The sequence below is a fragment of the Pedobacter gandavensis genome, from assembly GCF_032678745.1.
Taxonomy (GTDB): Bacteria; Bacteroidota; Bacteroidia; order Sphingobacteriales; family Sphingobacteriaceae; genus Pedobacter; species Pedobacter gandavensis_C.
This window is the reverse complement of sequence record NZ_JAVTST010000003.1, coordinates 576,713-634,383: the sequence shown is the minus strand read 5'-3', so window position 1 is coordinate 634,383 and position 57,671 is coordinate 576,713. Positions and strand designations below refer to the sequence as shown.

Annotated in this window: 31 protein-coding genes (2 of these 31 running past the window's edge); 14 read left to right on the top strand and 17 right to left on the bottom strand. The window is 42.0% G+C overall.

The window, feature by feature from the left end; genetic code table 11:
- The 6 genes from R2S10_RS14075 to R2S10_RS14050 all read right to left on the bottom strand — a co-directional run.
- Window positions 1-1,829: the 5' portion of a TonB-dependent receptor gene (locus R2S10_RS14075; protein ID WP_316841057.1), read on the bottom strand. The gene continues 1,354 nt to the left of window position 1, outside the view; 1,829 of the gene's 3,183 nt are visible here — the first part of the coding sequence; the start codon lies at window positions 1,827-1,829; its stop codon lies beyond the left edge, outside the window.
- 272 nt (window positions 1,830-2,101) lie between these two features.
- Window positions 2,102-2,617: a lipid-binding protein gene (locus R2S10_RS14070; protein ID WP_316841056.1), complete on the bottom strand. Its 516-nt coding sequence runs from the start codon at window positions 2,615-2,617 to the stop codon at window positions 2,102-2,104.
- 11 nt (window positions 2,618-2,628) lie between these two features.
- Complete coding sequence (locus R2S10_RS14065) at window positions 2,629-3,285, bottom strand: DUF5011 domain-containing protein (protein ID WP_316841055.1); 657 nt, start codon at window positions 3,283-3,285, stop codon at window positions 2,629-2,631.
- Between the two features lie 29 nt (window positions 3,286-3,314).
- Window positions 3,315-4,799, bottom strand: coding sequence for a SusD/RagB family nutrient-binding outer membrane lipoprotein (locus tag R2S10_RS14060; RefSeq protein WP_316841054.1), 1,485 nt, complete (start codon window positions 4,797-4,799; stop codon window positions 3,315-3,317).
- An 11-nt stretch (window positions 4,800-4,810) separates the two neighbouring features.
- The gene (locus R2S10_RS14055) at window positions 4,811-7,993 is read right to left on the bottom strand and encodes a SusC/RagA family TonB-linked outer membrane protein (RefSeq protein WP_316841053.1); all 3,183 of its coding nucleotides are present in this window, start codon (window positions 7,991-7,993) and stop codon (window positions 4,811-4,813) included.
- 673 nt (window positions 7,994-8,666) lie between these two features.
- A complete protein-coding gene (locus R2S10_RS14050; RefSeq protein ID WP_316841052.1) occupies window positions 8,667-11,189 on the bottom strand; it encodes a M14 family metallopeptidase in 2,523 nt (840 codons plus the stop codon).
- An 89-nt stretch (window positions 11,190-11,278) separates the two neighbouring features.
- Between R2S10_RS14050 and R2S10_RS14045 the strand changes: the two genes are divergently transcribed.
- Window positions 11,279-12,580 carry a UDP-N-acetylmuramoyl-tripeptide--D-alanyl-D-alanine ligase gene (locus tag R2S10_RS14045; RefSeq protein WP_316841051.1) on the top strand — a complete coding sequence of 434 codons (1,302 nt, stop codon included), beginning with the start codon at window positions 11,279-11,281 and terminating at the stop codon, window positions 12,578-12,580.
- 263 nt (window positions 12,581-12,843) lie between these two features.
- Window positions 12,844-13,731: a DUF6266 family protein gene (locus R2S10_RS14040; protein WP_316841050.1), complete on the top strand. Its 888-nt coding sequence runs from the start codon at window positions 12,844-12,846 to the stop codon at window positions 13,729-13,731.
- Window positions 13,732-13,745: 14 nt separating this feature from the next.
- On the opposite strand, the gene R2S10_RS14035 is transcribed toward R2S10_RS14040, so the two are convergent.
- Genes R2S10_RS14035 through R2S10_RS14025 form a run of 3 tightly spaced genes read right to left on the bottom strand, consistent with a single transcriptional unit; the run spans window position 13,746 to window position 17,006 of the window.
- On the bottom strand, window positions 13,746-14,225 hold the full coding sequence (locus R2S10_RS14035; protein WP_316841049.1) for a gliding motility lipoprotein GldH: 480 nt from the start codon (window positions 14,223-14,225) through the stop codon (window positions 13,746-13,748).
- Complete coding sequence (gene ricT / locus R2S10_RS14030; protein ID WP_316841048.1) at window positions 14,218-15,855, bottom strand: regulatory iron-sulfur-containing complex subunit RicT; 1,638 nt, start codon at window positions 15,853-15,855, stop codon at window positions 14,218-14,220. The genes R2S10_RS14035 and ricT overlap by 8 nt, the downstream gene beginning before the upstream one ends.
- 2 nt (window positions 15,856-15,857) lie before the next feature.
- The gene (locus tag R2S10_RS14025; protein WP_316841047.1) at window positions 15,858-17,006 is read right to left on the bottom strand and encodes a hypothetical protein; all 1,149 of its coding nucleotides are present in this window, start codon (window positions 17,004-17,006) and stop codon (window positions 15,858-15,860) included.
- Window positions 17,007-17,056: 50 nt separating this feature from the next.
- Between R2S10_RS14025 and ruvX the strand changes: the two genes are divergently transcribed.
- The 11 genes from ruvX to R2S10_RS13970 all read left to right on the top strand — a co-directional run bounded on the left by ruvX (window position 17,057) and on the right by R2S10_RS13970 (window position 25,851).
- On the top strand, window positions 17,057-17,473 hold the full coding sequence (gene ruvX / locus R2S10_RS14020) for a Holliday junction resolvase RuvX (RefSeq protein WP_316841046.1): 417 nt from the start codon (window positions 17,057-17,059) through the stop codon (window positions 17,471-17,473).
- 60 nt (window positions 17,474-17,533) lie between these two features.
- Window positions 17,534-18,169, top strand: coding sequence for an O-methyltransferase (locus tag R2S10_RS14015; protein ID WP_316841045.1), 636 nt, complete (start codon window positions 17,534-17,536; stop codon window positions 18,167-18,169).
- 3 nt (window positions 18,170-18,172) lie between these two features.
- Window positions 18,173-18,856, top strand: a complete 684-nt coding sequence (locus R2S10_RS14010) for a glucosaminidase domain-containing protein (RefSeq protein WP_316841044.1) — start codon at window positions 18,173-18,175, stop codon at window positions 18,854-18,856.
- 17 nt (window positions 18,857-18,873) lie between these two features.
- Window positions 18,874-19,767, top strand: coding sequence for a glucosaminidase domain-containing protein (locus tag R2S10_RS14005; RefSeq protein ID WP_316841043.1), 894 nt, complete (start codon window positions 18,874-18,876; stop codon window positions 19,765-19,767).
- A 48-nt stretch (window positions 19,768-19,815) separates the two neighbouring features.
- Window positions 19,816-20,568, top strand: coding sequence for a hypothetical protein (locus R2S10_RS14000; protein ID WP_316841042.1), 753 nt, complete (start codon window positions 19,816-19,818; stop codon window positions 20,566-20,568).
- A 26-nt stretch (window positions 20,569-20,594) separates the two neighbouring features.
- Complete coding sequence (locus tag R2S10_RS13995) at window positions 20,595-20,900, top strand: hypothetical protein (RefSeq protein WP_316841041.1); 306 nt, start codon at window positions 20,595-20,597, stop codon at window positions 20,898-20,900.
- Between the two features lie 71 nt (window positions 20,901-20,971).
- Window positions 20,972-21,991, top strand: coding sequence for a DUF3078 domain-containing protein (locus tag R2S10_RS13990; RefSeq protein ID WP_316841040.1), 1,020 nt, complete (start codon window positions 20,972-20,974; stop codon window positions 21,989-21,991).
- Window positions 21,992-22,075: 84 nt separating this feature from the next.
- Window positions 22,076-23,416, top strand: a complete 1,341-nt coding sequence (gene ffh, locus R2S10_RS13985; protein ID WP_316841039.1) for a signal recognition particle protein — start codon at window positions 22,076-22,078, stop codon at window positions 23,414-23,416.
- 147 nt (window positions 23,417-23,563) lie between these two features.
- On the top strand, window positions 23,564-25,108 hold the full coding sequence (locus R2S10_RS13980; protein WP_316841038.1) for a YifB family Mg chelatase-like AAA ATPase: 1,545 nt from the start codon (window positions 23,564-23,566) through the stop codon (window positions 25,106-25,108).
- Between the two features lie 125 nt (window positions 25,109-25,233).
- Window positions 25,234-25,545 carry a type II toxin-antitoxin system RelE/ParE family toxin gene (locus R2S10_RS13975; protein ID WP_316841037.1) on the top strand — a complete coding sequence of 104 codons (312 nt, stop codon included), beginning with the start codon at window positions 25,234-25,236 and terminating at the stop codon, window positions 25,543-25,545.
- 12 nt (window positions 25,546-25,557) lie between these two features.
- On the top strand, window positions 25,558-25,851 hold the full coding sequence (locus tag R2S10_RS13970; RefSeq protein ID WP_316841036.1) for a HigA family addiction module antitoxin: 294 nt from the start codon (window positions 25,558-25,560) through the stop codon (window positions 25,849-25,851).
- A gap of 136 nt (window positions 25,852-25,987) precedes the next feature.
- Here the strand turns inward: R2S10_RS13970 and R2S10_RS13965 are convergent, their stop codons facing one another.
- From R2S10_RS13965 to R2S10_RS13945, 5 genes are all read right to left on the bottom strand, one after another.
- The gene (locus tag R2S10_RS13965) at window positions 25,988-26,266 is read right to left on the bottom strand and encodes a hypothetical protein (protein ID WP_316841035.1); all 279 of its coding nucleotides are present in this window, start codon (window positions 26,264-26,266) and stop codon (window positions 25,988-25,990) included.
- Between the two features lie 38 nt (window positions 26,267-26,304).
- The gene (locus R2S10_RS13960) at window positions 26,305-27,654 is read right to left on the bottom strand and encodes a hypothetical protein (protein ID WP_316841034.1); all 1,350 of its coding nucleotides are present in this window, start codon (window positions 27,652-27,654) and stop codon (window positions 26,305-26,307) included.
- Between the two features lie 112 nt (window positions 27,655-27,766).
- The gene (locus R2S10_RS13955) at window positions 27,767-28,360 is read right to left on the bottom strand and encodes a penicillin-binding protein activator LpoB (protein WP_316841033.1); all 594 of its coding nucleotides are present in this window, start codon (window positions 28,358-28,360) and stop codon (window positions 27,767-27,769) included.
- Window positions 28,361-28,393: 33 nt separating this feature from the next.
- Window positions 28,394-28,801, bottom strand: a complete 408-nt coding sequence (locus R2S10_RS13950) for a hypothetical protein (RefSeq protein WP_316841032.1) — start codon at window positions 28,799-28,801, stop codon at window positions 28,394-28,396.
- A gap of 112 nt (window positions 28,802-28,913) precedes the next feature.
- Window positions 28,914-29,522, bottom strand: a complete 609-nt coding sequence (locus R2S10_RS13945) for a TlpA disulfide reductase family protein (protein ID WP_316841031.1) — start codon at window positions 29,520-29,522, stop codon at window positions 28,914-28,916.
- Window positions 29,523-29,678: 156 nt separating this feature from the next.
- Between R2S10_RS13945 and R2S10_RS13940 the strand changes: the two genes are divergently transcribed.
- A complete protein-coding gene (locus R2S10_RS13940; RefSeq protein WP_316841030.1) occupies window positions 29,679-31,757 on the top strand; it encodes a S9 family peptidase in 2,079 nt (692 codons plus the stop codon).
- Window positions 31,758-31,844: 87 nt separating this feature from the next.
- Here R2S10_RS13940 and R2S10_RS13935 read toward each other — a convergent pair whose 3' ends face one another.
- The 3 genes in view from R2S10_RS13935 to R2S10_RS13925 are tightly spaced (at most 30 nt apart) and all read right to left on the bottom strand, a layout consistent with a single transcriptional unit that may run on beyond the window.
- The gene (locus R2S10_RS13935; protein WP_316841029.1) at window positions 31,845-32,792 is read right to left on the bottom strand and encodes a tail fiber domain-containing protein; all 948 of its coding nucleotides are present in this window, start codon (window positions 32,790-32,792) and stop codon (window positions 31,845-31,847) included.
- Between the two features lie 30 nt (window positions 32,793-32,822).
- Window positions 32,823-34,235 carry a hypothetical protein gene (locus R2S10_RS13930; RefSeq protein ID WP_316841028.1) on the bottom strand — a complete coding sequence of 471 codons (1,413 nt, stop codon included), beginning with the start codon at window positions 34,233-34,235 and terminating at the stop codon, window positions 32,823-32,825.
- Window positions 34,236-34,240: 5 nt separating this feature from the next.
- Window positions 34,241-57,671 carry the 3' portion of a choice-of-anchor Q domain-containing protein gene (locus R2S10_RS13925; RefSeq protein ID WP_316841027.1) on the bottom strand. It continues 1,901 nt past the right edge of the window, so the window shows 23,431 of its 25,332 coding nt (coding positions 1,902-25,332); the start codon falls outside the window, past its right edge; its stop codon occupies window positions 34,241-34,243.

The following is a 57,671-nucleotide window of genomic DNA, read 5'->3' as shown; positions in this document are numbered from 1 at the left end:
TATTTTCCATCATAATTGTAATTTAAACGCCCGAAATAGGAAAGCAAATAATTTTCACCTCTAGCCATACCTGAAGCATTGTTCAGCGTAAAACCTGCCTGAACATTATCATATCCAGGGTCTGTCAATCCCTGACGATCAATACCGTATCCACGAACAGTATTCCTTTGTTGCTCCTGACCTAATAACAGATTGAAGTTATGTTTGTCTATACTATGAACTGCCTGTGCAGTATTCGTCCAGGTCCAATTCTTCCTTTTTCTAAAAGTACCAATACCTTCCCCATTAGGACCCTGACCTGTCCCATGAATCGGATTGTAAAAAACATCATTATCACTACCAATATAATCGATGCCGTACACAGAACGTAGATTCAACCATTTTACCGGATTAACCTGTATGTAAATGTTTGACAGTACATGGTCTGTTTCATTATTTTCTCTGTTCTTGTCAAGGATCTGCACGAAATTATAAAACCCAACCTGGTTACTTGCCACCACATTGTTCATCGCACCAACAAAAGTCCCACCCAGATTGTAAGATCCATCATTATTATATGGAGAAACATTGGGCGCATTTACTATTGCAGTTCTTGCCACTCCAGCTGTGCCATAAGCTTCACCAAACAATGAACCACTGCTAATTGCAGCTAGATTCTGCTCATTGGAATAAGACAACTTACCACCAACAGATAAATAATCATTGATCTTACTGTCAATGTTAAACAAGGCATTCATTCTTTTGAAATCATTCTTTTCATAGATACCTTGTTGGTTCGTATATCCTGCACCGAGGTAATACTTGGTGCTTTCTGTTCCACCAGATACATTGACATTGTGGTTCTGAGAGAAGCCTGTACGATAAGCATAATCCAGCCAATTCGTATTAATAGGTGTCCCATCCGGTCCATTCGTTAATGCAAATTTTGGAAGAGTTGAAACACCTCCTACCAGAATATTCACACTCCCTGGTCTAATTGAATTTGCATTTGCAACCGCTTCATTTTTATAATCTGTATATTGAAAAGCATCCAATAATTCCGGAAGGCGATAAGGGCTCGACCAACCCACCCAAGCATCATAATTTATTCGTGGCACCCCTGTTTTTCCTTTTTTAGTAGTTACAAAAACTACCCCATTTGCTGCACGGCTACCATAAATAGCTGTTGAAGCTGCATCTTTCGCGATGTCAATACTTTCAATGTCATTGGGATTGATACTTGATAAAGGATTTGAGGCCGTAGCCGTTAAAGACTGATCTCCTGTAGTTGCTACAATTCCATCAATTACAAAAAGCGGTTGAGAACTCAACGACACTGAGTTTGTTCCCCGAATTCTAAATACTGGTGGTGCATTTAATACTCCCGTAGGGACCGTGATCTGAACACCAGAAGCTCTTCCGGCCAAACCAGCTTCAAAACTTTGAACCGGTTTCTCAGCAATAGCTGCCCCACTTACCGAAGCGGTGCTTCCTGTGATTTCGCCTCTTTTCTGGGTACCATAGCCAACTACAACCAACTCATTAAGGTCATTTGCATCGCTACCCATGCTCACATTGACAACATTACTACTGCCTATTGGTTTCGTAACACCTGTATATCCCAGGTAAGAGAACTCCAGGCTGGTTATTCCTGAGGGCACTTTAATGGAATAACGTCCATCTGCCGCCGACTGAGTGCCACCTTTAGCCCCTTTTAGTCGAATTGTTACTCCTGGTAGTGGCTTTCCGTCGCCATTATCCGTAACTGTTCCTGTAATTGTCCGCTCCTGTGCCATTGCAGATCCCGCAATAAACAACAGAATGAACAAACTCCGTAGAAGTTTCTTCATAAAAAATTAAAATTTAGGTTAGTTAATAGTTTCCTTAAGATATGTAAGATTTCTGATATAATTGAGTCATTTATCATATTTTTGTCTTTTTATTAAAAAAATGCAACAAAACACAATTACCTGAACTATTGCTACTTACAAAATACGCCTTGGCGGTGTAAAAAACCAAACATCAACATAAATAGCTCCTTTAAAATAAGTTATAAAAAAAAAGGTTGGCTCATCTTTAAAGACGAGCCAACCTTTTTCATTTGCTATTCCGCTAAGCAACCTTAATGGTCATCTTCCGGGAATTTAGTCCGGTGATAACCAGAAAGTTGGTAAATCGTTCCTGGATCATCAGAAAACTCAATTTCAAATGAAATCCCATCAGATACTGCTTTTGACGCTGGTCCTACATAGGTGTTTTTAGTCACCTTACCTTTAGTTACATTAAAGGTCATTGTTGGATCATAATAGGCTCCGGCATTCTTAGCTTTATCCGCAGAAAAGGAAAGATCCGGCACATTTACATTAACTTTTGCAAAAACCATTTCATTATTATTCGAATTTGCCCAGATGGAACTCACATCAAGCCACATTTGTGTGGCCGAATTATCCGAAGTATTATAGGTGATCACCTTGTAATAGTCCTCTCCATAACTGGCGGTAAATTGGCCACCTACCTTCAACTGGACCCACCATTCGCCGGAAACCTCCTGAACAGCAGTCCCTCCAACTTCCTCCTCCTTCTTACAGGCAGAAAGGCCAATAATAAATAGCGAGAGTATATATATGTATTTTTTCATGTTGCGCTGTTTTAAATTTGTTTAACAAAGACCCTTAATGCCGGGCCGTAACCTGCATTTACCACTACCCATGAATAAGTGTTTCCAGCGAGGTTATAGCTCTCATCTTTTGAGGCCCAGGCACCGGAATCCGTATTCTGCGGTGGAATAGAAATGACAGATCCGGTAGGATTTACGGCAACTACAATGATGCCATCAGCACCTGGTGCACCTCCTGGATTGGCTACCAGGTAAACTCCCGGACCAATTTTCTTCCAGTTAGAGGCTACGCTATTTGAAGCGCGCAGGTATTTACCTGAAAAATCTCTGGCAGCAGCATCAGGCTGAGTATCGTATACAATCACCTGTCTCGTTGCTGTAGCAGAAAAACCATCTGCATTCTCAGCTGAGTAAGTTACAGCATAGACGCCTGCCACCGAAGTGTTTACAGACCCAGATACCACTACGGGTGAATCATCGGTACCTACTTTTGCCGTTGCTCCGGGATCAGTAAAAGTTCCACCTTTTGCTACTATAAAGTACTTTTCCCCCTTCATTGTAATGATCGGGAAATAGGTGATCTTAGAAATCCCTACCGTCCCAGGAGGATAATTAAAGGATTCCTTCTTACACGACAAGAACGTCATGGCTAGAATCCCTATTACTATGATATTTAAATATTTTTTCATGACTCTGGTTTAAATTTAAAATCAAACACTTATTTACCCCACCACACTTTAACATAGATTGGAACTTCTGTAGGAACATTGATGTTTCTATCCCTTGAAGAAGCAGGCCAAACCAGTCGTTTAGGGAATCTACCACCACCGGTAACACCATTTTTTGCGTACACCCATTGTCCTGGAATATAACTATCTGCTGTTGAATATACTGGAGAAGTTACTGGATAGCCAGTTCGTTGTTGCTCAAAAAACGCTTCCAAAGCATGAGATCCTGGCAAAGAAGCCCATTTTTGCGTAATGATCGCCTCTAATTTTGTTTCAAAACTTCCGGCTGTTGGATAAGCGTATAGCTCCCCTGTACCTACGAAACCATCAGAAGACGAACCCGATGCAGTGAAAGATGCCTCAATACCTTGATTATATAGCGCTTCAGCACCTACACCCGCAAAATAACGCTCCAAAGCCTCTGCCTGCATAAAGAAAGACTCTGAATCAGAAATAAACCAAACTGGATCTGTTGCTTTTTGAGCAGCAACGCTTGCATTTGCATAAGTTGGTTGTTCTTGCTGTGTAGCGGCAAAATCACCTTGATTTTGTCCAATAGGACTTGCTGTACCAAAATATTTAGTGGCACGAGGATCCTCGTTCTCAATCAACCAACTGCTAAAAGTATAACTCGCTCTTAAATTTGTAGTCGTATTTAGGCGCCTCACATTAGACTCATACATTGGATTACTGTTATTCGGACTATCTTCAAATTTGGCGATACCTGCACCAACGGATAAGAAATTAGCACCATCCGTATACAGCGCCCTGATTCCGGCCTCTGCTTCTGCAGGCTTCGCATTTACCATTCGCAAATACATTTTCAATTTCAAAGTATTGGCAAACTGCACCCATCGAGCCATATCTCCAGCAAAAAGGAAATCCCCTTTTGCCTGGCTTCCTGTTAAAGGAATACTGGTAAAATCTTTCGTTAAGGCAGTATTAATCTCCGTCAGCAAGGACTGATAAATGAAATAGCCATCATCATATTTAGGCTGCAGATTTGCCGAACCCTGGAAAGCTTCAGTATAAGGGAGTTGATCATAAAGATCAACCAATACCTGATAGGTATAGGCCTTCATAACTGTCGCCATCAGGTTGTAACGCCAATCGCTGGCATCCTGTGCTTTTTTAATTGCCAACTGATAATCAGCAAGCGCCCCGGCAAAAAGCTGATCGGAACCTCCGTTAAAGTCAGTTCTGGTCAAGTTGTAAGTATCAATGGTTTTATATTGATTGGAGGCGAAAGATTGCGTCCAATATTGAGACCAAATTCCTCCCAAAATTGCCATATCGCCACCTACGCGACCTGCGGTAGACATGACAGCAGATGGAAACAATACTTCCGGGGAAGCCGCTTCAATAGCTGGGTTATTTGGATCAACATTGACATCCAGGGTCTTCTTACACCCAAAGGTCAGGAAGAATAAGCCGGATAGGATCAGTGGCCTTATATAGTTAGTTATATTTTTCATCGCTCAAATAATTAAAATGAAACTTTTAATGATGCCCCAAAGAATCTCACTGGTGGTGCTGTTCTAAACTCACCAAACTCACCTGCAAGATCATTTCCTTGATTGGAAACCTCAGGGTCGATGGTGCTGTTAGATTTAGGTAGCCAGGTAACCAGGTTTCTTCCAAATACGGAAACAGTTGCCCTTTTTGCAAGGATCTTAGCCGCAATAGCCTCAGGCAGACTATAGCTCAAAGTCACTTCTCTTAATTTAAGGAAGGTTTTATCCAGAATACGGTTGCTGTAAACTAAGGCTTTATTGGTAGTTGGATAATAATAATCATCGATTTTTCCTTCCAGGATAGGCGTTACGTTTTCTTCATATCTGATTAGATTTCCGTTTGCATCCGTCACCTTCTGTACCGAATTAGGCACAATAAAAGGTTTACGATCATTGTAGAGTGTCTTTTTATCCGCACCAACGAAGTTTAACAAATCTGCTGTTCCGGAATAGAATACGCCACCTTTTTGGTAATCAAACGTAAAACCAAGTCCAAAGCGTTTATAAGAAAGCATATTCGTTAAACCCATGGCAAAATCGCGTTGAATATTACCATATTTCTTATTCTCGGTAGCCACTACAGGAAAACCCGTAGCATCCACTACAATACGGCCATCTGGCGCATATTCTGGTCCCGGAGCTTCCAATACCCCTAGAGGCTGACCTTTTTCAGCAATTAAATTTGCTTCATAAGCACCATTAATAATCACTTTATCTAATCCCTCTGGTAATTCCAATACAGTATTACGCGCTCTTGAGAAAGTGTAAGTCATGTTCCAGTTGAAATCTTTACTCACTACTGGTTTCAGATTTAAAGCCATCTCAATACCGCGGATTCTTACTTTACCGAAGTTTAATATTTTAAACTGATAACCGGATGCCGGGTCAATTGGAACTGGAAGAATCTGGTCATTTCTATTTCTGTTGAAATAAGTAACATCTAAACCAATTCTTTCATTCAGGAACCTGATATCCATACCGAATTCGTACTCTTTTACTCTTTCAGGTTTCAGGTCTTTATTATTTAAAGTATTCGCGATGGTAAATCCTGCCACACCAAAAATTGGAAAACCGATGTTTCCAAATCCTAGAGGAACATTCGTAGGATTTAACACGTCATTAATACGGTAAGGTTGTGTATCACTACCTGTTTCACCATAACTGGCTCTTAATTTTAAGAAGCTAATTGGTGTTTTTTTCAGGTCAAAAGCATCAGATACCACATAAGCTAAACTCACTGCCGGGTAGAAATAACTATTATTTCCTGGTGCCAGCGTAGAAGTCCAGTCGTTCCTTCCGGTTACGGTCAGGAACAAATTGTTTTTGTATCCTAAAGTTGCAGTAGCATAGGCACCAAATAACCTGCGGTGGGATTCTACTTCCGCACTCGTTGGCTTATTGGCACTATTACTCAAATGGAAGAATCCTGGAATGGCCAGATCCTCCACAGAGGTGGTTAAAAATCTGGAACCTCTATCGTTATAATTCACCCCAACTAATCCATCTAACTCAAAATCCGAAAAAGTTTTCTTGAAGATGGCATTAAACTTGGAATCAAACTCGAAAGTTTTAATCGACTCTTCTATTACACGTCCTACATCGGGAGCCCTACTTTGTCCTTCCACATTTCCTCCTGCATTATAACTCCCAACAGAAGGTGCATTTTTATTGTGCCATTGTTTATCTCCTGCATTGTCCACATCCGCTCCCTGTTGGAATTGTAGTGACAACCAGTCGTTCACTTTATAGCCCATATTTACATTCCCATAGATACGGTCATTTTTATAACGGCTACCATTTTCATAGATAGAATAGTAAGGGTTTTCCGCGTATGGCGTGAAATAATTGTCTACGTTAAAGAACTTGTTCTTATAATCCTGCAAATCCCTGATTGGAATATCTCCTGGAATTTGTAGAATATCCTCATAAAAAGAAGAACCCACACCTGATATCCCTTGTCCCTGTGCCACAAACCTTTGTGTTTTAGTCACGTAGTTCATGCTCGCATCAATTGAAAAGGCACCAAGTTTAGTTGACCCTTTTAAGGTTATGTTATTCCTTTTATAAGAATCCGCATTGGTTGGCAAATAACCATCACTAAATACATTTCCATAAGAGAAGTAAAAAGTACTCAAGTCATTACCACCACTAATGGCGATATTACTGTTTAGCTCCAAACCATTGTCTAAAGCATCTCTTACGTTGTTCTTAATGTAGGAGAAAGGTTTTAACAGTTGAGAGTTATCTACGATTGCACCCCATGGACGGACGATGCCATCATATTTAGGACCCCAGTTACCATTTTCCGAAGGGATAAAAGTACCATCCCAACCTTGACCGAATACATCCTGTACCTTAAATACAGTAGCCACCTGAGTCAGTGTGCTGGCATGAGAGAACTCGATCACCGTTTTTCCTGCTGCCCCCTTTTTGGTGGTGATCAGGATTACACCATTCGACCCTCTTGAACCATACAACGCGGTTGCAGCTGATCCTTTCAGGATACTCATGCTTTCGATAGAGTTTGGATTAATGTCATTCGCATTGTTTCCAAAGTCATAATTACTGTCAGAACCAATACTTGAATTATCTAAGGGAACACCATCAATTACATACAAAGGCTGATTACTTCCACCGATAGAGGTGAAACCTCTCAGAATAACCTTCGTTGAACCACCTGGAGAACCAGAAGAGTTGGAAATTGTAACGCCGGCAACTTTACCTTGTAAACCACCAAGCATGCTCACTGGAGCAGCCTTATTGATTTCTTCGGATCTAACAGTTGTTTCGGCATAACCAATTGTCTTCTTTGCCTTGTTGATTCCCAGTGCGGTTACAACTACCTCATTCAAGGCTCTGGAATCAGAAGATAAGGTTACGTTTATTACATTTCCTGAAGAAATGGGTTTTACCTGAGTCAAATATCCCAGATAAGAGAATTCGAGTTCCGTTGCACTACTTGGTGCTTCTATAGCATACTTTCCGTCGCTATTACTTTGCGTACCAATTTTAGTGCCTTTCACTCTGACAGTTACTCCGGGAAGCGGCTTGCCGTCCTCCTTGTCCGTAACTACACCATTAATTGTTCGATTTTGAGCCATCGCAGTACCTGCGATAAAAATCAAAATGAGCAAACTTTGTACAAGTTTTTTCATAAGTCGATTAAAATTAGGTTGTTAAATCATTACTTAAATTTAAGTATTGTTAGGCCTAAGGAGTTCAAAGAAAATTGACGTAAAAGACAAATGACAATTCAATGACACTATTTTTTGAACTTAATTTTGGTATACATCAATAAAACCACATAAAATTTCTCAATACAACATAAAACTGATATTTGATTCGTTTGTCACGATAAACTTACTCTAAGTAGCAGTGTTTTGCTATTCTAACTTAGTTAGAATAATTTAACTCATTTTTTCGTCAGAACTTTAAAAACAAGAAAACCAAAGGCATTTCTCTTTTAAAATAAAGCGCTGAGATTACTAAAAAATGGCGCATCAAAAATTCTCAGCAATAAAAAAGACTACTTAATTATTGATTAAAAAATTGTCAAAGCATCATGATTTAAGAGAATGAAAGACTTTTAAAGTTTAGCCTGTGAAAAAGCATCAGGCGCCATTACACACATACAAGACTGATTTTTAAAGCTGCACCAAATAGAAGCAGCTCAGCCCGGCAAAAAGAGGAGAAATATAGAATGCTTCAAAAATCTTGAAGAATAGATTTTTTTTCTAGTTAAAAGAAACCATAATAAAACATGATCAAGCTGGTTTAAATGATCAGATATTGGATGAACAAATAAGAAATGAAGGAAAAACTCGCTAATTAGTCGACCAAAAACAGCGCATTTAAGAACAATTGCTTCCCGTTTTCCCAAAAAGAGCGGAACAATACGTCTGTTCCTATATAAACAATAGTCCCTTTACCCAGAGACTGAACGCCCAATGTCATTCCTGAACTTAAGGTTTTAACCACCTTTTTACCTGCTACACCAGCCATATAACTATCTGGCTTAAATAAGCCTACATTCCAGCCTCTATTTAAAGGCGCATAAACATGGTCGTCCGTTTTTAAAGCATAATAATAGGCCCCTAAAGCCGTAGAAAGTGGATGCCCTGCATCCAGATGCACTTTAAATATCGCGCCTGGAATCGCATCAGATAGGTCTACCGAATTCCGGTTTGCGTATAATGCAGGATTGATCAACACCTCTTCTTCTTTTACTTCTTCCTTCTTTTTGACTTCAAAAAGCTTGGAATCAGTCACACTTTGAACCGCATCCTCCAATAGGATCACCTTTCCCCCGATCTTTATCCAATCTTCGAGTTTTTCCATCGTTTCAACTGGATAGGTACCATCAGGTAAGATCAAGACATTTATTTTATTCAGATTCAGGTTATCAATATTTTTTAACCCAATCAAGCTGACCGGATAATTCAGTTCCTGTTCCATATAATGCCAAAGCTCTCCTACACTTTGCGGGGAGCTTTCTGGTCCTGCAACAATAGCCACCTTTGGCGTATTGAGGATCCGATAGGCAGAAGAACCAAAATCCTTGCCTCGATCCACAAATCCACTGGCGGCCGGATAAAAAGGCTGTTTCATTCTTTTTTCAATAGCGGTCATTTTTGAGGCTAGCGTTGGTACTAGCCGCTCATTTTCTGTACGATATACCAATAGAGAGCCGTTTCCAAATTTACGTCCCCCAATCGTAAAAGCGTCTTCTGCAATGCGAACCTTTATACTTTCCTTTTGCAGTTCCATCAATACCTGTGCATCCGGTAAGCCATTCCAGGGTAAAATCCAGGCATAAGGCCGCGCTACCACAGGAAAAACTTCTTTCTTTTCTTCCTGCTCAGGAAAACGTCCCTTAATCAGCTCCAAACTGGCATAAGCCGGCAAACCAAAAGCATAAGGCAATGCCCAGGCTGTAATATCGTAAGTATTAGAATCGCTCACTGTAGTTTGCGGCTCCATTAATACATTTGCCAATACTGCCCTTGGCTGATTTAAATTAATAACGAGGTCGTTGCGCTCCACTTTAAAGCGCTCATTTTTGCCTGTTTCATAACTATAGCCTGTAAATTCCTTGTCCAGACCATAAGCGAACTGAATGTGGTTCCTTTTTAAAAGCGCAGCCAATTGCTGCAGTCGATAGCTATTCTGGGCCTTGATCACAAAGCTTTTATAAGTACCCGGAGGATTCAGCACTCCTTTCTCAAAATACTTCGAAAACTCCTCAATTAATCGATCTGCGTGAATGGAAACCGTTTCCAGTGTGGCCATTCCTGTAGTAAAATGATGCGCAATTCTGTCTTTTAAAGTCAGTGTATCTCCATCTATCGTAACTACCGCCAGTCCAGCACCGATTCCGCCCTGCTCATAAGTCATCCCGATCGCACCATTATACAAAGGATAGGTATCCCCGTATGAAGGATACAGCAAATCAAACTGCTCTTTCGTAAAATACTGCCAACCGTTCTGATCAAAATACTTCGCATTGTTTTTCCCTACTGTCACCTGAAAATTCCTTTGCCATGGAGTAATGTCCTGATGAATCGGCTCGGCAGCAGGTGCAAAATAATAGGGCTCATTATAACTTTGTTCATGAAAATCCACATGTACTTCGGGCATCCAGTCCTGGTATAAATCCAATCGCTGCTGCGTTTCTACCTGGGATTGCCATGCCCAGTCCCTGTTCAAATCGAAATAATAATGATTGGAGCGTCCACTTGGCCAAGGTTCAATATGCTCTCTTGAAGAAGGATTAGGGTTGGGTTGAAATCCCATGGTTGAGCCGAAGAAGTTTAGATATCTCTCCCTGCCATCCGGATTAAGGCATGGATCAATGATCACCACCGTATTTTTTAACCAGGCTTGAACATTTACTGATTTGGCCTCTGCCAGCGTAAACAGCATTTTTAAAGCAGTTTCTGTAGAACTCGCCTCATTGCCATGTACGTTATAACTTAGCCATAAAATAACCGGTTGCTTCCCTTTGAATGTGCTCTTTTCAGTGCTGATACCCTTCTCAGGATTACTCAAAATTCTTTCCGCATTACTCAGGCTTAGGTTTTGCTTTCTGATGGCTTCCAGGTTATCTATGTTCTCTTTTGCGGAGACGATGGCCACCAGCAGCTCTCTTCCTTCATAAGTCTTCCCATATTTCTGAATTCTGATGTTCTTATTTACGGAACCGAGGTATTTAAAATATTCTAATACTTTATAATGAGGTGTAAATTTACTCCCTAAAGGATATCCCAAAAACTCGTCTGGCGACTTTAATTGCGCTTCCGCAGGCTTTAGTCCAATCAGCAACAGCAGAAATGAGAGCAAATAATACTTCATAATCAGGATTTAAGACTCCAAAATACTAAAGAATATTTTTTGTTTCTCTTTCATAGTGTAATTTTACCATATCATTTAGATTTAAGCACATGTCAACCAACAATTCCCTGTATCAACATTTTTTAGATTACCGTACGATATGCACCGATACAAGGAGCATTACCAAAGACTGTCTTTTCTTTGCCCTCAAAGGAGAAAATTTTGATGCCAACTCCTTTGCCGAGCAAGCCTTAAATCTTGGTGCAGCATATGCCATCATCGACAACCCTGATTATTCAATTGATCAGCGTACAATTTTGGTGCCCGATGTGCTGACTGCCTTACAGCAACTGGCCAAACACCACCGTCAACAATTAAATATTCCGGTAATTGGCCTCACTGGAAGCAATGGAAAAACCACTACCAAAGAACTGATCAACGCCGTTCTTTCTGAGAAATACAAGACTTTTGCCACTAAAGGCAACCTTAACAACCATATTGGCGTTCCGCTTTCCTTACTTTCTTTAACCGCTGAGACAGAAATTGCGGTGATCGAAATGGGGGCAAATCACCAAAAAGAGATCGAATTTCTATGTGAACTCGCGCAACCTACTCATGGCCTGATTACCAATGTAGGCATGGCACATTTAGAGGGATTTGGCGGTTTTGAAGGGGTTAAAAAAGGAAAAGCAGAGCTTTTCGCCTACCTTAAAAAACACGATGGCACCGCTTTCATCAACCGCAACAATCCTTATTTATTGGAAATGACGGCTACTGCTGCTCTCGCAAAAACCGTGTATTATGGCACTGAAGCAGACAATACGATTTCCGGAAAACTACTCAAAACAGATCCTTTTCTGGAACTTTCCTGGACGGATCAGCAGGCAAATTACCAAATCCATACCCAGCTTACCGGGGCTTATAACTTTGAAAACATACTTGCTGCCATCGTAATCAGTCATTTCTTCGGGTTAACGGCCGATCAGATCAATGCTGGCTTATCTGGATATCAACCAAAGAACAACCGTTCACAACTGAGTAAAACAGATAAAAACATGGTAATCTGTGATTTCTACAATGCCAATCCAAGCAGCATGATCGCTGCCCTTGCCAATATTGAATCCCTTTCTGCAGCTCATAAAGTGGCAATAATTGGGGACATGTTTGAACTAGGTAATGAATCTGCAAGCCAACACCAATTAATCATTGCAGCAGCAGAAAAAACCCTTGTAAACACACTCATTTTCATTGGAAAGCACTTCTATGAAGAAAAGGGGCAACATAGGGGGCATTTCTTCCAGAGTCCGGCAGAAGCCAAAGAATTCCTCCAAAAGCAATCCATTGCAGATAGCTTGATCCTGTTGAAAGGTTCGAGAGGTATGGCACTGGAACAATTGCTTCCATTACTGTAACAAATACACTGATAAAAGATCTCCTGTAGACCTGGAATTGAACGCTACTCCACAGGAGATCTGCCAGTTTTCTGGTAGGGGTTTGCTAGGGCTTATCCCGTTTAATTGCCCATTAAAAGGCCCATAAAAACCGGATCAAATCCCCCAGTTTTTCCTGGTCCCTTAACACTCTATACTCATTCTTTTTCAGGAACTTAGGTAATCTTTAGTTATCCTTGTGTAGGAGATGATCAAAATAAATTGATTCATTTAAACACAAGATTATGGCAATCATTGCACAAACCATCCTTGGGGTACCCAATGGAAAAATCGGAAGCTTAGTCTTCTATCAGCGAAAAGGAAAAACGATTTGCAGAAAAATTGGTGACCCCGGACCACAAAGTCCATTACAGCTAGCCAATTGTCAGGCGATGGCAGTTACCACCAAACTGCTCAGCTCAATGCTAAAATTTATCAATCTGGGATTCGCATTACAAGTACAGGGAACAGATAAAAGTCCACACAACCTGGCCACCGCTTACCACAAAAAGCATGCTTTAAAAGGGCTCTACCCCGATATTCAGGTCGATTATTCAAAAGTAATCCTCAGCCAGGGGGACTTATCACAAATCTCTGATTTAAAGCTTCAAAAAACAGCAACAGGACTGCAATTTAATTGGGATCCGAAACTAAACTATAAAAAAGAAGAATACGATGATCAACTGATGATCCTTCTTTATTACCCGATTAAGAAGAAGGCGGATGAATTCTTGAATGCTGCTAAAAGATGCGATGGCCAGCATTTTATAGAACTATACGAAGAGGAGCTATTGGCGCCAATAGCCGTCTATGCAAGCCTGAGGAGTGCGGATGGCACAGGTATTTCCAATAGTATATACCTCGGCACCTTAAACGAACAGGAAGTGTTACCCACAATACCCTTGGAAAGAGAACAGGAAATTCTTTCAGAAAAGAAACTAAAAAATAAAGGAAAGGCTAAAATAAGCGACTTGGAGTTCAGGTTCATCCATACTCAAAGCAGTTATCTCCAACAACTGGAGGAGATAAAGACAGGTAAAAGAATAGAGGATAAGGCTTTTGAGGAGCTGGAAGCCGATTATTTAATGCTTAAATCAAGGATTCACACCATGAAGAGGGCGGGAAATACTTAAAAAAACATGCTGACTTAAGGCAGTATTTCAGAAACCTTTATCCCTGCATCACTGATTTCTTTTAATGGGTTATCACGCATATTTTGCACTATTTCCAACTCATATTTTCCCGGAGCGGGAAACTTATAATTGGTTAATAAAGGCAAAGTATAGGTAAAAAGGTTTCCGGAACCGGCACCATTCCATTGTCCATCAGGCTGGGCCAAACGATATTCGTAGCGTCTGCTCTGTTTTTTTTCTCCTAGCTTACGCAGGTGCATTAACACAAAGATGTTGGAGTAGCCATAATCAGCGGTATGGCGAAGTTTGAAATAGATATTATAAGGCTTGTTGCTATCGGTAATCTCGATTACTGCTTTTACCTTATGGTCATAACTCCAGTTCCTGGAGGGCATAGAAACATTATTATCAATCACATTATGGGGATCGCAACCACTCAAAAGAGTGGCTATGATCCCCGTAATTAGCATTAAAACTGCTTTAAAATTATTCATTTGCAGGCTTATCCGTTGGTTTTTTTCTGCGGTTATTATTTCTGTTTCTGTTGTTACGACTCGGCTTTGGAGTCGGGGTAGTCCCATCTGCAGCAGCTGCCGTTGCCTCAGTACCCGTTGCTGCCGGTACTGCTTTTGGCTGTGCTGGCGCTTTTGGTGCCGCTGGCCTAGGCTGGCTTGCATTTGCAGGTGTTCCAGCAACTTTAGCCGGATTGTTTGGCGCTTTAGCTGGTCCTTTAGGCTGACCTTTAGGTTGCCCTGGATTACCACCAGCTTGTTGTGCTTTAGGAGGAGCTGCATTGGCAGCCTGACTTTGTCCTTTTGGCTGTTGATTTCCTGCTGGCTGACCAGAAGGGGCATTTTTATTGCCTTCCGGGCGTGGTCTTGCTGGCTGTGCAGGTCTCGCCTGTTTCTCCGGTCTGGCCGTTTTATCTCCCCGGTTAGGGTTGTTATTTGGTCTTTGATCAGCAGTACGTACTGCGCTATTTCTATTGTTGTTATTATTGTTGCGATTACCTTTATTTCGAGGCTTATCATCCAAACGAGTTAAACTATCCTGTCCAACTACATTTTCATAATCAGGGATTTTCTCAATCACAGTTGTAGAAACCAGTTCTACCGCTTCTTCTTTCAGGTTATTCGGTTTCAAACCTTTCTTATTCATGGCCATGATCTCTTTCACACGGTCCACTTTTAATGGAATCCAGTCTTCCATATTTGGATAGCTGAACCACATTAGTTTCTTAAAGATGTCGGTTTTCTGGTGACGCGCAACGCCAACTTCCGTTTGCAGGTTTTCTATGCGATCCGGGATATCTTTCAAAGCATCCAGGTAAGTATCCAGCTCATAATTTAAGCAACATTTCAACTTTCCGCATTGTCCGGCAAGTTTCAAGGTGTTTAAAGATAGATTCTGATACCTTGCAGCAGCAGTAGACACCGTTTTGAAATTCGTTAACCAGGTAGAACAGCACAATTCACGGCCACATGAGCCGATTCCGCCCAGTCTGCCAGCTTCTTGTCTCATTCCAATCTGGCGCATCTCGATCCTGATTCTGAACGTTTCCGCCATTTTCTTGATCAACTCCCTGAAATCCACACGTCCTTCAGCAGTATAAAAGAAAGTCGCCTTGGTTTTATCACCCTGGTAATCTACATCAGATATTTTCATCGATAGACGTAAATCTAAAGCCAGTGTGCGGGCTTTATGCATGGTTTCCCATTCCAGCCCTTTTGCCAATTTCCATTTCTCTACATCCGCTTCTGTTGCTTTTCTGTAAATCTTTCTGGTTACCTGATCAATCGGGGTCTTACGGCGTTTCATTTGCATACGCACCAATTCTCCGGTTAGAGAAATGTGACCAATGTCGTAACCACCTGTAGGGCCTTCTACGGCCACTAACTCCCCGATTTCAAGATAGATGTTCTCGTTGTTCAGGAAAAATTCCTTCCTGGCACCTTTAAATTTAACTTCTACTACTTGAAAAGGTATATAATTTGAGGGCATGTCTAAATTCGACAGCCAATCGTAAACTTCTAATTTCTGACAGCCTCCAGTAAGGCATGAGCCATTACTTTTGCAGCCTGAGGGGGCGCAACCGCCACCTGTAGAACAACTTCCACATCCCATAGTTAATTGTATATATATTGAGTCCCTTTCGGGAGCGTTTTAAACTTAATTATTTTTACCAATTGTAAAGATACATCTAAAAACAGAATTTTAGGGTTGGCGTTCCTTTCAATATGGTAATGAGCGCGTTCCAGTTCCTGAATAATGGCCTCCGCCATCGGTAAATCCAATACCTTTTCGCTAAGCTTTTTTGCGGTATCTAATGTTCTTGCAGGCAGTTTTACCAGCACTTCTGCATCACTCAGCAGGAGGCTACATTCCCTCAGAAAATTAATCCCATATTTTAAAAAATTCTTTTGATTTTCTCTACCCCAACCTGCGGCCTGGTCCACAAAAGTACTGAGTTCCAAAACGCGGTTACCATAACCCATCCTCAACCATTCGGCAAATTTATCGGCATTACCATTCTGAGTATTGGCGAGTAATAATTTCGCCTCAATCAGATTTCCATCTGCAAGGAAGCTATATTCTGTAGCTTGCTCTTCCGGCATTCCGTGCTTTTCGGTTAAGTAATGCTCAATGGTATCATGTGGTAACTTCGGAATCTTCACAATTTGTGTCCGCGACAATAAGGTCGACAAGATTTGCTCCTGATTATTCGCCACCAACAAGAATAAAGTATTTGCAGGCGGTTCTTCAATGATTTTCAGCAAAGAGTTCCCTTCTCTATCCAGATATTCAGGGAGCCACATGATCAAAACCTTCGTCTCTGCTTCAAAAGCTTTATAACTCAGCTTTTTTATAATGTCGTGACATTCGGCAATATTGATATTGGCCTGTTTATTTTCCGCATTCAACTTGGAACGCCAGATGTCCATATCAAAATAAGGATCTTCCAGGAGCATACTGCGCCATTCGTCGATCACATCTACGGCAATTCTGGCATCTTTAGAGGCGAAAAAAGGATAGGAAAAATGCAGATCGGGATGGATGTAACGCTCGTACTTCCTACAGGAAGAACAGCTCCCACAGCTATCATCATCCTGTTTATCAAGACAATTGATGTATTGTGCATACGCGATGGCCAGTGGCAAAGCGCCACTCCCTTCTGTAGACAGAAATAACTGAGCATGACTCACCCTGTTTTCGGCAACCGTTTGTACCAACTGCGCCTTGATCTGTTCCTGTCCGATGATGTCTTTAAACTGCATTTGGTGCAAAATAACAATTTTTTAGATTATTGATTTGCATATTTGCATTTATGCCTAGAATTCTAGCTTTTGATTACGGAACAAAACGGATCGGAATTGCCGTTACAGACCCCCTGCAAATTATTGCTACCGGGCTGGATACCATACACCCGAAAGATATCATCGAATACCTGAAAAAATATATGCTCACAGAAGCTGTCGAAGCCTTTGTACTCGGAGATCCCATACAAATGGATGGTACCCCTTCCGAATCTAAACAACATGTAAAAGGTTTTGCAAAAATATTACGAAGAACTTTTCCTGATATCCCCCAGTTCTGGATAGATGAACGCTTTACCTCTAAACTGGCGCATCAGACCATTATGCAAAGCGGACTAAAAAAACAAGATCGAAGAGATAAAGATCGTGTGGATACCATAGCAGCGACTATCATCCTGCAATATTTTATGGAACAGCCCCGTTTATAGTGCAATAAATGAATTGCAGACCAAACCAATTGAAGAATAAAAATGCTGATTAAATAAATTATGAGCCTGATTAATGACGATATGCAGCAGTTGCTGCTCAATTACTGCGAACCTGAATCGGATTTATTGAAGAAAATAGACCGGGAAACCAATCTTAAGGTATTAATGCCGAGAATGATTTCCGGCCATTATCAAGGTCGTGTGTTGAGCTTTTTAAGCAAAATGATCAGTCCAAGCAGGATTTTGGAAATCGGTACTTTTACCGGCTATGCCACCATCTGCCTTGCGGAAGGATTAGCAGAAAATGGGATTATTTATACGCTCGACAAAAATGAAGAGCTGGAAGAAATGGTCATCCGCAACCTTGCCGCTGCCCCTGAACCTTCAAAAATCCGTTACATCTTAGGTGATGCCACCCAAACCATCAATGAACTGGACGAGACTTTTGACCTGGTATTTATTGATGCCGATAAAAAAAATAATGGCACTTACTACGATCAGATTTTCGACCGTGTACGCGCAGGAGGACTGATTATCGTAGATAATGTACTTTGGAGTGGCAAAGTGTTGAAGCCAGATCAGGATAAAGAAACTAAAAATATAAGTACATTTAATGATAAGATTGCGGCCGACAACCGTGTAGAAAAGCTGATCCTCCCCATTAGGGACGGATTGTTTATCATCCGAAAAAAATAAAATATGGTTAAAAAACTATGGTCGATTTTGCTCAGCATCACGCTTTTTAGTGTTGCTGCGCAGGCCCAAAGTACAGAAGATTATATTACTGAGCGCATAGATCATGCACAAGAGCTCATGCGCGACAATGGCATTCCGGCCAGCCTCATTCTTGCCGTTGCCATTCACGAATCGGCCTCCGGGCAAAGCAAGATTGCCCGATACATGAACAACCATTTCGGCATCAAAGGACCGAACAGCAACACGGAAATCCGTTCCGCCTACCGGGATTATGAATCCATCGACGCCTCTTACGATCATTTTATTGAGTTTTTGAAAAGCAGGGCGACTTTTAGTCCGCTGTTTGATAAACATGATCAGTATGATTACCGGGCATGGGCCAGAGGAATCCAGCGCGGAGGTTATGCCCATAGCAGATCCTGGTCCTCGCAAATCGTTGGTCTCATCAAAAAATACGAACTTTACCAATATGATGAAAGACCGGCTGACTATGTAGAACCCCCGGTTGTGGTTAGCAGTAGACCAAAAAAAAGGGCTTCTACTGCCGCTGGAAGAAGATATACCGTGAAAAGTGGTGATAATTTAAGTACCATTGCCAAGCGTTACCATACCAGCACAAAAGCAATTATGAAAAAGAACGGATTGAAAAGCATACGCCTGAAACCCGGTCAAAAAATAAGAATCTAATGAACAATAACTTTCTAATGAAAAGTAGAATCGTACTCCTTGCCCTGATCCTACCTCTATTCTTTGCCTGTAAAACCAAACAATACAGCCGAAACAACAAGCAAATAGAGAAAGCAGCAAATAAAGCAAACCCAAATATGCCTTCCTATACCACTTTAAACTACATTGAGTCGTTTAAAGCAGTGGCCATCGAAGAAATGAACGCTTTTGGAATTCCGGCAAGTATTACCCTGGCGCAAGGAATTATTGAATCCGGTAGCGGAAACAGCAGCCTGGCCAAGTATGCCAACAACCATTTTGGTATCAAATGTACTTCCGACTGGAGAGGAAAGGCTTATTATAAAGATGATGATAAAAGTGACGATTGCTTTCGCGTGTACAAAGATGCAAGGGAATCTTATAAAGACCATTCCCAGTTTCTCAAAAGAAAACGCTACAGTTTCCTTTTTGAGTTAGACAAAAATGACTACAAAAACTGGGCTTATGGTCTAAAACAGGCCGGTTATGCGACCAATCCTAAATACCCGACCATGCTGATCAATATCATTGAAAGGTACCAGTTGAATCAATATGATCAGTCAGAAACCGAAAGAGAGAAACTGAAAAGAGAAGACAAAGTGTTTTCTGAAATTAATGCAGGTATCACTCAGGAAAAGAAAAAATTCACTCCGGTACCTTCTCCACCTTCGAAACAAGTGATCAAAACACCATCGGACACGACCGGCACAGTGCCTTCAGGACCAGGCTCAGTAGATCCTTCCGGTGCTGCAAAAAATTATACCGTACAAAAAGGAGATACCCTTTACAACCTCTCCAAAAGATTCAATATTAGCATTGAAGACATTAAATCGCTAAATGGACTGGCAGAAGAAGGAATTAAAATCGGACAAACACTGATCTTAGTTAAATAATGTTAATCTTTAATCCGAAGGGCTAGATATCTCGTAATTTTGTTTTTAATGAAGCGGTTAGGTTTATTCTTTTTACTTTCTTTTCTAAGTCTTAAAATTTTTGCACAGGAACCTGTAGTGAAAGGTTTTGTCATTGACAAGGAAACAAAATTACGTCTGGCAAAGGTGTATGTTTATAATTCCAGTCAGGATGAAGGGATCTACAACAATACCAAGGGTGAATTTAGTATCAAAGCCGCAGTTGGGGATACTTTATTTGCCGTTTTACAAGGTTATGCTTTGGATACCATGGTGTATAAAGGTCAGAAAGCCGTTTACTTTCAATTGAAATCCTTAGGTATCAACCTTAGGGAAGTAGCCATTATAGGGGAGAAATACACCCCTCAGCAACGCCATGATCTGACCCTAAAAGAATACAAGTATGCCCTGGATAAGGGGAAAGCTAAAGACCTGCTGAACCTTGGAACAGGAGGTGTAGGGCTGGGTATTGATGCGATTTACAACCTGCTGAGCCGTGATGGTAAAAACGCCAGACACTTGCAAAAGATTCTGGAAAAAGATTATAAAGAAGCTATTATTGACTATCGGTTTAAGCCGGAATATGTCAAAAGAGTACTCCATATCGGTGATTATGAAGCTGCAGATTTCATGCAGCAATATCGGCCAACCTATCAGTTTGCTTTAACTGCATCAGATTACGCCTTTATAGTGTTTCTCAAAAACAGCTATGCCAGTTATAAGCGAAATCCAGCCGCATTCCGGTTGCAGGCACTACCAAAATTAACAATTGATGAGTTTTGAGGTATTTCTTTTTGATATGGCCCCGGATGTCTGCCAATGCGATGGCCATCTTTCCCTTTATCATTCTGCAACATCAGGCGCAAAAAAACAATGCCACCTTAATTAATCATGAGCGCATTCACCTACGGCAGCAATTGGAACTCCTGATTCTTCCTTTCTATATTTTGTATGGCCTGAACTATTTATGGAACCTTTACCGCTTTAAAAATCATTATCTCGCCTACTTTAACATCCGATTTGAGCGGGAAGCTTATGCCAATGAAAGCGATTTAGCTTATTTAAAAAGACGGAAGCTCTTTTCATGGTGGCTTTATCATGCTGAAAAGCCGTAAATACCTCAGCTTCTGCAATTAGTTTGCTATTAAACTTTTAATAAGCAACATTTTTGTTTTTCTTTGTAGGAATGAAGATTTTTTACGCCAGCTTCTTATTGATTTTAGTCGTGTCCCTCAATTCAGCATTTGCTCAGGAAGTAGATAGCATTCCAATTGATACCAAAGGTTTAGACATCAAACTTAAACGTAGTCCCCTGCCTTCCAGAACAGGGAACCTGATCTTTAAACCGGTCACCCTTTCTCCAGTTGTGGTAGACGCAAAAGTCAATTACTGGAAAACCAGAACTTCTGTAGGCATCAATTTCTCGCAGGCGTCATTTTCCAATAACTGGACCGGTGGTGGGGTAAACTCTATCGCTTTAGGTGGCTTAGTCAACTATAAAGCAGAATATAGCAAAGAGAACTTAAGTTATGTAAGTGAACTGATCCTGGAATACGGAAAGGTGAGAAATAAAGGACAACTGCAGAAAAAGACGAGAGATCGTATCTTCTGGGATAATAAAGCCGCGATTCAACTTTCTAAAAACTGGTATTTCTTCGGCTCCATCAACTTTGAATCTCAATTTGATCAGGGTTTTAAATATTATAATGAAGGTGGAGTAGAAAAGGAAATCCTGACCTCCAAGTTTATGTCGCCAGGATATTTAACAGAATCCATGGGTTTTGAGTATAAGCCAAATAAGTATTTCTCTACCCGAATTGGTACAGGTACAGCGAAACAAACTTTTGTGCTTGCCCCAGAAGAACTGTTCATCACCCCGCCAGATTCAGTAAACCGTAGTGAATCCAATTATGGGGTACCTAAAGGAAAGAAATTCAGAAATGAGCTGGCTTTTCAAGTGGTGAGTAATTTCGAGAAAGAAATCTTTACAAATACAGTGTTAAAAGCAAGATATCAGATGTTTATTCCTTACGACAGGTCTCTGGCAAACATAGACCATCGCCTGGATATCACTTTAACCTCGAAGCTTAACAGACTGATGAATGTGAGTATAAATGGCGTTGGATTGTTAGATAAAGATACAAATCCGAAGATACAGGCCAGTCAGACACTTGCGCTTGGCGTGATGTTTGTTTTCCCGAGGTAATACTTTACAAATATTCCCAATTCATTCGGCCAAAATTAATAACTTTGGCTTTCACAAAAAATTGATCACTAAGCATTAAAGAAAATGTTTGAAAATTTACAGGATAAACTAGACCGTGCATTTAAAGTTTTAAAAGGACAAGGCAGTATTACAGAAATCAACGTGGCTGAAACCATGAAAGAAATCCGTAAGGCTTTGTTAGATGCCGACGTAAATTACAAAACAGCAAAGAGCTTCACGGATGACGTGAAAGAAAAAGCACTTGGCTTAAATGTACTTACAGCTGTTTCTCCAGGTCAGTTGCTGACCAAGGTAATGAACGATGAACTAACTGCCTTAATGGGTGGTGAAGTGAAAGAGTTAGATCTTAAAACCAATCCAACCATCATATTGATCGCCGGACTGAATGGTGCAGGTAAAACTACCTTCGCCGGAAAACTGGCCAACCACCTGAAAAGTAAAGGCAAAAAACCTTTATTGGTAGCAGGTGACATGTATCGCCCTGCGGCGGTAGACCAGTTGCAGATCCTTGGGGAGCAGATTGGGGTCCCTGTATATGCGAACATCGCGTCGAAAGATCCTGTTGCAATCGCGCTAGAGGGTATTGCTGAAGGTAAAAAACAGCACAACAATGTAATTATTATTGATACGGCAGGTCGTTTAGCAATAGACGAGGAGATGATGAACGAGATCGCTGCCGTAAAAGAACATACTAAACCACACGAAATTCTATTCGTTGTGGATGCCATGACCGGACAAGATGCGGTGAATACGGCAAAAGCATTCAACGAAAGACTTGACTTTACCGGGGTGGTGCTAACCAAACTGGACGGTGATACTCGTGGTGGTGCCGCATTATCGATCAAATCGGTAGTGAACAAGCCAATTAAATTTGTAGGTACCGGTGAGAAAATGGAAGCTCTGGATGTGTTTTATCCAGACAGGATGGCTTCACGTATTCTAGGTATGGGTGATGTGGTTTCCCTTGTTGAACGCGCTCAAGAGCAGTTTGATGAGAAAGAAGCAGCAGAACTTCAAAAGAAAATCCGCAAGAACAAGTTCGATTTCAACGATTTCTATAGCCAGATTCAGCAGATCAAGAAAATGGGTAACATGAAAGACTTGATGGGCATGATTCCAGGCGTAAGCAAAATGATGAAGAATGTAGAGATCGAAGATGATGCTTTTAAAAATGTAGAAGCAATTATTCAATCGATGACTAAATACGAGCGTGAAAACCCAGATAGCATTCAACAAAGCAGACGCGCAAGGATTGCTAAAGGTTCTGGAAACAAAATTGAAGATGTAACGAAACTGATCAAACAGTTTGAAGATATGCGTAAAGTAATGAAGCAATTCTCTAATCCTGCTGCTGCAGCGAAAATGATGAAGAATATGCCTAAAATGCCAATGGGTAGAATGTAAGGTTTATGCTTTAAAAAGAATATTTTTTGATAAATATGGAAAACCCGGCCTCTCAAGGCCGGGTTTTTTATTTCTATTTTATTTGCCGAAATCTAACCAGGATATAGGTTATGCGCATAGATTAGACCAGAACCTGATCTGTTAAATATGCTGGTAAAAACCTATGGAAGTGCTGTTTTTGGCGTCGATGCCCTCACCATTACAATTGAAGTCTGCATTGGCGGCGGCAACAAGTATCACATCGTTGGCCTACCCGATAATACGATCAGAGAAAGCTTAAGAAGGATAGAAAGTGCCATCCAATCTGCCGGACTAAAAATGCCCAGGCAAAAGATAGTCATCAATCTAGCACCCGCGGATATTAGAAAGGAAGGCTCTGCGTACGACCTTCCTATTGCCATCGCCATTCTCGCCGCCTCCGGGCAGATGGATGCCACAGCCACCGATGAGTACTTTATTATGGGAGAACTTTCCTTAGACGGCGGATTACAGCCAATAAGGGGAGCCTTGCCGATCGCTATACAGGCACATGCGGCAGGATTCAAAGGTTTTATACTCCCTAAAGACAATTCCAGAGAAGCCGCAATCGTCACAGAGCTGCTGGTTTATGGCATGGACAATCTCAAGGAGGTTCTGGCATTTTTTAAGGCTTCAGCGGCCGAAAAACCAGCGCATACTTTACTAGATGCCGCAACAGGAGCTTTTCCTTTACCAGAAGGCTTTGAACATGATTTTTCCGAGGTGAAGGGTCAGGAGAATATCAAAAGGGCCTTAGAAATTGCTGCTGCCGGTGGCCATAATTTAATTCTGATCGGCCCACCCGGAGCCGGAAAGACAATGCTGGCGAAAAGACTGCCAAGTATTTTACCTCCATTAAGTATTCCGGAAGCCCTGGAAACTACCAAAATCCATTCCGTTGCCGGAAAGCTGAATGCCCTGGATGCGCTCATGACAAGCCGTCCTTATCGTTGCCCGCATCATACGATTTCAGATGTGGCCTTGGTAGGTGGCGGTGCAAATCCTCAGCCCGGAGAGATTTCCTTAGCCCATAATGGCGTATTGTTCCTCGATGAACTGCCTGAATTTAAAAGAAGCGTATTAGAAGTGATGCGCCAGCCTTTGGAAGATAGAAATATCACGATTTCCAGAGCAAAATTAAGCGTCAGTTACCCCGCAAGTTTTATGCTGATCGCTTCCATGAATCCTTGCCCTTGTGGGTTCTATAATCACCCAACCAAAGAATGTACCTGTGGCTCCGGGCTGGTGCAGAAATACCTAAGCAAGATTTCCGGCCCTTTGCTGGACCGAATAGACCTCCATGTAGAAGTGACACCCGTAAATTTTAAGGAGTTAACATCTTCGGCCGCTGCCGAGAAAAGTGAGCAGATCAGAACAAGAGTGATTGCCGCAAGGACGATTCAGGGGATCCGCTTTCAGGGAAGACCGGATCTGCATTGCAATGCGCAAATGAACTCAGGGATGCTTCGGCAGGTTTGTCAGATAGATAAAAAAGGCCAGGCCTTGATAAAAAAAGCAATGGAGCGGTTGGGTTTATCCGCCAGAGCATACGATAGGATATTAAAGGTTGCCAGAACAATCGCAGACCTCGCCGGAACAGAAGACATCCGGACGGAACATTTAGCGGAAGCGATTAATTACCGCAGCCTGGACCGTGATAGCTGGGCTTCTTAAAGTCGAGGAGAAAATTATCAAATATTGATCATGATCAACATTTGATAATTCAAATATAAATATGTAAATTTGGTTAGGACTAAAAATCAAATCCATGCAGAGAAAACCACCCTAAAAACAAGCTGATGAAAGTAAAAATTCAAGATGAATACCTAAATGTGATCCTCACACATGAAGAGTTGTTTGGCAAACAAGAATTTCCAACTGAAGTGATAGAAAAATTTAAACAAAGAGTTTTTCAAATCTCTGAAGCAAAAGACACGCGAGACTTAAGAGCCATAAAGTCCTTACATTTTGAAAAGCTACGATCAGGTCGGTATAGAGGGCGATACTCCATTAGATTAACCTTAGCCTATAGAATGATTTTCACCATTGAAAAAGAAGAAATTCATGTTGAAGTCATTGCAATTGAAGAAATAAACAATCACTATGCTTAAAAACAACCTATTATGAACAATCAAATATTTGATAATAAAGGCATTGAAATCACCACTCAGGCATTTCATCCAGGGATATTTTTACTAGAAGAGATAGAAAAACGCAAGCTGTTGAAAAAAGACTTAGCCAAAGATCTTGGTTTACTTCCAAACAACCTGAGCCAAATATTTACTGGTAAAAGGAACATATCTATAACAGTTGCCTTAAAGCTAGAAAAGGTATTAGGAATCAGTGCAGAATATTGGATTGGCCTACAAACCGCCTATGATCTACAGGAAGCTCGAAAAGAAGCAATGGCCCATTAAAACGCGGTTTCAAAAAGGGCCAATAAGAAAAGAATAATTGAGAGACAATTTTGGACGTTCAGTGTGTTCATTTTTTTTGACTGTTCACAAATATTGAACAGCCAAAAAAAAATTGAATATGAAAGCAGTATCCTGACTAGGATTCGTCTTCTTCGTCCTGAGCCTCGCCTTCTTCGTCTTCCTCTTCTACTTCCGGCACATAAGCCAAAATTTCTCTGCCGATATTATTGATCTCTTCGTCGAACTCAAACAGCGGAAGCGCTGTTTCCTCATCCAGTTTCAGCCATTGAAGGTCAGTATCTTTTTGGATATGGGCATATTCTTTACCTTCTTTAAAAATTACATACGTATCATTTCCTTCCGGAAAAACCGCATAACTCACATCCCCTATTTCAATATCAAAAGGCTCTTGCATAACGTTTTATTTCTAATTTATTGATTTAATCATCGCGACTAGCGTAAACTGGAGTAGTTATAAAACTGCAACCGTCCTGTACCCATCACTTCTATTATTTTTGTTTCTTCTGTTCCATTAGACGCTTTTAAATTCAGCGTAATGGTGTTTTTTCCTTTTTGCAAAGGAATCCGCGCATAATTGATGGTGGCGGGCAAAGACTGCCAGTTTCTGGTATCTGATTTCTCAGAGAGAAAGCTATACAGCTGAACGCCAAAACCCAGTCCTTCAAGTAAAGCATTGTCTTTCCCATTCTTTCCAGTTCCTTTTGAGCTTTCTTTCAACAGATATTCAGCGCTTTTTTTCACTGCCAATCGCGTTAAAATCTTACTCATTTCCTTTAGGAAGCGTTGCTGTAAGGTTTTATACGCCAATTCGTTGATATCCTCCGCTTTTTCAAAGCCAACAGTCGTATTCCCATCGCTAAGCGTTGCGCTACTATAAAATGGCGGTCGGCTCACATATTTGGGATAGGTGGCCCTTAAACTTTGGATGGAATTGACATTAAAGTCATTTTTATTACCATAACCATCACCGAAAGGGATGATAATTGTTCCCCCCACGTTGGTAAAGAACAAATTGCCATCCTCCCCTTTTACCAAGGAGAAGAAAAGCTCTTCCTGCACCTTGACAGGTGCCAATCCATTTTCCCAAAAGAACACCAGTTCGCCACCTTCAGGGGCTATTTCAGGTACATATTTAAGATTGAAAAGCGCTTCAAATCGGTTTAATTCTGCGGTAAAGCCCATAGCAGCCGCAGTTCTCAACACATCCTTCTTCAATTCATCCGGCATCGGTGTCCCGTAATACGTCTGGTCTTTACTGTTCAAATATACTTCTGCAGCATTACGATAGGCAATAAAAGCATTGTTCATGTCGCGGTCGTACTCATAGATCAAACCTTGAAGCATTAAAGAAAAAGCATCTTTAGCATAGCGGTTGTCCTTATTATTGAACTTATCACCCTGTTCCTGAGACTGCAATCCAATTCGCCTTGCCTCTACAATGGCGTCTTCAGTTTTACCGAGATACACATAATTTAAGGCCTTATAATAATGGATCATGAACTTCTCAAAGTCTTCCCCTTTATATACTTGACTCATTGGATTCACCAAAGTACCAACCACTGCATCCATTGCGCCACCAAGGCCATTTTCTAATAGTTGATCTGCCTCATTGAAGTAGCGGTTACTATTTTCATAATCGCCCATCAGATGTGCAGTTTTCCCTTTTTCCATTAGGAATAGCAATTTATTTCTCGGCTTTTGCAGGAGCTTGTTCTTTTCCAACTCCTTCATCGCCTCCGTATAATTCCCGCTGGCCACCTGCTTATAATATGGCGCAATCATCTCATTATAGCTTGAACAGCTAAAAAGAAAGAGCATCAACCCCAGAAGGATTGATGCTCTAAAAGTATAATTATTGATATTAACCATGTTAGATTTAGCCTGTTAAGCCAGACTAATTTTTAACGTATTTAGTGATCTTCTTATCGCCAATCCAAACCACTTCATTGGTCTGAATATCGGTCAATTCCAGATTCACCTGGTAGTACACTACCTTTTGTCTTTTGTGAGAATCTACAATAGAATTGATCGATCCCTGAAGGATATAATCTGCACCGTTCTCCAAGCCGAATTTCTTCATCGTAGAAACAGAGGCATTGTCTTGCTGATCCGCTTTTTCTGCACGCAATTCTTCTCTCTTTTTACCACCCTGAACCAATCTCACACGTCCACTTTGGATAAATGCCTGCTCTACATCTTTTACAAAAGTTTCCGCATCGATATGCTCATGGCTTTTATTAGTCACCACACCCACCACTACTACTGGTTTCTTTCCAGCTTTCGACTCTAAATATTCCGGCAACCATTTACTGCCTAAAATACTTTGAGTCATCTCCTGGGCAACTAACCTCGAATCTGTATTGTTCCAATTCCCGCTGATATCGATCGTCTGATCTGGATTTACGCGTGTAACTTGTCTGGAGCAAGAACTGATCATGATTCCAGAAGCGGCAATCGCCACTAAGGTTATTATCTTTTTGAATTGCATATAATTAAATAATAAATGTGCTATTGTGTTCGCTTACCAACTGCCCCAGTGCCTGTTGAAGCCGACATTAAAGCCCCCGTAGCGGCCATAATGCCCATATCCTAAACCTAAAGAGTACCCAAATCTAGGATAATAATTAAAAGAAGGATAATAATACCCCCCGTTATAGTCGTAAGGGCTATACCAGTCGCTATTATTTCTTTCTCTACGCGTTTGACGACGCTCTTCTCTGGCGGTATACCAATCGTAAGCTTTATAGGTATTTTGAACCGTACTACCCTGTGTCAGGTTTAAAGAATCTGCCAGGTACATATATTTAGCACGACTTTCCAGATACCTTGGATTTTGGTCATGAACAAGTCCTGATTTTTGCGCATAACTCATCGTAGAATAAACAAGGCTTGCTATGCAGCCTAAGATAAATATCAATTTTCTTTTCATCTTTTTACGTTTTTATCTGCTCTGAAGAATATGACAACATTTATGCCAATGATTTATAATACAAAGTTAAACATGGTCAGGGTTTTAACTGCCATTTTAACGTTAAAATATGTTAATTTTTAGGGGCTGAATCTGCCTTTAACTTTTTGATAAAGTCGATAAATTTCTTGTTCGCATAATCCGCCGCACCAACTTCATGGTAAGAGATCCGCCCATGCTTATCCAATACCACTGTTGTAGGTAATGACCCGGCAAATAGTTGCTGAGGAATCCGACTGGCCACAGCATAAACCGGCATCTGGTATCCCTTTCTATCCATATATTTTTTTGCTTTTGCAAAGTCACTATCTGCATCCACTAGGATGAAAACGACTTCTTCATCCGACTTAAACTGCTCGTATAATTTATTTACAGAAGGCATTTCTGCTAAACATGGAGGACACCAGGTAGCCCAAAAATTAAGAAAGATCACCTTACCCTTTAAATTTCCCAGATCCAGTACTTTTCCGGCAGCATCTTTAAACTGAATCCCTGCCAGGCTTTCCGATTGAATATTTTCCGTAGTTTTTCGGTGGTCGATGCTGGTATCCGGCGCAAATAAGCCCACTTTCATCAACCCCTGAATCATTAGGGCTTTCGCCGAAGGCACAAAAAGAACCACCAGGATTAGCAAACCCAAAAGGCCATTTATCACATTACTTTTATTGAATATCTTTCCCATCTCGATAAAGGTTTAATTGGAATCATCCCAAATTAAAGAAATTAATCTATTTTGTAGAGAACTAGACCTAAGCTTTACTAACTTATGATAAAAAAAACGCTGCCAGGATTACTGCTACTCAGCGTAGCTTTGTCCTGTACAAACAAAACACAGAAAATGGAACCCTATAAATGGCCGAATGCTACTCCACCAGTAGCAGAAATAAAACCTCATATCAGAACTATTCATGGTGATACGGTAGTAGACAATTATTACTGGATGATTGACTACTTTAAAAAAGGGAAAGACAGTGCGGGGGTGGTCGAATACCTGACTGCAGAAAACAAATACCTGGATACCATGATGAGTGGGACCAAACAACTTCAGGCTGATCTTTTTAAAGAACTAAAAGGTAGAATCAAGGAAAAAGACGAGTCCGTTCCTGTATTTAAAAATGGTTATTTCTATTATACCAGGAGTGAAGAAGGCAAACAATACTATAAATACTGTAGGAAAAAAGGCACGCTGGAAGCCAAAGAGGAAATTCTATTAGATGTAGACCAACTAGCAGAAGGTCTACCCTACTACTCCGCTACAGGTTTTACCATCAGCCCTGATAATAAGATGCTCGCCTTTGGCGTAGATAAAGTTTCCAGACGCGAGTATGTAATTCATATTAAGAACCTGGAAACCGGCGAACTCTTCAAAGATGCCATTCCAGATACAGAAGGTGATGCCACATGGGCTGCCGATAACAAAACTATTTTCTACACCTCAAAAAATCCAGTCACACTACTGAGTGAAAAGATAAAAAAACATCGGTTAAATACAGATGCGAAACTGGATGAAACGGTCTATGAAGAAAAAGACAAGTCTAATTATATTGGTGTGGGCAAGTCAAAATCCGGAAAATACCTTTTCATTTATTCGCAGGCCACACAATCTAATGAAATGAGAATTCTGGACGCAGATAAACCAGATGAAGCATTTAAAGTTTTCCAACCAAGAGTAAAAGATGTGTTATATGATGTGATTGCATTAGATGATAAGTTCCTTATCCTGACCAATTGGGAGGCAAAGAATTTCCGCCTGATGGAATGTCCGTTGGATAAACCCGCAAGAGAGAACTGGAAGGAAGTCATCCCTCACCGCAAGGATGTTTTACTGGAAGGAGTGGATGAATTTAAAACCCATATCGTGGTTACCGAACGTAAGAATGGATTGACGCAATTACGGGTTCGTCCTATAAAAGGAACGGAACATCATATTGCTTTTGAAGAGCCAACATATATGGCACAAGTGGGTTCAAATCCAGATTACCAAAGTAAAATGCTTCGTTATATCTACTCCTCACTAACCACACCAACCTCCACCTTTGATTATAATATGGACACCAAAGCACAACAGCTGATGAAACAGCAGGAGGTAGTGGGTGGCTATGACAAGGCAGAGTACGTTTCTGAACGCCTTTATGCAACCGCTAAAGATGGCACTAAGGTTCCCATCTCGCTGGTTTATAAAAAAGGATTAAGCAAGGATGGCAATGCCCCATTATTATTATATGCTTATGGTTCTTATGGCGCCAGCATGGACGCTACGTTCAATAGCAGCAGGTTAAGTTTACTAGACAGGGGTTTTGTATATGCCATTGCACACATTCGCGGAGGTCAGGAAATGGGCCGACAATGGTATGAGGATGGAAAACTCATGAAAAAGAAAAATACATTTACAGATTTCATAGATTGCGGACAGTACCTGATCGATCAGCAATTTACCGGTAAAGGTCATCTATATGCACAGGGTGGTAGTGCTGGCGGCTTATTAATGGGTGCAATCATCAATATGGCCCCGGATATGTGGAATGGGATCATTGCACAGGTGCCTTTTGTAGATGTGATCAATACGATGTTGGATGAAAGTATTCCTCTTACTACAAATGAATTTGATGAATGGGGGAATCCAAAGCAAAAAGCCGCTTATGATTATATGAAAAGTTATTCTCCATATGAAAACATTGAGAAAAAAGCTTACCCGAATATGCTGGTGACAACTGGATTACATGATAGTCAGGTACAGTATTTTGAGCCGGCTAAATGGGTCGCGAAACTTAGAGCCACCAAAACTGATAAGAATGTGTTGCTGCTAAAAACGGATATGGACTTTGGCCATGGTGGCGCTTCCGGCAGATTTGATTACCTCAAAGATATCGCCTTAAATTATTCCTTCCTCTTTGCACTGGAAGGTATCAACAAATAAAATTAAAGAAGCCGTTTTCCAGGAATAGAAAAACGGCTTCTTCATATGACGGCGCTCGTTTATATGGTACCATATATTTTGGAACCATTACTTTGCTTTCAATAACTCCTTTAATTCAGCAACAGCCTTTTTCAACTCTTCGACTTCTGATTTCAGGCTTTTCAATTCTTTTTGCTGAACCGCAATCACTTCATCATGTTCCTGCCAGCCTTTCAATAAAGGAACCGTCATCGACTGATAATTCAACGAGAGTGTTTTCTTCTGATCTGTATCTGCTTTTACCAATGAAGGGAAAAATTCCTGCACATTTTGCGCAATAAAACCGATCTGGTGTAAATCCACATCCCGTCGATCATAAGATACGGCATGGAGCCTTCTCAATTGATCAGAAACCGGAGGTAATGTTTCAATGTTTTTCTTCAATCGGATATCGGAATTTGCAGTTACGTCTCCAGAGGCTTTGATATCTCCATTCACAATCACTTGTCCCGTTACGGTCAATTCAGAGTTCACATCAAGCGTAGTAAATTTCCCTTGCGCTGGCGTAGAATTACCAATCAGGGTACCGTCAATCGCACCTTTAGTAATTTCGACAGCGTCTTTATTTTGGATGGCCAGCGTTCCCAATCCAAGGTTTGTTCTTGCTGCCTCAGCTGTAATTGCACCTGTACCCCCTTTTTCTATTGGAAGCATTTCTGTACTTCCGCCACCAGTACCCATCTGACTTTCTACCCAATTGCTATTCGTAATACCAGCCTTCAACTGGTAGAATTTTTCTTCGAGAATGGAGTAGACCAACATCCCAACAGACCTTCTCGCGGGGGTAATCAAATCTCTTTCTGCATTACTAGCCACAGACCTAAATCCCCCTTTCCCATAAATATCACTATGGGTGGAGTATTTATCCGTCAGGTCATTTGGTTCTAAGGCCCCGATTACCTTTACTTGCCCGACTGCCGAAAATGTGGCCATAAACAGGAGTACACAAAATGTATAAATCGCTTTCATTGGGATATAGTTTTCAAAACTCTTCATTGCTATTTTAAATTTGGAATGATGATTGGCTTATTGAATAGTAAAAGTTAAAGCCGCAGCAGTATTGTCTCTTTGCACATAGATCACATAATCTATGACTCCACCAAGGGTGTTTCTGAAGGACCTCGTAGTCTTTTCAAAAGCGCCTGTAGAGTCGAGAATACCAACAATAATTTTAGATCCACCCCAAATTGCAGGATAGGCGATGACTAGCTTTTGACGTCCTGAAGGGCTGGCCGCTTTATTTGAAACTGCCGCTCCGCTTCCAAATTCATTACTGGCCAGGGCTAGGATTTGGGCATCAGTTGGCGCAAAGTTTTCTCCATCATCTCCACCTGTTGCAAATCCATAGTATCGCTTCCATTGGAAGTTTAGTGAGGCGGTGGCTTCTGCTGTTTTATTGTCAGCTGTTTTTACGGTCAGCTTAAAGGTATTAGATTGATTGCTGGTTGCCGATACAGTAACTGTTCCAGTCACCGTAGCCCCTGGAGCAGGAGAAGAACTGAAAACTTCCTGACCCGCCACATTGATACTGGTAATTTCCCCGGTTTCCATTGCCCGTCCCGCAGTCCAGTTTAGAGAAACAGAGGTATTCCCAGCCGCTCCCATTTCTTTTGTACCCGATGGGTTACTGGTTAAACTTGCCGTAGGACCTAATGAAGGATAAAACACCGCTTCAATCCATTTGGCAAGGTCGTTGGTTCCTGGGTTTACATTCTTATAATAATCACCAGTAATTGGTCTGTTTCCATTAAATGCGCCAATACTTCCACCGCCAGTACCCAGGCTTGTTTTATCTACCCAGGATACCGAACCATCGGCATTACTGACCATCACCTGATCTACAGCATCAGATTTGATATTGGCTACTGTAATTACCTTTTCAGCAATTGAAGGATTCGGATAGGCTCCAGTTAAAGCTCCACCGGCAGCCCCGCTAACCGCCCCCTGTAATAAGAGTGGGGGCCATGTTGCATCTTCTTTCTTTGGTCCAAAAAGGGTTTGATCCGTGGTATTCACATAAAAATCTCCTGGTTTCCCTGTTCCTGCAACAGGCAGCCCGGCACCATAAATCAGGTTATTTCCTCCAGCAGCAGCTCCAGGTGAGAACAATACCCAGTTAGCATTGTTTTCCAACTCCACTGGCACATCTGCACAGATTAACTGATAAGTTCTTGTTTTCCCGTTACCATCATCCATAACGGTACAAAGCATCCCCGGCTGACGTCGTAAAGAACTGATCTTATCCCGATCTGCCAGCGTTGTTACCTGATGATGACCTCCCTTTGCGTCATTCGTATATATGATCACTGAGCCCGGAACCGGAATCAGTGGATTACCCACAAATTGTGCTAATGCCAGCATCGGGCTAAAAAGTACAAAGCCCAGTGCAACCATCGCACATCTAACCCAATGGCCGCTTCGTTTTTCTTTGATTTGCATATCCTTTATTTCTTTACAATTTCTATTAAACCATTTTCATTAATGAGAAAAGCCAGCTCATTTCCGTAAGCCAGTCCCATTTTATTTATCGCATAAGCTTTCACATAATAAGGAATTCCTGTGCTCAGGCCTTCCAGATTGATCACCAGTGCATCCGCACCTGCTACTACTTTAGCATCTGCCAACGTTGGATTCGGAACCGTACTCCAACAGATACCGGACTCCGTAATTGCTGAACCTCCGTCGCTGGTTAATGCCATACCTGTAAGTACTGCTGTTGTACTTTTCGGGCTTACCGCAACCGTCTTTAACAGCGGTTTTTTAACCGGTGCATAACCATACCAATCGCTCAGTTTAAATGGAGCGACCTGATCATCCAGATGACTTTTTGCATTTAATGCAGACAGGGAGAATGGTGCTTTTCTTTCCGCCTTATTTAATTCTCCGATAGCCAGCATGTAATCTGCAACCATCTTCATACTGATCGCTCCAGAACCCGGCAATGGATTCAGCTTCCAATCCGCATAGAGTGTAACGCTCTCTGTAATTAGGAGGCCAAAATTAAAAACAGTTTCCATATTTTGATCAGAATACCAGGCATAAAAAACTGCCCCATCTTTTGTACTCAGCGCAGGAGTGATCATCGCCTGATCTTCTACTACCAGTGGCGCCACTGCGGTTCCACCGTTACTTTCCCAGATAATCGTATGGTACAATCTGGAAATTTCCAAAGATCCGTTTACAAAAGCAAAGTCATAATTGTTTGCCTGTAAACTACCTATGCTCATTACTACCGGATAAACACCTGGTAAGCTCGCTGAAGTAGCTGTAGTGCTGAACTCTGGTTCTCCCTCGAGTTTCGTTGCAGCTCTTATCCCCATCTCTGTTTCTCCATATTTAAACCCTTCCATTTGATAGGTAAATGATGGGTTATCATGTGCAAAGTAGCGTTTCAAGCTATCCCCATGAACAGTCAGTAAAGCTTTGCTGATGAAGAATCTTTGTTCTGCCTCTGCTTTGTCATAAAAGGCATTTCCGGCCTGAACTGCTTTAATTACGACTTTTCCGGCGCCCTCTATAGTGGCCAGATCTCCGTTTAGGTTCAAATATCCGTCTAACAATTCAAAAGTTACCGGCAAACCTGAAGAAGTCGTAGCCTGCAACTGGAAGGCATCATCACCATATTGCTTATTGGCAATTGCGGTAAAATCGATCACCTGACTTGCTCTTTGAATCCGAATCTCTGCCAAGGCCGTTTTCAAACTGGTATTGAAGGTATTCGGTGCCAATGTTAACTCGCCAACCATCAACAGATCACCAATTGGAGCCGCTGTATACACTGCAGGATCCCATGTCACCGCCAGATTCTCTGTAGAACCATCATTATAAGTCACAGCAATGGTAGCAGGTAATCCTAATCCTGGGAATGGTGTACCATAGGGTACTGTTATTGGTGAAATCAACACTACTGAATCGATATCCTTCTGAAGGGTAATCTTAATTTTCCCTTTCAGATCCGAAGTATTTCTAATGTCACTTGTCAATTGAACTTCCCCGCTGATCGTCTGTTCCTGCAAGAGATTGCTTTGATAACCTGTTTCTTCCCATAATACCGGTAACTCCTCTGTACTCTGATCATCATAGGTCACCTTTACAGTTAGTGGCAGTTCCAATGCGCTAAACAACTTACCATACACATCTATTAAAGCTTTGGATTCTTCTACAAGAATGATGTTTTTCTGATCGATAATCACCTGCACTTTAGCCGTAATGTCTGTCGGATTTGAAGCACCGTCCGCAGGATCCAGGATCCCGGTGAAGTTAAAGCTCCCCACTTCATTTTCTATAAAATCAGCCGATTCCCAATCTACTCCGGCAATACCTGTGCTGCCAACCGTATAGCTTACCGGTACGGAAGTCCCTAATTGTGCAATCACTTCGGCTTTACTTGTTCCTAAAGGAAAATGTATCGGCGAGTTTACCGTAACTGCATTAATCATTAATAGTGGAACCTGTACGGTTATTTTAATTTTCGCTGATTTATTGTCCTTGTTTTCTTCCGGACTATCTGGTAGTAATACGCCATTTAACAGGTAATCTCCTGCAGTATTCCCATCGAAAGTACCTTCTTCCCATAATACGGAAAGTGGCTCTGTTTGCTGGTTATTGTAAGTCACATCCACCATTGATGGCAATGCCAGATTGTTGAATACAGTTCCATGAGGAACGGTCATATCTGGAATAGCAGCTACTGACACCACAAATCGTGCTTCCACTTTTACCTTTAACAGCGCTGTTAAATTATTCGGGTTTTCGGTGTTTACCGGAAGCGTAACCGTTCCGACGAATTCATAGGTTCCTTTTTCCAAAGGATTATAATCTGTATTTTCCCAGGCCTTAACGGTGATCATTTCTGTAGAACCATCATCAAATACACCAGATACCTTAACAGGCAAGCCCAGGGCATTTAAAGCGGTTCCATTCACCACTGAAAGAGAATCCGCGGCAATAGCGATTAAAGTTCTGATCTTCTCTGCAACGGTTACACTAATCTCTGGTTGCAGGGATTTAGGATTGTCTATTTCCGCAGGGACTACCATGTTTCCCGGAAGCGTGTAGGTACCTGCTAATTTTTCATTATAATTCCCTTTTGTCCAGCCTACCGGCAACAGGTCTTCCGACTGGTCATTATAAGTCACTTTTACGGATTCCGGTAAGGTTAATGCATCAAAACCAGTATCGTAAGGCACAGTTAAAGCTGCAATTGGCGCGAGCGATACGATCTCTTTTCTACCGACTTTAACCCATACCTGGGCTGGTAAATTGCCTGGATTTTGTACCCCTTGTGGCAATACCAGCTCCCCTTCGAAAAGATAGGTTCCTGCCTGTGTTTCGTCGTAATCCAGACTTTCAAATGAAGGGTTCATCACTGGAATATCCAGATATGTTCCATCATCCAGTTTCGCATTGCAAAGAACAGGGAAAACGAGATTTGCTAACTTTGTACCGTAAACCACCGCTATCGTATCTGCTTTTAAAGAGATGATTTCTTTGGCTCTTGGCAATACGTTGATTTCTATTTTAGGAATGATCCCTTTAGAGTTTTCAATATCATCTGGTAGAATAAATGTACCATTGATGGTATATTTTCCCTCCAGGTTTCCATTATAGGTACTCAAATCCCAGTTTACACCAAGGTCCTGCATTCCCCCATCAACAAATTCTGCGATCAGTGCATCCGGTAAAATCAATGCGCCTGCATCCGTTCCAAAAAACACTGTTAAAGCATCCGGACTCAGATAAGATTTGATGATACGCTTGCCAACATTCACTTTTAAACTTGCCTTCACACTATCTGGATTAATGAATCCATCCGGAGTTTCCAGTTCTCCAATTAACTGGTAAGCCCCAGGTTCATCCGCCAGATAATCACCTTCCAGCCAGGTCACATTTAAGCTCCCTGAACTCAGGTTATCATAGGTCACCCCAGCCTTTTTCGGGAATAACAGCAGCGCTGCATTGAAATCCGTACCATAAGGGATATTTAGTGAATCAGGAATTGAAGACACCACTTTTAATGGTTTCGGTCCAACTTTTACCATCACCTCTACATACTTCATATTCGGGTTTTCAATCTGGTCATGAATCACGATTTCCCCTTTAAAAGTATAGCTTCCTTCCTGTAAACGGTTATAGGTGGCTGAACTCCAAAGTACCCCTTCTGTGCCAGTCGACTGATCATTATACGTCACGGCAACCTCATCTGGTAAACCAATCTGATCCGTTTCAGTTCCATATTTCACATTGATTACAGCAGGATTAGTTACAGCTATGATCTCTTTTTTACCCAGGATAATGGTGATTGAAGTGCTACGCATATCCTTATTCGCTACTCCAGGAATCAGGATCGGATCACCATCAAAAGTATAGAACTCTGGTTTCAATGGATCGTAACCTTCCGTATCCCAGGTCATGTTTAGACTACCAGTACTGCCATCGTCATAGGTCACAGGAATCGCTAATTTTAGGGCTTCTATTGCATTCAACTTCGTCCCAAATGCGACATTTACAGAGTCTGGTTTTGCAATCGACACAATGTTCTTCGGCTTTGGAAGTACCGTTAACACAATTTTCGCCTCCAGATTACTGCTGTTATCGATGCTGGAATTGTGAAGTAGTTTACCTGTTAAATTGTAATCAGCGGAAACCATCGGGTTATATTTTCCGGGTTTCCATTCTACCCCTACCGTATCTGTTGTCCCATCATCAAACTTCGCCAACACCGTTTTCGGTAACTCTACATCATCAAATTCGGTAGCGTAAGGCGTGCTGGCGGGAGGAACCGGAAGTACTGAAGTGATGTTTTTACGAATGATCACTTTCTGCTCTCCGCTTAAACGTTTACTGTTTGAGGTTAATGGTTTCAACTGTAAAGCACCTTTCAGATCATATTCATCTCCTTTGTTTGGCGTATAAATAGAAGTATCCCAAATCACATTCAGGAAGCCAGTAGTCTGATCATGGTAAGTCACCCGGATCGAAGACTGTAATGGCAGACTGGCTACCGGCGTCTTTAAAGGCACGGTAATATCTGCTAAAGGTTCAACTGAAATAATATCATGTTGTGCATACACATCTACACTCGCTTCAAATCCTGCTGGATTGGCATGAACTTCTTTCAAAACCAGATCTGCATATAGGCGATACACACCCGACTTTAAGTCGTACGTCCCTTGTTTCCAGACCAGGCTCAACATGTCTGTCGTGACACGGTCATCATAAGTGACGCGAACCTGTTTTGGCAATTGTGGTAATACTTCTGAGAAAGGTATTCCAGACCAGACATATACTGGTGGTAATTCTTCCAGCGCAATGATATACGGATATACCGGATCGATCACCGCAACTTTTGCTGTGGCAGTCAGGTTGTTCCTGTTCATCTCTGGTTTAGGCACTATAATATTTCCAATCACCGTGTATAGTCCTTCTGCATTCCCATTATAATCACCCGGTAACCAGGTTACAGGGAACTTTGCATGGCTCTGATCACTCATGATCACCTCTACCTGAGGAACCAATGTTAACTGATCGAAGGGTGTTCCTGTATCTATTTTAACGGGCAGCGGATAAGGTTTTAAGACCTCTATGATATAAGGCTCCCTTGGGTTCACTTTCAATTTAATCTTCAATGACCCGCACACATTATCACCGGCAACAGCAAGGATAAACTCATACTCGCCGGCTTCACTTGCTTCTCCGGAAATTACTCCTGCCGGACTTAAAGTCATTCCATCAGGCAATAATCCCTGAGAAAGGCTAAAGGTATAAGTCCCCGCAGTAGCCAAAGTCACCTGGTGGCTGTAAGGGCTCCATTGATCTGCCTCCGGCAATTGCTGTTCTGCATTTTCCAGGTACAAGCCCTGGAATTCATAAGCACCGATATCTACGGTATTGTGCTGAATCCTTGTGGCTCCGACTAAGTCAAGACTTAATCCGGCCACCTTACTGTTATCCCCCATATTGATCGCAGGAGAGCATGCTGAAAGTGACAATTCATCTCCATCAGGGTTGTTAAACTGAGGATCCTTGGTTAAAATTAATGTACCGGTTTTATAGCCATTTTCAATTGTACTATTGGCTACAATAATACCTGTAGTGAGCTGATCGGCTACTTTATTGCCCCGCTTATTATTCCATAAAATACTGTTGTAGATATTCAGCGTACCCGTATAACGATATACGGCTCCACCATATTGATTGGCTGCAGAAGTATTCGCATGGGTGATGCTGTTATTGGCCATCGAAGTATTTACCAGATTGGTTACCCCATTATAATGGTACAATGCACCTCCATAATAACCACCTGTACTCGTTACTCTATTCCGGCTAAACACCGCATTACTGATGTTTAAAGTTCCGGAATACTGGTAGATCGCTCCACCATGTTGTACCGCAGTATTTCCGATGAATTTAGCATTCGTGATGGCTGGTTTCCCATTAGTAGAGTTGTAAATGGCCCCTCCACTAATCGTAGCTGCATTGTCTTTGAAATCCACTTTATCCATCGTGATGGCCGAGCTGATATTGAATATTCCTGCCCCATGTCTTGCTTTGTTACTGATGAATTTCACTTCTTTAAAACTTGCAGCAGCGGAGTTGTACATACCACCGCCATAAGCATAACCTCCTGTAAGCACTGTATTATTCTCCAGAATGATATTGCTAAATTCAGCTGCACCACTATTGAAAATACCTCCTCCATAATTATAGGCAGTGTTGTCTTTAATCCAAAGGTTTCTAAAAATGATCTTTCCTAAAGCATTGTAAATACCCGCGCCATAATAGGCTTCATTACTGGAATTTGAACCTGTTGCAGTCTTTCCTCCTACAATACTAAATCCATCTACAATCGTTGCATTTGTTAGGGCAATACGGTTATAAAGGACATGGTAACTTCTGTTTTCTCCATTTAAAATCGTTTCATTTGTAGTGGAGATTGTTTCAGGAACCCGATCTGAAAGTTCATTCTCTGTTCCTGCAAAACCACCAAATAACTTCACATTTTCTTTGAGGGTAAAGTAGTTCGTGACTTTAGGTCCTGGGTTATATTTTCCTTTTGCTACCCAAATGGTATCACCAGCAAGGGCAGAACTTAAACCCTTTTGAAGGTCAAGGAAACCATTGGTCCAGTCGGCACCATTGTCCATTCCTGTAGCCGCCTGGTTCACATAAATACGAACCCCACCAACACCAGGTTTTACTTCTACGGTGTAAAGTCTGTTTCCACAAAGGTTGCCATCATTGGCCGTTACATTGAAGGTATAAATTCCATTATTAATCGGCCTGCCAGTGATGCTTCCGGAAGTACTCATCAACAATCCATCTGGTAATTTACCATAACTGATGGCATAGGTATAAGTACCATTGCCCCCTGTAGCAGTCATCTGCTGCAGGTATTTTTGTCCGCGGATTCCTTCCGGTAATGCCGCAGGTCCCACTATAATTCTATCCTGCTGATTTTCATAAGCACCCAAATCTACCGCATCTGCCATGATCCTGTTTTTACCGGTGATGTCTTTGGTTAACCCCGCAGCAAACACATTATCACCCATATTGATCGCTGGTGAACATGCGGATAGAGAAAGGTCATCAGGGTTAGTCAGGTTAAACATAGGATTTGCATCCACTATTGTTTTTCCTGCAGCATAACCTCCCTGAATCAAGGCATTGCTCACTTTCACATTCAGGTTCAATTCATCGGCAACATTGTTCCCACGTTTATTCCCCCAAAGTATGCTGTTCTGCAAAGTTAAAGTTCCTGCATTTCGGTAAATACCACCACCATACTTGTTGACAGACGTGTTCACATAACCAATGCTATTATTACTGAATGTAACGTTGTTCAAAGTAGAAGTTGCTGTATATTGATAAAAACCACCCCCAAAATATCCAGCAGTACTGCTCACTTTATTCCTGCTGAAAACCGCATTATTTAAGCTCAAAGTAGAAGCATACTGATACAAACCAGCGCCATGCTGTACCGAAGTATTTGCAATAAACATAGCGCCATCTACCGTAATCTTACCGTTATAGGCATAAAACCCACCACCAATCAGATTTGCTTTATTCTCTTTAAAAACCACATTGTTCAAGCTCAATGCTCCGGTCACATGGTATAGTCCTCCACCATAGTTTGCCGTATTGTTCAGGAACTCCAGATTGCTCATCGTTGCAGTACCAGAGTTGTACAATCCACCACCATAGGGATAAGAGCCTGTACTGATCGTATTGTTTTCAAAAGTGACCTTTGTTAATACTGATGCGGCGGCGTTGTACATCCCTCCACCAAAACTGCTGGCATTGTTATTTTTAATCCATAGGTCGTTAAAAATCATCGCCCCGCGACTGTTATAAATACCTGCTCCGATGTAAGGTTCGCTACCACTACCACCTATTGCTGTACGTCCACCAGTAATGGTAAATCCATCCAGAACCGTTGCTTTTGTTAAAATTGCAGTATTGAAGACAACGTGTCTGTTGATGTTTTTACCGTCGAGTATGGTTTGATTTACAGTTCTTGTGTTTAGGGTATCTCTTTCTGAAAGCAGCGTTTCTGTAGTAGCGAAGCCACCGTATATTTTCACGCCTTCTTTCATTTGGAAGGTTGAAGTGATCAGGGGGCCCGGACTATAAGTCCCTTTCGCCACCCAGATTTGATCTCCTGGCAAGGATACTTTCAAGGCATTTTGCAGGTCGAGGTAAGCATTATCCCAGGTACTTCCATTGTTCTGACCAGCAACTGCGGCCTGGTTTACCAGAATACGAACCACTCCTGTTCCTGCCACAATTTCCATGTTGTACATGCGATGACCGCATAAGTTCCCATCAGTTGCTTTAACTACAAAAGTATATTTACCAATCACAATTGGATTCCCACTAATCAATCCGGATGAAGTCATCGATAAGCCGTCAGGAAGTTTACCTGAAATCACCTGATAAGTATACGTACCTGTTCCTCCTGATCCATTAACTCCTTGTAATTGCACGCTGATACTCTCCCCGCGATTTCCTTGTGGCATTGCCGCAGGTTTCACTTCGATTACCTCTTGTTGGTATTCCAAAGCACCCATATCTACCCATTCCGATTTGATCCTTTCTAAACCAGCAAGGTCTTTACTTCCTGCAACGACAAGCTGATTATCTCCTGTATTTACCGCTGGCGAACATCCGCTAAGCGCCAGATTATCCCCCGCTGCGTTTACAAACATTGGCTCCGCATCAATGATATTTGCACCTGTTGCATATCCTCCCTGAATCAGGGAGTTGTTTGCTTTGATGTTCAGGTTAAGCTGATCTGGTGTAGCTGAGCCTCTGGTATTGCCCCAAAGCACACTATTGTTTAAGGTGACCGTCCCTGCATTTCTGTAGATCGCTCCCCCGTGATTTACGGTACCTGCCTTAAAATAATTGATGCTGTTGTTACTGAAACTGTTGTTCGTCAACACTGCCGTTCCGGAGTAAATATAAATCGCTCCTCCATAATTTGCAGCAGTTGATGTAACTGTGTTTCTGCTAAAAGTACTATTGTCGAGCTTAAACACACTGTTAGACCAAATCGCTCCTCCATGCAATGCAGCAGTATTATTGGTAAAAGAGGCCCTATTTAAAGTCAATGTTCCGCTCGCATAAATTGCGCCTCCGCTTCCAGTGGCGATATTGTCTTTAAAAATCACATTTGTAAAGACCGGTGTTCCATTGGCGATAAACACGGCGCCCCCTGTGGTGGATTTATTGGCGGTAAAACTGGCATTGGTAATGGTTAAAGCGGCTCCGGAGTTGTTGTAAATTGCCCCTCCCTGGCCATTGGTGATCGTGTTATTCTCGAACCTGACATCCGTCAATTCTGCCAGCCCTGCATTGAACAGCGCAGATCCATAACCCGGATAGCTGGCCGATTCAATGATCTTATTGTTTTCAAAAACACCTCCCTTAAGCTTAAATCCACCAACATTGTATACTGCAGAACCTCTTGCATAATTACCTGTTGTGCGGTTATTGCTAAAAATGATATTGCTATATGTTGCATTTCCGCTGTGGTAAATTCCAGCACCATAACTGGCCACATTGTTCTTAATCCAAAGGTGATTGAATACCGCTGCTCCTGCTGAATTGTAAATTCCGGCACCATAATAATTGCCATTGTAATAATAGCTGTTGTAACTGGTACCCGCATTTCCTCCCTGGATAGAGAAACCATCCAGCACTGTTGCATTCGTTAACGCTGTGGCATTGTAAACCACATGGTAACTTGGCTTACCCTGACTACCATCAAGAATCGTTTCATTGAAGCCACGAATAGCTGTACTGTCTCTTTCTGAAAGCAAGGTCTCCGTTCCTGCAAAACCACCATAGATCTTCACCCCTTCTTTTAAGGTGAAGTATGAGCTGATCAGTAAACCTGGGCTATAGCTTCCTTTGGCCACCCATATTTCATCACCTGCTGAGGTTTGTCCTAATGCAACCTGTAAATCGGTAAAGGCATTTGGCCAGTTGCTTCCATTGTTATCTCCAGTTGCCGATTGGTGTACAAATAACCTTCCTGAACCATTTAAAATGTTGACCGTATACTGTCTGTTTCCACCCATGGTACCATCTGTAGCACCAATTACGAAGGTGTAACTGCCCACCACTGTTGGTGTACCTCTTAATTTACCATCCGGCAGGAAGACCAATCCTGTTGGTAATTTCCCTCCCTGGAAGCTCCAGGTTAGCGGTAAAGTTGTTCCTGTTGCAGTTAATTGAATTTCAGCATAAGCCCCTCTTTTCAATGGTGCAATCGTCGCCGGATTTAGGATCAGACTTTCTCCACCTTCGTTCTCATAAGCACCAAGATCGATCAGGTCATTGATGACACGTGGGTTTCCGCCAAGATCTTTATCAAATCCTTGCCAGCTGTTTTTCCCTGCATCAATTGCCAGAGAGCCCCCTTTTAATTTCAGGTTATCCGCCGCAGCGTTTTCAAACATCGGATCTCCAAACTTGATGTCTTCTCCTGTAGCATAGTTATTCTGGATTAAAGTACTACCCGCAACAATACCCGCATTGAGCTGATCCATCACGTTATTACCGCGCTTATTACCCCATAGGATACTATTATGAAGGGTAACTACCCCCGAGTTACGACACAATGCTCCTCCATAATTTAAAGTCGCACTAACATTGATATAGTTGATGCTATTGTTACTAAAAGTCACGTTATTGATCAATGCTTCTCCAGAACTCACATAAATTGCCCCTCCATAATGAGCGGCAGTTGAACTTACTTTATTGCGACTAAAAATACTGTTGTCAATTCTGATACTTCCATTGGTCCAGATGGCCCCACCATGCTGTACCGAAGTATTGTCGATAAAGGAAACCCGGTTTAACACTGGTGTTCCAGCGGCATAAATTGCACCTCCCATACCTGTCGCGGCGTTAGCCCTAAAGATCACATCTGTAATTTCCGGGAAGCCATTGGCGATAAATAAGGCCCCACCAGTAGTCGCTTTGTTTCCATTGAATTCCGATTTGCTGATTTTTAAGCCTGCTCCAGAATTGTTGTAAATCGCTCCTCCTTGTCCGTTGGCAATCGTATTATTTACAAATTTAACCTCATCCAACTCCAGTAAACCACTATTAAAAATCGCGGCTCCGTAGCCGGCGTAGCTAGCCGATTCCGTGATTTTGTTGTCTTCGAAAATACCTTTGGTTAAAGCAAAACCTCTGCTATTATAAACCGCAGCACCACGAGCATATGATCCTTTGGCAATGTTATTCGTAAATCTGATATTGCTGTATTCCGCATCACCGGTATGGAATAAACCTGCACCATAAGTGGCCACATTGTTTTTAATCCATAGGTTTCGGAAGATGGCAGCTCCGGCAGTATTGTAAATACCCGCACCGTAATAATTGGCATTGGAACCAGAACTATAAGTGGTCAGCGATTTTCCTCCCTGAATACTAAAACCATCTAAAACCGTTGCCGATGTTAAGGCTGCGGTATTGTACACGACGTGGTAACTAGCTACTCCAGTGCTACCATCCAGAATCGCTTCATTCGCACCTGAAATGGCCGTACTATCTCTTTCTGTGAGTAATGATTCTGTTCCTGCAAAACCACCGTACATTTTTACCCCTTCCTTTAAAGTGAAGTAACTACTCGCCAATGCCCCCGGAGAATAACTTCCTTTCGCTACCCAGATTTCATCCCCAGCTTTGACTTGTGCCATTGCGGTCTGTAAATCGGTAAAGGCATGCTGCCAGTTGCTTCCGTTATTGTCGCCTGTTGCCGTCTGATGCACAAATAACCTAACTGATCCTTCTTTTACGTTTACTGTATATTGTTTATTTCCTGCTATTGTTCCATCTGTGGCTCCGATGACAAAGGTATAGCTACCTACCAAGGTTGGGGTTCCCCTTAATTTACCATCTGGCAGGAACACCAGTCCGGTGGGTAATTTCCCTCCCTGGAAGCTCCAGGTTACCGGTAATGTAGTTCCGGTATAAGTAAGTTGAAGATCCAGATAGGCTCCTCTACTGAGGTCTGGGATTAAGCCCGGACTGATCATCAGTTGTCCGGCGCCATCATGTTCGTAAGCTCCAAGATCTACCACATCATTGACCAATCTTGGATTTCCTGCCAGATCCTTATCGAAAGTCTGCCAATTGTTATCTCCCACATTGATCGCTAAAGATCCTCCCTTGAGTTTAAGGTTATCCGTTAATGCATCTTCAAACATTGGATCTCCGATTTTGATATCGGTTCCGGTAGCATAATTATTTTGAACAATGGAATTACCAACGATGATCCCTGCATTCAATTGGTCGGCCACATTATTGCCGCGCTTATTGTTCCAGAAAATACTGTTATGAACGTTTACTGTTCCTGAGCTGCGGTATAAAGCGCCTCCATAACTTAAGGTTGCACTCGCATTAACATAGTTAATGCTGTTGCCACTGAAACTCACGTTGCTGATATTCGTAGTTCCTGAACCGATATAAATAGCTCCTCCAAAATATCCTGAAGTAGAACTTACCTTATTTCTACTAAAAATACTATTGTCTATTTTTAATGTTCCGCCCGACCAGATCGCCGCTCCATGCTGAACCGAAGTATTCCCTATAAAGCTGATGCGGTTTAATGTCATCGTTCCTGCTGTATAAATCGCCCCTCCTGTTCCTGTTGCGGTATTGTCTTTAAAGCTTGCCGAGTATAAGTCAAGGCTACCATTTGCAAAAAATAGAGCACCACCTGTGGTTGCCTTATTTCCTGTAAATGTCGCTTCCTTAATTTTTACTGCCGCTCCTGAGCTGGAATAAATCGCCCCTCCTTGTCCGCTGTTAATGGTATTATTGATAAATCTAACCTCATTCAACTCCAAAGCACCGGCATTGAAAATACCCGCTCCATATCCGGTATAACTGGTCGATTCTGTGATTTTATTGTTTTCAAAAAGTCCTTTTTGAAGTTTAAAACTTCCTCCATTGTAAACTGCAGATCCCCTTGCCGTATAACCTTTCGATTCATTGTTACTAAAAGTGATATTGGTATAACTCGCCATTCCCTGGTGGAATAATCCTGCTCCATAGGTCGCAATGTTATTTTTAATCCAAAGGTTGCGGAAAATGGCAGATCCGGCAGTATTGTATATTCCTGCTCCATAATAATTGGCATTTGAACCAGAGCTGTAGGTCGTCAGTGATTTTCCTCCCTGAATACTGAAACCATCCAGAACAGTGGCCTCAGTTAAAGCCGCAGTATTGTACACCACATGGTAACTTGCCACTCCTTTACTACCATCAAGGATGGATTCATTCGTACCTGAGATACCTGTACTATCTCTTTCTGTCAATAGCGACTCCGTTCCTGCAAAACCACCATACATCTTTACTCCTTCTTTTAAGATAAAGTAAGAACTGGCTGTTGTTCCGGCACTGTAATTTCCTTTGGCCACCCAGATTTCATCTCCTGCTGATGTTTGGGCCAATGCAGGTTGTAAATCGCTGAATGCATTTGCCCAGTTGCTTCCGTTGTTTCCTCCGGTTGCAAGCTGACTTACATATAAGCGCGCTGCACCACCAGTTACGGTAACGGTATATTGTTTACTTCCGATCAACTGACCATCTGTTGCCGCAGCTACAAATGTATAACTACCAATTAAGGTTGGCATTCCGGTGATTAGGCCTTCAGGCGTTAGCACCAGACCTACTGGTAAGCTTCCCGATTGAATGATCCAGGTGTAATTTCCAGAACCTCCGGTAGCGGTCATTTGAATCGCTGGGTTAACTCCCCTTAAGAACGGGCTAAAAGTTGCAGGCAGAATTTTCAATCCTGATCCACCTTGATTCTCGAAAGCCCCAAGATCGATCTGATCATTTACAACCCTTGGGTTTCCTGATACATCTGTTGTACTATTGTTCTTTGTATTGTCACCGGCATCTATCGCTGGAGAACCTCCTTTTAGTTGCAGACGATCTGTTGCTGCCTGCTCGAACAAAGGATCTCCGATCAGCACATTGGTTCCAGTGGCATATCCGCCTTGTACCAATGAGTTATATAATCCTATCCCGGCATTCAGCTGATCAGAAACATCATTTCCTCGTTTGTTACCCCAGAAAATACTATTGTTCACATTGACCACACCCGCACTGCGGTACATTGCAGCTCCACCTATAGTGCTGGCATGTGTAAAAGCAATACGGTTTTCACTAAAGCTCAGGTTGTTTAAAGTCGCTGCTGCGGCCACATAAAGACCCCCTCCATAATAAGCACCAACAGTAATCACTGCGTTTCTGCTGAATGCCACATTGTCCAGATTAGCTGTTCCTCCCAGATGATACATTCCCCCTGCCTGTTGCCCTGCCGTATTATTGATAAATGAGCTGTTCTGCATATTCAGAACCCCACCATTGTGCGCAAATCCACCGGCATAAAGTCTGGCGGTATTTTGCTTAAAAGTGGCATTGTTCAGGGTAATTGCGGTATTTAAGTTGTACATACCTCCACCATAAGCACTGGCTTCATTATTCTGGAAAAGGATTTGTGTAAATACTGCTGGACCCTGGTTGTAAATACCTGCGCCACGATCGGCTTTATTATTTAGTATCTGAAGGTTATTAAAAATAGCTTTTACCGTTGCATAGTTGTAGATACCTCCACCTCTATGGTTGTCGGTATCTCCGGCAGCAAGTGCTTGTCCGCCGCTAATGGTAAATCCATCTAGTATCGTAGCGGTAGTTAAAGCCAGATTGTTAAATACAACGTGTCTGCTGGCTAGCCCCTGACTACCGTCCAGAACGGTCTGATGATCGATGTGGATGTTATTGTTTTGTCTTTCTTCAAGGGTTTTTTCTGTTCCGGCAAAACCACCGTAAACTTTCACACCTTCCTTCATGGTAAACCAGTCTGTGGCCAGTAAGCCCGGACTATACTTTCCTTTCGCCACCCAGATCTGATCACCTGTAAGAGATTTATTCCAGGCATTTTTCAAATCGGTAAAGCCATGTTCCCAACTGCTACCATCATTATTGCCAGTGGTTGCAGACACATTGGCAAATAGCACTGCAGTCGCAGGATTCACCAATAAAGTGAATTGCTTACTGCCGACCAATTCTCCATCAGTTACTCCCACTACAAAAATATAAGAGCCAGCAACCATTGCTCTCCCCGACAGCTCGCCATTAGGTTTAAGCACAATTCCTGATGGTAAATTTCCTGAAGTAATTTTCCAGGTTAAGGCATTTGTAGAACCGGTTACGGTTAAAGGAACCTCCAGTTTTTCACCACGATCGTAAGCCTTCAAACTTGATGGTGCGATGATCAGACTGGCCGTTCCCTGGTTTTCATAAGCCCCCATATCCACCGTTTCATTCACTAAACGAGGATTACCATCCAGATCTTTAGCAGTGGAGATCTTCGTATTGTTACCCATGTCTATTGCCGGTGAGCCTCCTTTAAGGCGAAGGTTGTCCTGTTCTGCATTCACAAATAATGGATTCCCAATGACAATATTTGTTCCCCCTGCATAATTCCCCTGCACAATACTCTGATCAATCGTTACTATTCCTGAAATCTGATCCGGAGGGTTTGCACCGTAGGTATTTCCCCAGAAAATACTATTGTAAATACTCACTGTTCCACTACTGCGGAACAATGCACCACCACCTGCTGCTGCTCTGGCAATGCTGTTGTGACTAAATGTGACGTTGATTAAATTTGCATTGGCAGCCAGGTACATTGCTCCACCATAATAGCTGCCGGTTGAGCTGACCTTATTTCTACTAAAAATCACATTGTCCAGCTTGGCAACACCCGAGGAATAAAAAGCTCCGCCATGTTGTACTGCCTCGTTTGCTATAAAGGAAACACGATCTAACTCTGGGGTTCCAATATTATTAATGGCACCCCCCATCCCTGTCGCTTTATTACCAATAAAGCTAAGATCCCTCAGCTCCAGAACTCCTGTGCTCAGATAAGCGGCACCACCAGTTAAGGCTGTATTTTCAATAAAAGTAGATTTTGATATTTTTGAGGAAGCACCTGCAGCATGGTAATATGCACCACCTTGCGCATATCCGGTTCCATCTATTCTATTGTTTTTGAAGGTCGCATTGCTAATGTTTGAAACACCATAATTCATCATAGCACCAGCATAGGTATTACTTCCTGCAGCCACCACATTGTTTTCAAAAGTAAGGCTGTCCAGATTTCCTGTTGCCCCGCTATTAATGTATAAGGCTGCGGCTCTTCCATAACTTCCTGTAGTGGTATTGCCAACAAACTGGGTATTGGTGATGCTGGCTGTACCTCCGTAAATCATCATTCCTCCACCATAAACTGCATTATTCCCGGTGATGAGCAAGTTATTGAATACCGGATTCCCAAGGCTGGTAAAAATTCCGCCTCCATAATGATTTGTGCCCAAACTGCTACTATTAGAAATCAGTGTTTTTCCTCCGCTAACCGTAAATCCATCTAATAAAGTGGCATTACTTACTGCAATGGTATTGGAAACCACATGGTAACTTGCTACTCCCTGACTACCATCCAGGATACTTTTATTTGTGGTATTGATGTCTGATATTTTCCTTGCCTCCAATGTTGCTTCTGTTCCGGCGAAGCCTCCGTATATTTTAACACCTTCTTTTAGATTGAAGGTAGAAGTGGCGAGTAACCCAGGACTATAACTCCCTTTTGCCACCCAAATTTCATCTCCCGCAATAGACTCGGTAATGGCCAATTGTAAATCCGTATAGGCATTTTCCCAATCAATGCCATTCTTTTTCCCTGTTGCCTTTTCATTGGTAAATAAATGTGTACTGGCCGCATTAATGATGTAAGTGTATTGCTTGCTTCCGATAAACTGTCCATCAGTTACAGCGATGACAAATGTATAACTGCCAGCAGTCATCGCTCTACCCGTTAACCATCCTCCGGAGCTTAAGGAAAGACCCGGTGGCAAGCTTCCTGAAGAAACGGTCCAGGTTAATTTCCCTTCTCCGCCACTTGCCGTAAATTGTTGGTTTAAGATTGCACCCCTGCTTCCCTGAGGAAGTGTGGCCGGAAGAATACTTAAGCTTGCACCTCCCTGATTTTCATAAGCTCCCATATCAACCTGACCGTTCACCACCCTTTCGTTGATGTCCAGATCTCTGGAAGTTCCGGTAGCAGAGTTATCACCAGCATCAATGGCTGCCGATCCTGGTTTAACACGCAGATTATCATTAGCTGCATCTGTAAAAGATGGATTCCCAATAGAGATATTTGTTCCCGTAGCATAACCACCTTCAACGATCGAACTCGCAATGGTCAAACCTGCACCAGATACCTGATCTACTACGTTTCCACCACGTTTATTGCCCCAGAAAATACTGTTGTAAATGGCTGCTGTTCCAGGGGTTGCCTTGAAAAATCCTGCACCTGTAGCCGTTGTTGCATGAACATAAGCGGTGGTGTTGTTACTAAAAGCGGTATTGGAAAGGGTAGAAGTTCCTGAAGCATGGTACACACCTGCTCCAAATCCACTGGTATTTATTCCTCTGACCGCATTTCTGCTAAAGATGACATTGTCTAGCCTGATCACCCCACTGTTGTAAATCCCGGCACCATGCTGCACACCGATATTCGCAATAAAAGATCCACGGTTCAAGGTAAATGTTCCACTGGTATATACCCCGGCCCCTTGAGTTGCGGAAGTATTTCCTTTAAATGTTAAATCTTCTGCATCAATAACCCCCGCATTTAAGATCCCGCCACCAGTAGTCGCCGAAACATTACTTTCAAAAACTCCTTTTCTAATGGTCAACAGGCCTGTTCTATGGTATAGACCAGCACCTCCACCTGAGCTCGCTTTATTACGTAGAAACTGAACATCTTCCAGTCTCACTTCCCCAAGGTAATTGTACATACCCCCACCTAATATACCCTCATTTTCAATGAAAGTCAGTTTTCTAAAACTAGCCAGAGCATTCAGGTTGTATAATCCACCTCCGTAACCAACACCACCAGAAACGATGTTTTTTTCCATTCGGATGTTTTCGAAAGTTGCCGGACTATTGTTGTAAATACCCGCGCCAACCTGATAGGCATTGTTGTTTTTCACCCAAAGGTTTCTGAAAACGGCCGTTCCTGCATTGTTGTAAATCCCGGCAGCACTATACGCTATTGAAGTACTTCCCGTTGCCGTTCTTCCTCCACTGATGCTGAAACCATCGAGTACCGTTGCTGCAGTTAAAGCCGCTGTATTGGTTACTACGTGATAACTTTTTCCATTTCCATTCAGAATCGATTCATGAGTGCCATATAAAGTATTTGCATCCGCAACACGTTGCGCAAGCTGATCTTCAGTCCCCGCAAAACCACCATACATTTTAACACCTTCATTCAGCTTAAACGTAGAAGCAAAATCAGTTCCCGGAATGTAGTTTCCTTTGGCTACCCAAATTTCATCCCCTGCACCAGCCTGATTCAGCGCGATCTGCAGGTCAGTAATTGCATCGTTCCAATTGGATCCGTTTTTCGCACCTGTTGCTGCTTCACGTACATAAATACGTGTTGCAGCTTGTTGTACTTCTATTGTATATTGTTTAGATCCGATGAGAGTGCCATCAGTTACCGCAACTACAAAGGTATATCCACCAATTACCGGAACCATTGCACGACCAAATATTTTTCCTTCCGGAGAGATGGAGATTCCCGGAGGAAGATCTCCTGACAATAAGCCCCAGGTATAAACAGCACTACCGCCAGTTGCCTGTAATTGGATGTTCTGCTCTTCACCACGTATCATCACCGGAAGAGAGGCCGGCGTAATTTTTAAAGAAGCGCCACCTTGATTTTCATAGGCTCCCTGATCAACGATCGTATTGTAAAATCTTGGGTTTCCTTCAATATCATTTGTAGTACTGGTATAACTGTTATTTCCTTTGTCGATGGCCAATGAACCACTTCTAAGACTTAGCTCATCAGCTTCCGGATTGGTAAATAATGGATCTCCTACCAGAATGGCTGTTCCTGTGGTATAATCATCCTGCACCGTACTACTGATGATCGCATTGATCCCGGTGTTCAGCTGATCTGAAACTCCTCCAGCCCTGGTATTCCCCCAGAAAATACTGTTGTAAATTCTTGCCGTACCACTGTATTTGAATAATCCACCCCCAGCATTCACTGGTACAAAAGCAACGTTGTTATTGCTGAAAGTTGCATTAGTCAGGGTTAAAGTCCCACTATACAAATACAATCCACCACCATTAAATAATCCTGTCACCTTATTACGACTAAACACTACGTTATTCATCGTATTAGTGACCGTTCCATAATAAGCCCCTCCATTTTGTACCGCTGTATTGCCAATAAAAGCAACCCGGTCAAGCGTACTCGTACCCACGTTATTCATCGCACCACCAATCAAGGCTGCAGTGTTTTCTCTGAAAACAGCATCAGTAATTGTGATGGTCCCTGAATTGTAGATCGCTCCGGAATGCCCATCTGATCTGTTTCTATTGAATTCAGAATTGATAATGATCAGATTGGTCACATTTGCAGCATTCACCAATGCCCCTCCATAGGTTACACCAAGGTTATTTTCAAATATGGCCTTATTGATGGAAACACCAATTCCGGAGTTATAGATACCCCCACCAATTGTTCCCTGATTTCCTTTAAAAACGACATTATTAATCACCGCATTGGCTCCGGAAGTATATAGACCCGCACCATAACGATTCCCGGTAATCAGGATATTGTCTTCAAAAAGTACGTTATCAATTTTTAATGCCGGTGCCAGATTATAAAATCCTGCTCCGTATTGAGTCCCTTTATTATTTTTGATGATCAGGTTTCTAAAAGTACCGTTTGCTGCTGCTGCAAGGTGGTTGATTCCTCCACCAGAAAGGTTAGAATTTCCATCAGAAATGGTAAAACCGTCCAGCAATGTTTCTACCCCTAAAGCTATAGCATTGGTGATGACATGGCGGTTAAAATCATTACCACTTAAGATCGTTTCCTGCTGGGTAAACTTCCCATTGGCATCAGCAGCACGCTGAGTTAAGCTCGTTTCTGTCCCTGCAAATCCACCATACATCTTTACGCCGGAAACCATATAAAATGCGGAATCCAGGACCGCTACAGGAATATATTTCCCTTTAGCTACCCAGATTTCATCACCATCTTTTGCCAGAGTTAATGCGGTTTGTAACTTGACAAACCCGTTTTTCCAATCTACACCATTATTGATTCCTGTTGCATCCAGCTTCACATGTAATCTGGTGGCTCCTGGATTGACAATCACTGTATATTGTTTGGTACCAACCAGATTTCCCTGAACCGCACGAATTGCAAAAATGTAAGTTCCCGCGATCATTGGAATTCCGCTGATCATACCGGTTTGAGGATTTAAAGTAAATCCCAAAGGCAATGCTCCGGTCGCCACCGACCAGGTTGCTGGCGCAGCTCCATTGTTCAGACTAAGAGGCAATTCAATCGCAACACCACGCGTCAACACGTTTAAAGATTCCGGTAGGATGGTTAAAGAAGCTGACATCCCTAGTGGATTTTCAAACGCACCAAGGTCTACCGTTCCGTTCACAATCCTGGTCTTTCCTGCAAAATCCGTGGCGGTAAAGACCTGCTGGTTGTCTCCTCCGTCAATGGCAATAGAACCATTTTTCAGACGAAGATCATGTTGTTCTGCATTTTCAAAATCAGGATTGGCAATCAGGTTATTGGTTCCGGAAGTATAATTGTTCTGAACCAGGTTATTCGTCATGTTTTTAAGCACAGCGCCCCCAATCTGATCTTCTACATTAGCACCACGTTTATTGCCCCAGAAAATGCTGTTGTAAATATTTACTGTAGTTGGGCCTGCCCATAAACCGCCCCCAATAAATGTCCCCTCTACAGCAGTAAGTGCCAGCGCATTCTGACTAAAAGTACTATTCTGAATATGTGCCGTACCACTTTCCACCATCATCCCGCCACCATTATTAGAGGCTGCGGTACCGGTTACAATATTTTTGCTAAAGATCGAGTTTCGCACTGTCACCAGAGATAAAGCATAAAGTCCTCCTCCTCTTTGTTCTGCCGAATTTTCAAGGAAAGATACCCGGTCTAAAACGGTCGTTCCCGAACTATACAGACCACCACCATAAGCTTTAGTCGTGTTACTTTTAAAGACCACATCACTTAGACTAACCTCACCGGTATTGACCATTCCCGCCCCTGATGCAGCGGTCGTATTCCCTTCAAAACTACTTTCGGTCAATACTACTTTAACCGCAGTAACATTGTATAATCCTCCACCTTGTAATGCAGTATTATTCCTGAAAACAACCTGATTCATTATTGCATTAGCACCAGAGTTGTACAATCCACCACCATACCTGGTTGTAGTGATTACTTCGTTATTCTCAAAAAGAACATTGTTTAATTTTAATCCAACAGCAGCATTGAACATACCTCCACCATAGATATTGGCTTTATTATTTTTAATAATCAGATGATTGAAAATTGCATTCCCCACTGAAGAACCATTGTAAATCCCTGCTCCATGCCCATTTGTTGACGTTCCATTTGCATAACCTTCCGAGATGGTAAACCCTTCCATCAAAGTATTTGCAGAGAGGATTCCGACATTAAATACCACATGTTTATTGGTTCCGTTTCCACTTAAAATAGTCTCATTGGCGGTAAATTTTCCAGATGCGTCTGCTTGTCGCTGACTGATCTCTGTCTCTGTACCCGCAAAACCACCATACATTTTCACTCCTGAAACCATATAAAAGGCAGAGTCTACATGTAAAAATGGACTATAGGTTCCTTTTGCTACCCAGATCTCATCGCCATCTTTTGCAAGTGCCAATGCCGTTTGTAACCTGGTAAAACCATTAGACCAATCGTTTCCACTATTCCTTCCTAAAGCTGCAGCATTGACATGCAATCTGGTAGGTCCGCCGTTTACAACAAGCGTATATTGTTTGGTTCCTACCTTATCTCCCTGCAATACGCGCAGTACAAAAACATAAGTTCCGGCCACTGTTGGGATTCCACTTAACTTTCCTGTTTTAGCATCCAAAACAATACCCAAAGGTAAATCACCGGTAAATAGCGACCATTGTGCAACACCAGAACCCCCACTAAGGGTCAACTCCTGTTGGAAATTAGCCCCACGGATCTGCGCTTGAATTTCAGCCGGCATGATGGTTAACGAAGCAGGCATCCCTATCGGATGTTCCAATGCACCGATATCAACCGTTCCATTGATGATCCTGGTATTTCCAGTAAAATCCACTTCCGTACTCACCTTAAGGTTATTTCCGGCATCAATTGCAATGGAACCATTTTTTAATCGGAAATCATGTTGATCCGCATTTTCAAAATCAGGATTACCAATCAGGTTATTTGTTCCTGAAGTATAGTTGTTCTGGACAATGTTATTGGCCATGTCCTTAAGTATTGCGCCACCAATCTGGTCTGCAACATCATTCCCTCTTTTATTACCCCAAAAAATAGTATTGTGGATATTCACTGTAGCTGGTGCAGCCCATAAACCAGCACCAACAAAGCTGCCCTCAATAGCAGTAAGTGCCACTGTATTCTGACTAAAAATACTGTTTAGAATATTTGCAGTACCACTTTCCATCATCATACCTCCACCATAGTATGTTGCAGCGGTTCCAGTAACACTATTCTTGCTGAGAATGACATTCCGTAAAGTAATGGTTCCTAAAGCATAGATACCTCCACCTTTTTGCTCTGCTGTATTTTCCAGAAAAGATACCTGATCCAGCGTGGCTGTTCCAGAACTATAGATCCCAGCACCATAAGTCTTAGTAGTATTGTTTTTAAATACGCTATTTGTGATACTGATTTCTGCGGTATTCAAGATACCAGCACCCAAAGCAGTCGTATTATTTCCTTCAAAACTGTTCTCACTTAAAGTCACTTTTGCGGCTACGTTATATATTCCCCCCCCTTGAACTGCGATATTATTCCTAAAAATAACCTGATTCAAACTGGCGTTTGCCCCTGAATTATACAATCCACCACCGTATCTGGTGGAAGTCGTTGCTTCGTTATTCTCAAAGAGAACATTGGTCAATTTTAAGCCAACTGCCACATTAAACATACCTCCTCCATGTGTATTGGCCTTGTTATTTTTGATGACAAGGTTATTGAATATGGCATTTCCTACTGAAGCACCATTGTATATTCCAGCTCCCTGGCCATTTGTTGAGGTACCATTTGCATAACCTTCCGATATGGTAAAACCATCCATCAGTGTGTTTGCAGAAAGAGCAAGCACATTATAGATGACATGTTTATTGATCCCATTTCCACTTAAAACAGTCTCATTTCTTGTGAATTTACCCGATTCATCGGCCAATCTTTGA

Coding starts and splice junctions, on each gene's coding strand:
- R2S10_RS14070 (WP_316841056.1), bottom strand. CDS start 2,617: ATGAAAAAATACATATATATACTCTCGCTATTTATTATTGGCCTTTCT.
- R2S10_RS14065 (WP_316841055.1), bottom strand. CDS start 3,285: ATGAAAAAATATTTAAATATCATAGTAATAGGGATTCTAGCCATGACG.
- R2S10_RS14060 (WP_316841054.1), bottom strand. CDS start 4,799: ATGAAAAATATAACTAACTATATAAGGCCACTGATCCTATCCGGCTTA.
- R2S10_RS14055 (WP_316841053.1), bottom strand. CDS start 7,993: ATGAAAAAACTTGTACAAAGTTTGCTCATTTTGATTTTTATCGCAGGT.
- R2S10_RS14050 (WP_316841052.1), bottom strand. CDS start 11,189: ATGAAGTATTATTTGCTCTCATTTCTGCTGTTGCTGATTGGACTAAAG.
- R2S10_RS14045 (WP_316841051.1), top strand. CDS start 11,279: ATGTCAACCAACAATTCCCTGTATCAACATTTTTTAGATTACCGTACG.
- R2S10_RS14040 (WP_316841050.1), top strand. CDS start 12,844: ATGGCAATCATTGCACAAACCATCCTTGGGGTACCCAATGGAAAAATC.
- R2S10_RS14035 (WP_316841049.1), bottom strand. CDS start 14,225: ATGAATAATTTTAAAGCAGTTTTAATGCTAATTACGGGGATCATAGCC.
- ricT (WP_316841048.1), bottom strand. CDS start 15,855: ATGGGATGTGGAAGTTGTTCTACAGGTGGCGGTTGCGCCCCCTCAGGC.
- R2S10_RS14025 (WP_316841047.1), bottom strand. CDS start 17,006: ATGCAGTTTAAAGACATCATCGGACAGGAACAGATCAAGGCGCAGTTG.
- ruvX (WP_316841046.1), top strand. CDS start 17,057: ATGCCTAGAATTCTAGCTTTTGATTACGGAACAAAACGGATCGGAATT.
- R2S10_RS14015 (WP_316841045.1), top strand. CDS start 17,534: ATGAGCCTGATTAATGACGATATGCAGCAGTTGCTGCTCAATTACTGC.
- R2S10_RS14010 (WP_316841044.1), top strand. CDS start 18,173: ATGGTTAAAAAACTATGGTCGATTTTGCTCAGCATCACGCTTTTTAGT.
- R2S10_RS14005 (WP_316841043.1), top strand. CDS start 18,874: ATGAAAAGTAGAATCGTACTCCTTGCCCTGATCCTACCTCTATTCTTT.
- R2S10_RS14000 (WP_316841042.1), top strand. CDS start 19,816: ATGAAGCGGTTAGGTTTATTCTTTTTACTTTCTTTTCTAAGTCTTAAA.
- R2S10_RS13995 (WP_316841041.1), top strand. CDS start 20,595: ATGTCTGCCAATGCGATGGCCATCTTTCCCTTTATCATTCTGCAACAT.
- R2S10_RS13990 (WP_316841040.1), top strand. CDS start 20,972: ATGAAGATTTTTTACGCCAGCTTCTTATTGATTTTAGTCGTGTCCCTC.
- ffh (WP_316841039.1), top strand. CDS start 22,076: ATGTTTGAAAATTTACAGGATAAACTAGACCGTGCATTTAAAGTTTTA.
- R2S10_RS13980 (WP_316841038.1), top strand. CDS start 23,564: ATGCTGGTAAAAACCTATGGAAGTGCTGTTTTTGGCGTCGATGCCCTC.
- R2S10_RS13975 (WP_316841037.1), top strand. CDS start 25,234: ATGAAAGTAAAAATTCAAGATGAATACCTAAATGTGATCCTCACACAT.
- R2S10_RS13970 (WP_316841036.1), top strand. CDS start 25,558: ATGAACAATCAAATATTTGATAATAAAGGCATTGAAATCACCACTCAG.
- R2S10_RS13965 (WP_316841035.1), bottom strand. CDS start 26,266: ATGCAAGAGCCTTTTGATATTGAAATAGGGGATGTGAGTTATGCGGTT.
- R2S10_RS13960 (WP_316841034.1), bottom strand. CDS start 27,654: ATGATTGCGCCATATTATAAGCAGGTGGCCAGCGGGAATTATACGGAG.
- R2S10_RS13955 (WP_316841033.1), bottom strand. CDS start 28,360: ATGCAATTCAAAAAGATAATAACCTTAGTGGCGATTGCCGCTTCTGGA.
- R2S10_RS13950 (WP_316841032.1), bottom strand. CDS start 28,801: ATGAAAAGAAAATTGATATTTATCTTAGGCTGCATAGCAAGCCTTGTT.
- R2S10_RS13945 (WP_316841031.1), bottom strand. CDS start 29,522: ATGGGAAAGATATTCAATAAAAGTAATGTGATAAATGGCCTTTTGGGT.
- R2S10_RS13940 (WP_316841030.1), top strand. CDS start 29,679: ATGGAACCCTATAAATGGCCGAATGCTACTCCACCAGTAGCAGAAATA.
- R2S10_RS13935 (WP_316841029.1), bottom strand. CDS start 32,792: ATGAAGAGTTTTGAAAACTATATCCCAATGAAAGCGATTTATACATTT.
- R2S10_RS13930 (WP_316841028.1), bottom strand. CDS start 34,235: ATGCAAATCAAAGAAAAACGAAGCGGCCATTGGGTTAGATGTGCGATG.